Annotated in this window: 57 protein-coding genes (2 of these 57 only partly in view); 23 read left to right on the top strand and 34 right to left on the bottom strand. The window is 69.0% G+C overall.

Annotation, left to right across the window (positions count from 1 at the left end):
• Together ACWAT3_RS07030 and ACWAT3_RS07025 are read left to right on the top strand one after the other, a co-directional pair.
• Nucleotides 1–2,590: the 3' portion of an MMPL family transporter gene (locus ACWAT3_RS07030; protein WP_460797030.1), read on the top strand. 167 nt of this gene lie to the left of the window's left edge; only the last 2,590 of its 2,757 coding nucleotides appear in the window; its start codon lies beyond the left edge, outside the window; the stop codon is at nt 2,588–2,590.
• Nucleotides 2,587–4,743: a YhgE/Pip domain-containing protein gene (locus ACWAT3_RS07025; RefSeq protein ID WP_460797029.1), complete on the top strand. Its 2,157-nt coding sequence runs from the start codon at nt 2,587–2,589 to the stop codon at nt 4,741–4,743. The genes ACWAT3_RS07030 and ACWAT3_RS07025 overlap by 4 nt, the downstream gene beginning before the upstream one ends.
• A gap of 159 nt (nt 4,744–4,902) precedes the next feature.
• On the opposite strand, the gene ccsB is transcribed toward ACWAT3_RS07025, so the two are convergent.
• Genes ccsB through ACWAT3_RS07000 form a run of 5 tightly spaced genes read right to left on the bottom strand, consistent with a single transcriptional unit; the run spans nt 4,903 to nt 9,478 of the window.
• Complete coding sequence (gene ccsB, locus ACWAT3_RS07020; RefSeq protein WP_460797027.1) at nt 4,903–5,877, bottom strand: c-type cytochrome biogenesis protein CcsB; 975 nt, start codon at nt 5,875–5,877, stop codon at nt 4,903–4,905.
• Between the two features lie 9 nt (nt 5,878–5,886).
• Nucleotides 5,887–7,629, bottom strand: coding sequence for a cytochrome c biogenesis protein ResB (gene resB / locus ACWAT3_RS07015; protein ID WP_460797025.1), 1,743 nt, complete (start codon nt 7,627–7,629; stop codon nt 5,887–5,889).
• A complete protein-coding gene (locus tag ACWAT3_RS07010) occupies nt 7,610–8,377 on the bottom strand; it encodes a cytochrome c biogenesis CcdA family protein (protein ID WP_460797023.1) in 768 nt (255 codons plus the stop codon). The genes resB and ACWAT3_RS07010 overlap by 20 nt, the downstream gene beginning before the upstream one ends.
• Nucleotides 8,374–9,021: a TlpA family protein disulfide reductase gene (locus ACWAT3_RS07005; RefSeq protein ID WP_460797021.1), complete on the bottom strand. Its 648-nt coding sequence runs from the start codon at nt 9,019–9,021 to the stop codon at nt 8,374–8,376. The genes ACWAT3_RS07010 and ACWAT3_RS07005 overlap by 4 nt, the downstream gene beginning before the upstream one ends.
• 52 nt (nt 9,022–9,073) lie before the next feature.
• Nucleotides 9,074–9,478 (bottom strand): MerR family transcriptional regulator, encoded by a 405-nt coding sequence (locus tag ACWAT3_RS07000; protein WP_460797019.1) that lies wholly within the window; start codon nt 9,476–9,478, stop codon nt 9,074–9,076.
• Between the two features lie 53 nt (nt 9,479–9,531).
• On the opposite strand from ACWAT3_RS07000, the gene ACWAT3_RS06995 reads away from it, so the two are divergent.
• Nucleotides 9,532–10,437, top strand: coding sequence for an NAD(P)/FAD-dependent oxidoreductase (locus tag ACWAT3_RS06995; protein WP_460797018.1), 906 nt, complete (start codon nt 9,532–9,534; stop codon nt 10,435–10,437).
• A gap of 12 nt (nt 10,438–10,449) precedes the next feature.
• Here the strand turns inward: ACWAT3_RS06995 and ACWAT3_RS06990 are convergent, their stop codons facing one another.
• Genes ACWAT3_RS06990 through ACWAT3_RS06975 form a run of 4 tightly spaced genes read right to left on the bottom strand, consistent with a single transcriptional unit; the run spans nt 10,450 to nt 11,911 of the window.
• A complete protein-coding gene (locus ACWAT3_RS06990) occupies nt 10,450–11,073 on the bottom strand; it encodes a histidine phosphatase family protein (RefSeq protein ID WP_460797016.1) in 624 nt (207 codons plus the stop codon).
• Nucleotides 11,074–11,077: 4 nt separating this feature from the next.
• A complete protein-coding gene (locus ACWAT3_RS06985) occupies nt 11,078–11,443 on the bottom strand; it encodes a DUF5684 domain-containing protein (RefSeq protein ID WP_460797014.1) in 366 nt (121 codons plus the stop codon).
• Between the two features lie 29 nt (nt 11,444–11,472).
• Nucleotides 11,473–11,769 carry a winged helix-turn-helix domain-containing protein gene (locus ACWAT3_RS06980; protein ID WP_460797013.1) on the bottom strand — a complete coding sequence of 99 codons (297 nt, stop codon included), beginning with the start codon at nt 11,767–11,769 and terminating at the stop codon, nt 11,473–11,475.
• Complete coding sequence (locus ACWAT3_RS06975; protein ID WP_460797011.1) at nt 11,750–11,911, bottom strand: hypothetical protein; 162 nt, start codon at nt 11,909–11,911, stop codon at nt 11,750–11,752. Before ACWAT3_RS06975 ends, ACWAT3_RS06980 begins: the two co-directional genes overlap by 20 nt.
• A gap of 269 nt (nt 11,912–12,180) precedes the next feature.
• Here ACWAT3_RS06975 and aspS point away from each other — a divergent pair, with 269 nt between their 5' ends.
• The 4 genes from aspS (at nt 12,181) to ACWAT3_RS06955 (ending at nt 17,685) form a co-directional block, all read left to right on the top strand.
• On the top strand, nt 12,181–13,962 hold the full coding sequence (gene aspS, locus ACWAT3_RS06970; RefSeq protein ID WP_460797009.1) for an aspartate--tRNA ligase: 1,782 nt from the start codon (nt 12,181–12,183) through the stop codon (nt 13,960–13,962).
• Nucleotides 13,963–14,234: 272 nt separating this feature from the next.
• Nucleotides 14,235–14,417 (top strand): YegP family protein, encoded by a 183-nt coding sequence (locus tag ACWAT3_RS06965; RefSeq protein ID WP_460797008.1) that lies wholly within the window; start codon nt 14,235–14,237, stop codon nt 14,415–14,417.
• 239 nt (nt 14,418–14,656) lie between these two features.
• Nucleotides 14,657–16,681, top strand: a complete 2,025-nt coding sequence (locus ACWAT3_RS06960; RefSeq protein WP_460797006.1) for an aldo/keto reductase — start codon at nt 14,657–14,659, stop codon at nt 16,679–16,681.
• The gene (locus tag ACWAT3_RS06955) at nt 16,660–17,685 is read left to right on the top strand and encodes a LacI family DNA-binding transcriptional regulator (protein WP_460797005.1); all 1,026 of its coding nucleotides are present in this window, start codon (nt 16,660–16,662) and stop codon (nt 17,683–17,685) included. Before ACWAT3_RS06960 ends, ACWAT3_RS06955 begins: the two co-directional genes overlap by 22 nt.
• Before the next feature lie 12 nt (nt 17,686–17,697).
• Here ACWAT3_RS06955 and ACWAT3_RS06950 read toward each other — a convergent pair whose 3' ends face one another.
• From ACWAT3_RS06950 to ACWAT3_RS06910, 9 genes are all read right to left on the bottom strand, one after another.
• On the bottom strand, nt 17,698–18,453 hold the full coding sequence (locus tag ACWAT3_RS06950) for an amino acid ABC transporter ATP-binding protein (protein WP_460797003.1): 756 nt from the start codon (nt 18,451–18,453) through the stop codon (nt 17,698–17,700).
• Nucleotides 18,450–19,247: an amino acid ABC transporter permease gene (locus ACWAT3_RS06945; RefSeq protein ID WP_460797001.1), complete on the bottom strand. Its 798-nt coding sequence runs from the start codon at nt 19,245–19,247 to the stop codon at nt 18,450–18,452. The genes ACWAT3_RS06950 and ACWAT3_RS06945 overlap by 4 nt, the downstream gene beginning before the upstream one ends.
• Nucleotides 19,248–19,278: 31 nt before the next feature.
• Nucleotides 19,279–20,094 (bottom strand): transporter substrate-binding domain-containing protein, encoded by an 816-nt coding sequence (locus ACWAT3_RS06940; protein WP_460797000.1) that lies wholly within the window; start codon nt 20,092–20,094, stop codon nt 19,279–19,281.
• Between the two features lie 143 nt (nt 20,095–20,237).
• Entirely contained in the window at nt 20,238–20,540 is a 303-nt protein-coding gene (locus ACWAT3_RS06935; protein ID WP_460796999.1) for a Dabb family protein, read from the bottom strand.
• Entirely contained in the window at nt 20,537–20,794 is a 258-nt protein-coding gene (locus ACWAT3_RS06930) for a glutaredoxin family protein (RefSeq protein WP_460796997.1), read from the bottom strand. Before ACWAT3_RS06930 ends, ACWAT3_RS06935 begins: the two co-directional genes overlap by 4 nt.
• Nucleotides 20,791–21,093 (bottom strand): rhodanese-like domain-containing protein, encoded by a 303-nt coding sequence (locus tag ACWAT3_RS06925; protein WP_460796996.1) that lies wholly within the window; start codon nt 21,091–21,093, stop codon nt 20,791–20,793. Before ACWAT3_RS06925 ends, ACWAT3_RS06930 begins: the two co-directional genes overlap by 4 nt.
• Before the next feature lie 106 nt (nt 21,094–21,199).
• Nucleotides 21,200–21,298: a 30S ribosomal protein bS22 gene (locus ACWAT3_RS06920; RefSeq protein ID WP_003792170.1), complete on the bottom strand. Its 99-nt coding sequence runs from the start codon at nt 21,296–21,298 to the stop codon at nt 21,200–21,202.
• Between the two features lie 124 nt (nt 21,299–21,422).
• On the bottom strand, nt 21,423–21,614 hold the full coding sequence (locus tag ACWAT3_RS06915) for a helix-turn-helix domain-containing protein (RefSeq protein WP_460796995.1): 192 nt from the start codon (nt 21,612–21,614) through the stop codon (nt 21,423–21,425).
• 87 nt (nt 21,615–21,701) lie between these two features.
• The gene (locus ACWAT3_RS06910; protein ID WP_460796993.1) at nt 21,702–22,622 is read right to left on the bottom strand and encodes a TetR/AcrR family transcriptional regulator; all 921 of its coding nucleotides are present in this window, start codon (nt 22,620–22,622) and stop codon (nt 21,702–21,704) included.
• A 104-nt stretch (nt 22,623–22,726) separates the two neighbouring features.
• On the opposite strand from ACWAT3_RS06910, the gene ACWAT3_RS06905 reads away from it, so the two are divergent.
• Both ACWAT3_RS06905 and ACWAT3_RS06900 read left to right on the top strand, forming a co-directional pair.
• A complete protein-coding gene (locus ACWAT3_RS06905; protein WP_460796992.1) occupies nt 22,727–23,635 on the top strand; it encodes an ATP-binding cassette domain-containing protein in 909 nt (302 codons plus the stop codon).
• A complete protein-coding gene (locus tag ACWAT3_RS06900) occupies nt 23,632–24,456 on the top strand; it encodes an ABC transporter permease (RefSeq protein ID WP_460796990.1) in 825 nt (274 codons plus the stop codon). Before ACWAT3_RS06905 ends, ACWAT3_RS06900 begins: the two co-directional genes overlap by 4 nt.
• A 54-nt stretch (nt 24,457–24,510) precedes the next feature.
• On the opposite strand, the gene ACWAT3_RS06895 is transcribed toward ACWAT3_RS06900, so the two are convergent.
• Nucleotides 24,511–24,918, bottom strand: coding sequence for an ArsR/SmtB family transcription factor (locus ACWAT3_RS06895; protein WP_460796989.1), 408 nt, complete (start codon nt 24,916–24,918; stop codon nt 24,511–24,513).
• An 88-nt stretch (nt 24,919–25,006) separates the two neighbouring features.
• Here ACWAT3_RS06895 and ACWAT3_RS06890 point away from each other — a divergent pair, with 88 nt between their 5' ends.
• A complete protein-coding gene (locus tag ACWAT3_RS06890; RefSeq protein WP_460796988.1) occupies nt 25,007–26,437 on the top strand; it encodes a TrkH family potassium uptake protein in 1,431 nt (476 codons plus the stop codon).
• Entirely contained in the window at nt 26,430–27,101 is a 672-nt protein-coding gene (locus tag ACWAT3_RS06885) for a potassium channel family protein (RefSeq protein WP_460796986.1), read from the top strand. The genes ACWAT3_RS06890 and ACWAT3_RS06885 overlap by 8 nt, the downstream gene beginning before the upstream one ends.
• 13 nt (nt 27,102–27,114) lie before the next feature.
• On the opposite strand, the gene ACWAT3_RS06880 is transcribed toward ACWAT3_RS06885, so the two are convergent.
• Entirely contained in the window at nt 27,115–27,402 is a 288-nt protein-coding gene (locus tag ACWAT3_RS06880) for a DUF1905 domain-containing protein (RefSeq protein WP_460796985.1), read from the bottom strand.
• A gap of 1 nt (nt 27,403) precedes the next feature.
• Nucleotides 27,404–28,243 carry a pyrroline-5-carboxylate reductase gene (gene proC, locus ACWAT3_RS06875; protein ID WP_460796983.1) on the bottom strand — a complete coding sequence of 280 codons (840 nt, stop codon included), beginning with the start codon at nt 28,241–28,243 and terminating at the stop codon, nt 27,404–27,406.
• 77 nt (nt 28,244–28,320) lie between these two features.
• Here proC and ACWAT3_RS06870 point away from each other — a divergent pair, with 77 nt between their 5' ends.
• Nucleotides 28,321–29,292 carry a cation diffusion facilitator family transporter gene (locus tag ACWAT3_RS06870; RefSeq protein ID WP_460796981.1) on the top strand — a complete coding sequence of 324 codons (972 nt, stop codon included), beginning with the start codon at nt 28,321–28,323 and terminating at the stop codon, nt 29,290–29,292.
• A 138-nt stretch (nt 29,293–29,430) separates the two neighbouring features.
• Here ACWAT3_RS06870 and ACWAT3_RS06865 read toward each other — a convergent pair whose 3' ends face one another.
• Nucleotides 29,431–29,886 carry a nucleoside deaminase gene (locus ACWAT3_RS06865; protein WP_460796979.1) on the bottom strand — a complete coding sequence of 152 codons (456 nt, stop codon included), beginning with the start codon at nt 29,884–29,886 and terminating at the stop codon, nt 29,431–29,433.
• Nucleotides 29,887–29,930: 44 nt separating this feature from the next.
• Between ACWAT3_RS06865 and upp the strand changes: the two genes are divergently transcribed.
• Nucleotides 29,931–30,563 (top strand): uracil phosphoribosyltransferase, encoded by a 633-nt coding sequence (gene upp / locus ACWAT3_RS06860; protein WP_429461499.1) that lies wholly within the window; start codon nt 29,931–29,933, stop codon nt 30,561–30,563.
• Between the two features lie 54 nt (nt 30,564–30,617).
• Here upp and ACWAT3_RS06855 read toward each other — a convergent pair whose 3' ends face one another.
• Both ACWAT3_RS06855 and nadE read right to left on the bottom strand, forming a co-directional pair.
• Nucleotides 30,618–34,094: a TM0106 family RecB-like putative nuclease gene (locus ACWAT3_RS06855; RefSeq protein ID WP_460796978.1), complete on the bottom strand. Its 3,477-nt coding sequence runs from the start codon at nt 34,092–34,094 to the stop codon at nt 30,618–30,620.
• Nucleotides 34,095–34,147: 53 nt separating this feature from the next.
• Nucleotides 34,148–34,966, bottom strand: coding sequence for an ammonia-dependent NAD(+) synthetase (nadE, locus tag ACWAT3_RS06850; RefSeq protein ID WP_460796976.1), 819 nt, complete (start codon nt 34,964–34,966; stop codon nt 34,148–34,150).
• A gap of 121 nt (nt 34,967–35,087) precedes the next feature.
• Here nadE and ACWAT3_RS06845 point away from each other — a divergent pair, with 121 nt between their 5' ends.
• Nucleotides 35,088–36,038: an aldo/keto reductase gene (locus tag ACWAT3_RS06845; protein ID WP_460796975.1), complete on the top strand. Its 951-nt coding sequence runs from the start codon at nt 35,088–35,090 to the stop codon at nt 36,036–36,038.
• A 15-nt stretch (nt 36,039–36,053) separates the two neighbouring features.
• On the opposite strand, the gene ACWAT3_RS06840 is transcribed toward ACWAT3_RS06845, so the two are convergent.
• The 3 genes from ACWAT3_RS06840 to ACWAT3_RS06830 all read right to left on the bottom strand — a co-directional run bounded on the left by ACWAT3_RS06840 (nt 36,054) and on the right by ACWAT3_RS06830 (nt 40,656).
• On the bottom strand, nt 36,054–39,059 hold the full coding sequence (locus ACWAT3_RS06840) for an AAA family ATPase (RefSeq protein WP_460796973.1): 3,006 nt from the start codon (nt 39,057–39,059) through the stop codon (nt 36,054–36,056).
• Entirely contained in the window at nt 39,059–40,213 is a 1,155-nt protein-coding gene (locus tag ACWAT3_RS06835; protein ID WP_460796971.1) for an exonuclease SbcCD subunit D, read from the bottom strand. Before ACWAT3_RS06835 ends, ACWAT3_RS06840 begins: the two co-directional genes overlap by 1 nt.
• A 134-nt stretch (nt 40,214–40,347) precedes the next feature.
• Nucleotides 40,348–40,656 (bottom strand): GNAT family N-acetyltransferase, encoded by a 309-nt coding sequence (locus ACWAT3_RS06830; protein WP_460796969.1) that lies wholly within the window; start codon nt 40,654–40,656, stop codon nt 40,348–40,350.
• 326 nt (nt 40,657–40,982) lie between these two features.
• Here ACWAT3_RS06830 and ACWAT3_RS06825 point away from each other — a divergent pair, with 326 nt between their 5' ends.
• From ACWAT3_RS06825 to ACWAT3_RS06815, 3 genes are read left to right on the top strand one after another with little or no spacing between them, the layout of a single operon-like run.
• Nucleotides 40,983–41,687, top strand: a complete 705-nt coding sequence (locus ACWAT3_RS06825) for a winged helix-turn-helix domain-containing protein (RefSeq protein WP_460796968.1) — start codon at nt 40,983–40,985, stop codon at nt 41,685–41,687.
• 47 nt (nt 41,688–41,734) lie between these two features.
• Nucleotides 41,735–42,682 (top strand): DNA-3-methyladenine glycosylase family protein, encoded by a 948-nt coding sequence (locus ACWAT3_RS06820; RefSeq protein ID WP_460796966.1) that lies wholly within the window; start codon nt 41,735–41,737, stop codon nt 42,680–42,682.
• Nucleotides 42,683–42,719: 37 nt separating this feature from the next.
• Nucleotides 42,720–42,932 carry a hypothetical protein gene (locus tag ACWAT3_RS06815; protein WP_460796965.1) on the top strand — a complete coding sequence of 71 codons (213 nt, stop codon included), beginning with the start codon at nt 42,720–42,722 and terminating at the stop codon, nt 42,930–42,932.
• A gap of 9 nt (nt 42,933–42,941) precedes the next feature.
• On the opposite strand, the gene ACWAT3_RS06810 is transcribed toward ACWAT3_RS06815, so the two are convergent.
• From ACWAT3_RS06810 to ACWAT3_RS06795, 4 genes are read right to left on the bottom strand one after another with little or no spacing between them, the layout of a single operon-like run.
• Nucleotides 42,942–43,697 (bottom strand): iron ABC transporter ATP-binding protein, encoded by a 756-nt coding sequence (locus tag ACWAT3_RS06810; protein ID WP_460796963.1) that lies wholly within the window; start codon nt 43,695–43,697, stop codon nt 42,942–42,944.
• On the bottom strand, nt 43,694–44,686 hold the full coding sequence (locus tag ACWAT3_RS06805) for an iron chelate uptake ABC transporter family permease subunit (protein ID WP_460796962.1): 993 nt from the start codon (nt 44,684–44,686) through the stop codon (nt 43,694–43,696). The genes ACWAT3_RS06810 and ACWAT3_RS06805 overlap by 4 nt, the downstream gene beginning before the upstream one ends.
• Entirely contained in the window at nt 44,676–45,692 is a 1,017-nt protein-coding gene (locus tag ACWAT3_RS06800; RefSeq protein ID WP_460796961.1) for an ABC transporter permease, read from the bottom strand. The genes ACWAT3_RS06805 and ACWAT3_RS06800 overlap by 11 nt, the downstream gene beginning before the upstream one ends.
• A 19-nt stretch (nt 45,693–45,711) precedes the next feature.
• The gene (locus tag ACWAT3_RS06795) at nt 45,712–46,728 is read right to left on the bottom strand and encodes a siderophore ABC transporter substrate-binding protein (protein ID WP_460796959.1); all 1,017 of its coding nucleotides are present in this window, start codon (nt 46,726–46,728) and stop codon (nt 45,712–45,714) included.
• 83 nt (nt 46,729–46,811) lie between these two features.
• Here ACWAT3_RS06795 and ACWAT3_RS06790 point away from each other — a divergent pair, with 83 nt between their 5' ends.
• The 5 genes from ACWAT3_RS06790 to ACWAT3_RS06770 all read left to right on the top strand — a co-directional run bounded on the left by ACWAT3_RS06790 (nt 46,812) and on the right by ACWAT3_RS06770 (nt 50,786).
• Entirely contained in the window at nt 46,812–47,576 is a 765-nt protein-coding gene (locus ACWAT3_RS06790) for a siderophore-interacting protein (RefSeq protein WP_460796958.1), read from the top strand.
• Between the two features lie 26 nt (nt 47,577–47,602).
• Entirely contained in the window at nt 47,603–48,343 is a 741-nt protein-coding gene (locus ACWAT3_RS06785) for an SDR family oxidoreductase (protein WP_460796956.1), read from the top strand.
• Nucleotides 48,344–48,464: 121 nt separating this feature from the next.
• Nucleotides 48,465–49,289, top strand: a complete 825-nt coding sequence (locus tag ACWAT3_RS06780; RefSeq protein ID WP_460796955.1) for an alpha/beta fold hydrolase — start codon at nt 48,465–48,467, stop codon at nt 49,287–49,289.
• Between the two features lie 192 nt (nt 49,290–49,481).
• Nucleotides 49,482–50,480, top strand: a complete 999-nt coding sequence (locus ACWAT3_RS06775) for an FUSC family protein (RefSeq protein ID WP_460796953.1) — start codon at nt 49,482–49,484, stop codon at nt 50,478–50,480.
• A 39-nt stretch (nt 50,481–50,519) separates the two neighbouring features.
• Nucleotides 50,520–50,786: a glutaredoxin family protein gene (locus ACWAT3_RS06770; RefSeq protein WP_460796951.1), complete on the top strand. Its 267-nt coding sequence runs from the start codon at nt 50,520–50,522 to the stop codon at nt 50,784–50,786.
• 97 nt (nt 50,787–50,883) lie between these two features.
• Here the strand turns inward: ACWAT3_RS06770 and ACWAT3_RS06765 are convergent, their stop codons facing one another.
• Nucleotides 50,884–51,813 (bottom strand): LysR family transcriptional regulator, encoded by a 930-nt coding sequence (locus tag ACWAT3_RS06765; RefSeq protein WP_460796950.1) that lies wholly within the window; start codon nt 51,811–51,813, stop codon nt 50,884–50,886.
• A gap of 70 nt (nt 51,814–51,883) precedes the next feature.
• Between ACWAT3_RS06765 and ACWAT3_RS06760 the strand changes: the two genes are divergently transcribed.
• Nucleotides 51,884–53,614: an L-aspartate oxidase gene (locus ACWAT3_RS06760; RefSeq protein ID WP_460796948.1), complete on the top strand. Its 1,731-nt coding sequence runs from the start codon at nt 51,884–51,886 to the stop codon at nt 53,612–53,614.
• Nucleotides 53,615–53,646: 32 nt separating this feature from the next.
• On the opposite strand, the gene ACWAT3_RS06755 is transcribed toward ACWAT3_RS06760, so the two are convergent.
• On the bottom strand, nt 53,647–54,030 hold the full coding sequence (locus ACWAT3_RS06755; protein WP_460796946.1) for a VOC family protein: 384 nt from the start codon (nt 54,028–54,030) through the stop codon (nt 53,647–53,649).
• Nucleotides 54,031–54,089: 59 nt separating this feature from the next.
• On the bottom strand, nt 54,090–55,292 hold the 3' portion of the coding sequence (thrC, locus tag ACWAT3_RS06750; RefSeq protein WP_460796944.1) for a threonine synthase. Its footprint extends 201 nt past the window's final position; only the last 1,203 of its 1,404 coding nucleotides appear in the window; its start codon lies beyond the right edge, outside the window; it ends in the stop codon at nt 54,090–54,092.

Genomic DNA, 55,292 nt, shown 5'->3' with positions numbered 1-55,292 from the left:
CGAGCAGCTGTCCCGCTCGTTCCCCCAGGTGAGCGGCACGAACGCACAGTTCATCGTCGTGGCCGCCGATGGCGACAGCATCACGGACGATGCCTACCGCGAGGACATCGAGGATGCCGTCGACGAGCTCGAGGACCTCGACGGCGTGCTCGCCGCGACCTCGCCGTACGACGAGATGGTCGCCGGCATGATCAACGACGACGAGACAGCCGCCATCGTCCAGCTGCAGTTCGACGGACAGTCCACCGACGTGTCCCAGGACACGAAGGACGAGCTCGCGGCTGTCGTGGACAACCTCTCCGCGGCTCTGCCCGACGGCTCCCAGACCGCACTCGGCGGCGACCTGTTCGCGACGTCGATCCCCGGCGTCACTCTGACCGAGGCGGTCGGTCTGCTGATCGCACTCATCGTCCTGATCGTCACGTTCCGCTCGTTCGCGCTGGCGGGACTCCCCCTCGCGACCGCGATCCTCGGCGTCGGCATCTCGATCGCCGGGATCTTCGCGGCCACGGCCTTCGCGAGCGTGTCCTCGACCACTCCGCTGCTCGCACTGATGCTCGGTCTCGCGGTCGGCATCGACTACGCCCTGTTCATCATGGCCAGGCACCAGGACCAGGTCCGCGATGGCGTCGATCCGGAGGAGTCCGCGGCGCGTGCGGTCGGCACAGCCGGTTCCGCCGTCGTGTTCGCCGGCATCACCGTCCTGATCGCCCTGATCGGCCTCGGTTTCGCCGGCATCCCGTTCCTGACGACCATGGGCATCGCAGCGGCCGTCGCCGTCGCGATCGCGGTCGTCATCGCCGTGACGCTCACGCCGGCACTGCTCGGCTTCATGAAGGGCCGCGTCATCGGCTGGAAGCGCGCGCCGCGTCCCGCGAAGGCCGACGCCGCACCGCGCCGCACGTTCAGCCAGCGCTGGGTGGGCGGCATCACGAAGCGGCCCATCCTCACCTCTCTCGCCGTCATCGTCGGTCTCGGCGCCATCGCGATCCCGGCGCTGAGCCTCAACCTCGCGCTGCCCAATGCCGGCGTGCTCCCGAAGGACTCCGAGGCGAGGCAGAGCTACGACCTCGTCGCCGAGGAGTTCGGTCCAGGGTTCAACGGCCCCCTCATCCTCACCGGGACGATCGTCACCTCGACGGATCCGCTGACGCTCATGGAGGACCTCGGCGATGCCGTGGCCGACATCGACGGCGTGAAGGAGGTCGCCCTCGCGACCCCGAACGAGACCGCGGACACCGGCATCGTGCAGGTGATCCCCGAGACGGCGCCGGACGACCCCGCGACGAGCGACCTCGTGCGCGAGCTCCGTTCGCACCACGACGAGTGGCTGGACGAGTTCGGCATCGATGTGAAGGTCACCGGCTTCACGGCCGTCGCGATCGACATCTCCGACCAGCTCGGCGCCGCCCTGCTGCCGTTCGGGATCTTCGTGATCGGCCTCTCGCTCATCCTGTTGACGATCGTGTTCCGCTCGATCTGGGTGCCGGTCACGGCCGCGCTCGGCTACCTGCTGTCGATCGTCGCGGCGTTCGGCGTCGTCGGCGCGGTGTTCGAATGGGGCTGGTTCGCCGACGCGCTGCATGTCGCGAAGACCGGCCCGATCATCAGCTTCATGCCGATCGTCCTCATGGGCGTGCTGTTCGGCCTCGCGATGGACTACCAGGTCTTCCTGGTCTCGCGCATGCGCGAGGACTTCGTGCACGACGCGTCGTCGAAGAGCGCGAATCGCGCCGAGCGCCGGAGCGCGGCGATCCGCGCCGTCCGCACCGGGTTCACCGGGTCGGCGAAGGTCGTCACGGCCGCCGGGCTCATCATGTTCGCGGTCTTCGTCGCGTTCGTCCCTGAGGGCGATTCCTCGCTCAAGCCGATCGCGCTCGGCCTCGCCGCCGGTATCGCGATCGACGCGTTCCTCGTCCGAATGACGCTCATCCCGGCGCTCATGGCGATCCTCGGCGAGCGCGCCTGGGAGCTGCCTCGCTGGCTCGAGCGGATCCTGCCCAGCGTGGACATCGAGGGTGAAGCCGTCGAGCGCGAGCGGCACCTCGCATCGTGGCCGGGCGATGATTCCGTCATCGCGGCGGACGACCTGGTGCTCCGTGCCGACGCGCCGATCCTCGAAGGCCTCCGCCTGCGCGTCGCGCCTGGGTCCGGGCAGATCGTCACGGCTCCGGATGCCGGGGTGCGGCGCGCCCTCGCACTGGCCGTCGCCGGTCGGCTCGCCCCCGACGACGGGCGCCTGCGCGTGGCAGGCCACCTGCTCCCCGGACGCGCCGCCTGGGTGCGCGCCCACGTCGGCTGCGTCCTCGTCGACGACACGGATGCCGCACTCGCCGACCTCCGCGAAGCACTGCGCGGGCGCTCCGACCTCGTCGTGATCGACGGCATCGACCTGCTCGGGGGCGCGCAGCGCGACCAGGCGACGGCGATGCTCAGGGATGCCGCGGCATCCCGTGATCTAGCGGTGTTCGCCACGGCATCCGATGCGTACGGCGCCCGCGCGATCCTGGCGGATGCCGGCTGGCCTGACGCGTCGGTCGTCGACACCCGCTTCCCCCACCGCACCGAGACCTCCGAGGTGACCGCATGACCCTCTCCATCGAACGGGCACGATCTCGCAAGAAGATCACCTGGCTGACCGTGGTCGGCGTCCTGCTGCTGCCGGCGATCATCGGCGGACTGCTGGTGGCGGCGCTGCAGAATCCGACCGAGCGCCTCGACTCGATGACCGCGGCCATCGTCAATCTCGACGAGCCGGTCACGATCGACGATCAGTACACGCCGCTCGGGCGCCAGCTCGCGTCCGGTCTCGTCGAAGGCTCTGATGAGCTGGACTCGAACCTCAGCTGGGTGATCTCGAACGAGGACGACGCGGCCGAGGGCCTTGCCGACGGCAGCTACCAGGCCGTCATCACGATCCCTGCGAACTTCTCGGCGGCGGCGACCTCTGCGGGCACCGCGATCGCCGACGGCGGCGGCGAGGCCGAGCAGGCGCTGATCACGGTCACCACGCCGGAGGACGGCCGCGTCGCCGACGACCTCATCACGTCGCAGATCGCGTCGGCCGCGACATCCACGATGGGGACCATGCTCAGCGAGGCGACCATGGAGAACGTGCTCGTCGGCTTCACGACGCTCGGCGAGCAGCTCGGTGAGGCCGCGGACGGCGCGACGTCGCTGGCCGACGGCGCATTGCAGGCCGCAGACGGCGCGACCGCTCTGCCCGATGGTGCGACCCAGCTCGCCGACGGCGTGAACCAGCTCGGCGATGGCGCATCCCAGCTCGGCGACGGGGCATCCGAGATCTCGAACGGAGCGACCCAGCTCGCCGACGGCGCCACGCAGCTCAGCGGCGGAGCGAGCTCGCTCGGCAGCGGGCTGGACACGATCGCCGCGAACACGCGGGAAGCAGGCTCGGGTGCGACGACGCTCGGACAGGGCCTCCTCGCCGGCGCCGGCGCGATGACCGACCCTGCCGGCGATCTCAGCCAGCTCGTGGGGGCGGCGGGAACCGTCGCTTCGGAGTCGGCCGCTGCCGCCGAATCGACCGTGACGACGGCGACGCAGGTCGGCGAACTCGCCGCCACGCTCGGCGCCATGGCCCAGCAGTGCGACCCGGCGGTATCCGGCGAACTCTGCGCGCAGCTCGCCACGGCGGCTGAGGATGCCGGGGTCGCAGCCGCGTCCGCCGGCGACGCCGCGACGGCGGCCGGCACGGCATCCGGCTATGCCGGACCGCTCGCGGAGGGAATCGGCGCGCTGCCCCAGACGCTGTCCGCGCAGCTGTCCCAGGCCGGCGAGGCCGCGGTCGCGCTCGGCGACGGGTTGAACCAGCTCGCCGGTGGCGTGGACCAGTCCGCTGCGGGGGCCCGCGAGCTCGCGAACGGCGCGACCGGGCTGTCGACCGGTGCAACAGGGCTCGGCGAGGGAGCGGGACAGCTCGCGACCGGAGCAGACGAACTGAGTTCCGGCGCCGGACAGCTCGGGGACGGAGCGACGCAGCTCGCCGATGGCGCGACCGAGCTCGTCGACGGGCTCGACCAGCTCGCCAACGGCACCGGAGAGCTCGCGAGCGGCCTCGACACGGCCGTGGAATCGATCCCGTCGTTCTCGGAGGACGAGTCCTCGTCACTGGCGTCGGTCATCGCCGACCCCGTGTCGTCGAACACCTCGACGTCGACGATCTTCGGACCGACGGCGATCCCGCTGCTGACGGCCGTCGTGCTCTGGTTCGGAGCGCTTGCGACGTTCCTGGTGCTGCGTCCGCACACGGCGCGCACGCTCACCTCGCGTCGCCCGTCGATCGCGCTCGCGCTGCGGGCGTTCGCTCCGGCCGCGCTGATCGGCGCGGGCCAGGGTCTGCTCGTCTCGATCATCGTGCAGATCGTGGCTCAGTACGACGCGGGGACCTGGTGGGTGTTCGCGGGAACCGCCGTGCTCGCCGGTGTCGCGTTCGCCGCGGTGAACCAGGCGCTGGTAGCGGCGCTGGGCGGCGTCGGCCGCTGGATCAGCGCGCTCGTCGGCGTCCTGGCGATCGCCACTGGACTCATCTCGACCGTCCCGGCCTGGCTCGCCTCACTCGGAGCCGCGCTGCCGACTCAGCCCGCCTACGCGGGGCTGATCGCAGGCAACGGGGCAGCGGTGGCCGCGCTGATCGTGTGGGGCGTGCTCGCGCTGGGCGTCACGACGCTCGCGGTCGCGCTGCGCCGGACGACGTCCGCGAAGGCGGTCATCGCGACCTGACCCGGCCATCAGATGCGGGAACCGGACCCTGCACCATCGGGCGCGATGGTGCAGGGTCTTCGCGTTCACATCCAGGGGGGAAGACGAACGCCCACCTCACCTAATTGAGAACCAGCGTTTCCCTTCCAGCCCGCTCACGGCAGGCGGGGAGGACGCGATTCAGCTGAGGCCGGAGTAGGCGTGCAGGCCCTTGAAGAAGACGTTGACGACGGTGAAGTTGAAGATCACGGCCGCGAAGCCGACGATCGACAGCCAGGCCGACGGGCTGCCGCGCCATCCCCGCGTCGCACGCGCGTGGATGTAGCCCGCGTAGAGCACCCAGATGATGAACGTCCAGGTCTCCTTGACGTCGAAGCCCCAGTAGCGGCCCCAGGCATCCTGCGCCCAGATGGCGCCGGCGATGAGGGTGAACGTCCAGAAGATGAAGCCGATGATCGCGAAGCGATAGGCGAGCCCTTCCAGGCGCTCAGCCGTGGGAAGCGTTGCGAGGAAGCGCGGGCCCGTCTTCTCGGCCTGCTCAGCGATCTTTCGCTCGCGTCGCGCCTGCAGCAGCTGCAGCACGGACAGCGAGCAGGCGAGCGCCAGGAACGCCGTCGCCAGCGAGGCGACGAACACGTGGATGACGAGCCAGACGCTCTTGAGGGGGTCCATCAGCGGGACGACCTCGACGTAGAAATTCGTGGCGGCAAGGCCCAGCAGCACGACGACGAGGCCGATGATGAAGGTGCCGAGATAGCGCAGGTCGACGCGGGTCAGCACGACGAGGTAGACGAGGACGATCAGGGCGGTGCCGATCATCGCGAACTCGTAGAGGTTCGCCCACGGCACGCGTCCGGCCGCGACGCCGCGCATCACGAGCGCTGCGACGTGGAACAGGAAGGCCAGGACGGTCAGTGCCGTCCCGATCCGCGCCATGACGTTGCGGGGCTTCTTCGGCGCTTCGGAGCCGGATGCCGTGGCGAACGCCTCCCCCGACGACCCCGCCCCGACCGAGACGAGCTCGCGCTCGAGTCGAGCGTCGGCAGACGCCGATGAGCGGCCGGCCAGGTCGAACGCGTACGCGATGAACGCCGCGGCGTAGATCGCGATGGCCGTCCAGATGCACAGCAGCGAGTAGTCGTCCAGCGCTTCCATGGTGTCAGTCTACTTTCGGGGGTCGTTTCGGGGATCGTCGAGCAGTCGTTCGTGCCCGGCGGCGAGATCGGCGACGGCCTTGGCGATCGTCGGGTCCTCACCGCGCGCGAGACCGGCGTACTCCAGGTGCACACCGCCGTCGTTCGGGGTCGCCTTGACCCACATGCGCCGACGCGGCACGAACAGCGCGAGTCCGAGGCCGCCGAGCGCGAGCAGGGCGAACACCAGCACCCACACCGCGGATGCGTCGTGGTGGACCTGGAGCGAGGCGTAGCGCTTCACGGACTCGGTGAAGTCGCCCTCCGGCGTCCCAGCCGGCGACTCGTCCTCGAACGTCACCGTGCCGAGCCCGTTCGGCAGGTCGGCGGTCGCCCCCGGCTGCAGTTCGAGCGATTCGACGCCGGAGTCGCCGCCGGCGATCTCGGTGAGGTCGGTGGTGTCGAGCGTGTACACCGAGCGCGGCGTTCCGTCGTCGATGCCGAGGTCGCCCTGATAGACGCGCAGCGTCAGCAGCGGTGCGTACGTGTCGCCGTAGATCGAGGTGAACGCGCCGGATTCGAGCTGCCCCTGCGTCGGGTAGAAGAACCCGAGCATGCCCAGTTGCTCCGGCATCCCGTCCGTGACCTTGACGACGCCGAGCGAGGTCATGTTGGTGTCCTGCGGGAGGAACTCGACCGAGTCGCGGAAGACGACCGTGCCGTCGGCGTTGCGCACCGTGATGGTCGGCGCGTAGCCGTTGCCGAGCAGGTAGATCTTGTCGCCCGCGACGCTCAGCGGATGGTTCACCTGGACCGAGCCGTCCCATTCGGAGCCGTCCGTGTCGCGCACCGACACGTTCGCCGAGTAGTCGCCCGCCTGTCCGGATGCCGTCGATCCGAACTCCTGATAGGTGACGTCGAACGAGTCGAGCGTCATGGCGTACGGCGCGAGGGCGTCGTCGCCGACGAAGCGGCCGCGGTTCATCGAGTTGTAGTCGACCAGCGAGTTGACGAACGTCTCTCCCTCGACGACGACCTTCTGTCCGGTGTAGGCGAATCCACCGCCGATGCCGACCGTCACGAGGACGCCGACCAGCGCGAGGTGGAACAGCAGGTTGCCGGTCTCGCGCCAATAGCCGCGCTCGGCCGAGACGGAGAACGTCTTGCCCGCGTCGTAGCGCTCCACGCGGTAGCCGAGCGCCTTGAGCTGCTTCTGCGCGACGTCGACGGCCCGGGATGCCTCGGCAGCGGCATCCTCAGCAGAATCCGCCCCTGAGACTGCCGAAGGGCGATCCACCTCGAGGTGATCAGCCAGGCGCTGCAGTCGCGCAGGCGTGCGCGGCGGACGCGTCCGCAGCGCCTTGGCGTGGTGCTTGATGCGCGGGATGACGCAGCCGACAAGCGACGTGAACAGCAGCAGGTAGATCGCCGAGAACCAGGGCGACAGGTACACATCGAACATGCTCAGCGCATCGAGCACCGGGAACATGTCGGGGTTGTTGGCCTCCCACTGCGTCACGCCGTTGGGGTCGGCCATGCGCTGCGGGAACACCGAACCGGGGATCGCGGCGATCGCGAGGATCAGCAGCAGCACGAGCGCCGTGCGCATCGAGGTCAGCTGCCGCCATCCCCACCGCAGCCAGCCGATGGCGCCGAGCTTGGGCTGGTTCACGGTGGATTCGTCGCCGTCGATGTGATCGGACGGGCGCAACGGGTCGGAGGATTCGGAGCTCACGGCATCCTTCTCGGTCGAACTAGAGCGGGAGGTAGACACTGGCCATCACCGCCTGCAGCCGGAGCATCAGGGTCGTCCAGACGCCCGTCACCATGAGGATGCCGAGGATGATGAGCATCGCGCCGCCGATGATGTTCACGGTGCGGATGTGGCGGCGCAGGAAGCCGACGGCGCGCGTCGCCCAGCCGAAGCCGAGCGCCACGAGCACGAACGGTATGCCCAGGCCGATCGAATACGCGATGCCGAGGAACCCGGCGCGCACGGGGTCGCCGACGTTGAACGACAGGGCGACGATCGCGGCGAGCGTCGGGCCCATGCAGGGCGCCCAGCCGATGCCCAGCGCGATCCCCAGCAGCGGAGCGCCGATGAGTCCGGCCTTGGAGTCGACGTGGAAGCGCCATTCCCGCTGCGCGAACCCGAACAGGCCGATGAAGACGAGCCCCATCAGGATGATGACGACGCCGAGGATGCGGGTGATGAGGTCGCCCCACTGCAGGAAGAAGACGCCGGCGGTTCCGCCGAGCACGGTGAAGGCCACGAACACGACCGTGAAGCCGAGGATGAAGAGCAGGACCCCGAGAACGAGGCGGCCGCGCGTCGCGGTCGCGGTCGTCGTCGTCCCCGATGCCGAAGCGCTGCGCTGCGGCACCGCTGCGCCGAGGAACCCGAGGTACCCGGGGACGAGCGGGAGCACGCACGGGGACAGGAAGGCGGCGAGCCCGGCGAGCATCGCCAGCGGCACGGCGATCAACAGACTGCCGTCCCCGATCAGGGCCTGGACGTTCACGCGCTCTCCGCGAGCGCGTCCTTGACCAGGGTCTCCAGGATCGATGCGCTCTCGAGTTCGCCGAGCACGCGCGCGGCGACGCGTCCCTGCTTGTCGAGCACGAGGGTCGTCGGTGTCGCCTGGATGGGGATGACCCGTGCGAAGGCGAGCTTCGCCTCCCCCGTCTTGGCGTCCATGACGCTGGGGTAGGTGACGCCGTAGGTCTCGGCGAACGCCTTGGCGGTATCGGCCTCGTCGAGCGTGTTGACGCCGATGAAGCTCACGCCCTCGTCCTGGTAGTCCTGCCACACGGATTCGAGGTCAGCGGCCTCGACCCGGCACGGCGGGCAGCCCGCGTACCAGAAGTTCACCACGGTGACGTCGCCGGACAGATCGGCGCTGTCGAAGTCCTCGCCGTCCTCCGTGACGCCCGCGAACTCGATCGGCGCCTCGCGGTCGTCCGGTGCGATCTCGAGCACGGTGAAGCCGTTGGCGGCGACGTATCCCTTGTCCTCGCCGTTCAGGTACTGCTCGGCGACCGGGTCGGGCGCACACGCGGTGAGGCCGACGGCGAGCACCGCGGCGAGCGCGGCTCCGAGCAGTCCCCGCGAGCGGGAACGGGACGTCTGGCCGGCGCGGTCGGAAGAAACCGTGGGATCGGGCACGAGCCCAGTCTACGTGGCGGATTCTATGGGTACTCTGAGCCTTCTGCCAGCCTCAGAACCGCGCCAGGACGTCCTCGACACCTGCTCGGAACCGGGGGCAGGTGGTGATGTCATGGGCGCTGCAGCGCAGCGCATGCTCGGTCATCTCCCGTGACCGGCGCATCTCCTCCATCCGCCGATCCAGGTCGTCCAGATGCGCGTGCAGCACCTCATGCCGCCCGGAGCGGCCGTCGTCGAGCAGCACGCCGATCTGCTCGAGCGACATGCCCGCGGCCTTGCTGCGCTGGATCACCGCGATGCGCACGATGTCGTCCTCGCCGTATCGGCGGCGGTCGGCATCATCGCGATCCGGGCGGAGCAGGCCGACGCTCTCCCAGTGCCGGAGGACGTTCGTGGGCAGATCGAAGCGCTCCGCGACCTCCCCGACGGACCAGGGACGAGAAGGACTTGACTTCATGTTGACATGAAGTCACAGACTGATCCCGAACGCAACCTCGGAAGGACTAACTCATGTTCGACGCCATCGTGATCGGCGCAGGTCCCGCAGGCCTGCAGGCGGCCCTGACACTGGGGCGGATGCATCGTTCCGTGCTGGTGCTGGACTCGGGCGAGTATCGCAACGGACCCGTGGCGCACATGCACAACGTCGTCGCGAACGATGGGACGCCGCCCGCCGAGTTCCGCGCCACCGCCAGAGCGCAGCTGGCCGCCTACGACGACGTCGAGATCAGGGATGCCGAGGCGACCCGCGTCGCCGGCGAGGCGGACGATTTCACGGTCGAACTCGCCGGCGGAACGTCCGAGCGGGCGCGCCGAGTTCTCCTGGCGACCGGCGTCGCCGATGTGCTTCCCGCGGTCCCCGGCCTCGACGGCCTGTGGGGCCGCGGCGCCTACAACTGCCCGTTCTGCGACGGGCACGAGTTCTCGGGGGCGCGCATCGGCATTCTCGGTGCCACGGAGCGCAGCGCCCACCTGATCGGGATGCTGGGGCGGATCGCCGGCGAGATCATCGTGTTCCCGCTCGACGACGCCGCTCACCCGGACGTCGTCGAGCTGCTCGCGCAGACCGGAGCCACCGTGCACCCCGCCCCGGTTGAGAGCGTCGAGGGAACGGACGGCGACGTCACCGTGCGCACCACCGAGGGCGACGTGCCGGTCGCCGGGCTGTTCGTGGCGGTGGGAGACATCCGTCAGCGCGCACCGTTCGCCGAGCAGCTCGGACTGCGGATGCTGCCCTCCGGCGCGATCGAGGTCGATGACTTCGGGAGCACCTCGCTGCCCGGTGTGAGCGCAGCGGGAGACCTCGCCCATCGTGCGGCACTCCCCGGCATCATGGCGTCAGTCGTCGCCGCGGCCGCCGCCGGGCAGATGGCGGCCGTCGGCGCCGTGCGGGACCTGATGGCGTCAGCGCACTGACGGCGGCCAGGCTCAGACCGCGCCGAGATCCACGCCGCCCGCAGCCGGCTCCGCGTAGCCGACCTCGCGCCAGACGTCGCCGACGCGCTCGAACGACGTGACGCTGGAGAGCGAGCAGCGCCGGGTCCGCGGATCGTGTCGGAGCGGGAGGCCCGCGACAGACAGATGCGTGATCCAGATCGGCGCCTGGTGCGAGACGAAAACGATGTCACCGGCATCCGTCTCGTGCCAGGCGTCGTCCATCGCCTGACGCATGCGCTCGGCGATCGAGGCGTACGCCTCGCCCCAGCTCGGCGTGGACGGCCGGCGCAGGTGCCACCAGTTGCGCGGATCCCGCAGCGCCTTGCGCATGCGCGTGCCCTCGAAGACGTTCGTCGGCTCGATGATCCGCTCTTCGATCTGCGCGGGGAGTCCGAGCAGCTCGGTGAACGGCTCGGCGGATTCCCGCGCGCGTTGCAGCGGAGAGCAGCGCAGCTGTGCGACCTCGTGGTCGAGACCGACGATGTACTCCGCAGCGGCCAGGGCCATGCCGCGGCCGGCGTCGCTCAGCCGGAAGTTCGGCAGCCGACCGTAGAGCACACGATCGGGATTGTGCACCTCGCCGTGGCGGACGAGGTGCAGGCGCTCGGCCGGCACCCGATCAGACCTTCCGGTACTCGGCCGACCCGAACCCGATGATGAGGTGCCCGACGAACGGGAAGAGCCAGAGCAGGAAGAACGAGAAGGCCCCGCCCTTGCCGAAGTTCGCGCCCTCTTTGATCGCCACCACGATCGCGAACACGAAGTTCACGACAGGGATCAGGTAGAGCAGCGCGAGCCACCCTGACATGCCGGCGATCTTCACGAGGATGACCCAGTTGACGATGGGGATCAGAGCCAGGATGCCGGGGTAGCCGGCCTTGGCGAACACCTTCCACATCGTCACCGCGTACAGCACGTACAGCACGATGCCGGTCACCACCGAACCGGTCGAGAAGAGCTGCTCGGTGATCAGATTCGAGTCCATGGCCGCGAGTCTAGCGAGAGCCCCGTTCCTCACATCTGCCCTGTGATCGCCCGCAGCGCTGCGACATGACGCTCGAGCGCACGCCGTCCGCTGAGTGTCGAACGCACCCAGGTGCGCGGACGCGCGCCGACGTAGCCCTTCGTGACCTTCACGTACCCGAGCTTCTCGAGGTGGGAGATGCCCTTGCTCAGGGCGGAGTCGTCCGCCTCGATCAGATCCCGCAGGCTCGAGAAGTCGAGTTCGACATCGCCGCCGAGTGCCGCCATGAGCGAGAGGCGCACCGGCGTGAGCAGCGCCTCGTCGAGCTCATGCCGCGGATGCGCCACGGCGTGCTCTCGGGACGAAGGCCGACAGGACGAGGAAAGCCGCGACGATCGTGCCGACGCCGACGGCGATGCCGGGAGTGACGGCATCGGACGCGATGATGATCGGGGGCAGGATCAGCGTCATCGTCGTCCCGCCGAACACCTGCGCTCCTCCCGCCGAAGACCCCGTTCACATGAAGACGCCGACGTAGGCGGCCAGCATCGCCGCGTAGCTCAATCGCACGATGGCGTGACCCCGCGGCATCCGCTGTGCCCGACCGCGGAGGTCTTCGATCCGGCGAAGTCAGCTCGCCCCCGATTCGCTTTCCATATGGCAAGCATGTGCCGACCGCCAAGAGCCTGCAACCCTCGCCGCCGCACGTGCTCGCCTAGAATGGGCGGGTTCCCTTTTCCGAACTGGAGGAATCTTCCGTGCTTCGCACTCACACGACCGGCTCTTTGCGAGCCGAGCACATCGGTCACACCGTCACCCTCACGGGTTGGGTCGATCGTCGTCGTGATCACGGAGGAGTCGCGTTCATCGATCTCCGGGATGCCTCCGGCATCGCCCAGGTGGTCATCCGCGACGAGGAGATCGCGCACCCGCTGCGCAGCGAGTTCGTCCTGAAGGTCACCGGCACCGTGTCGGCTCGACCGGCCGGCAACGAGAACCCGAACCTGCCCACCGGCGAGATCGAGGTCATCGCCGCAGAGGTCATCGTGCTCAACGAGTCCGCTCCCCTGCCGTTCCAGGTGTCGACCGGCCTTGAGGGCGGCGACCCGATCGGCGAGGACGTGCGGTTCAAGTACCGCTACCTGGACCTGCGCCGCCCGCAACCGGCCTCCGTCATGCGCCTGCGTTCGCAGGTGTACAAGGCGATCCGCGACGTCCTGCACGAGCGCGACTTCACCGAGGTCGAGACGCCGACGCTCACGCGCTCGACGCCGGAGGGCGCCCGCGACTTCGTCGTACCCGCTCGCCTTCACCCCGGCAGCTGGTACGCGCTGCCGCAGTCCCCGCAGCTGTTCAAGCAGCTGCTCATGGTCGGCGGAGTGGAGAAGTACTACCAGATCGCGCGCTGCTACCGTGACGAGGACTTCCGCGCCGACCGCCAGCCCGAGTTCACGCAGCTCGACATCGAGATGGCCTTCGTCGATCAGGAGGACGTCATCGAGATGATGGAGGCCGTCGTCACCGCGATGTGGGCCACCATCGGCGTCGAGGTGGAGACCCCGCTGCCGCGCATCACCTATGCCGACGCCATGGCGAAGTACGGCTCCGACAAGCCGGACCTGCGCTTCGGCCTCGAGCTGGTCGAGGCGACGCCGTACTTCTCCGAGACGCCGTTCCGCGTATTCCAGTCCGACTACGTCGGCGCCGTGGTCATGCCCGGTGGCGCATCGCAGCCCCGCAAGGTGCTCGACGCGTGGCAGGAGTGGGCGAAGCAGCGCGGCGCGCGCGGACTCGCCTACGTCCTCTTCAACGAGGACGGCACGCTGGGCGGCCCGGTCGCCAAGAACCTGTCCGAGGCCGAGCAGGCAGGCCTCGCCGAACTCGTCGGAGCTGCGCCGGGCGACTGCGCGTTCTTCGCCGCCGGATCCGCGAAGGACAGCCGCGCACTTCTCGGCGCCGCGCGCGTCGAGATCGGTCGCCGTCTGGGTCTGCTCGACCCCGACACGTTCGCCTTCACCTGGGTGGTCGACGCTCCGATGTTCGAACCGGCAGCGGATGCCGTTGCCTCCGGTGACGTCGCCGTCGGCGCCGGGGCATGGACGGCCGTGCACCACGCATTCACCGGCCCGAAGCCCGAGTTCGAGGACACCTTCGACACCGACCCCGGTTCCGCTCTCGCCTATGCGTACGACATCGTGTGCAACGGCTCCGAGCTAGGCGGCGGGTCGATCCGCATCCACCGCGAGGACGTGCAGAAGCGTGTGCTCGAGGTCATGGGCATCAGCCAGGAGCAGGCAGACGAGCAGTTCGGCTTCCTGCTGGACGCGTTCAAGTTCGGCGCTCCTCCGCACGGCGGAATCGCGCTGGGCCTTGACCGCGTGCTGCAGCACCTGTCCAAGACCGAGTCGATCCGCGAGGTCATCGCGTTCCCGAAGACCGGAAACGGCTTCGACCCGCTGACGTCGGCTCCGGCCCCGATCACGGACCAGCAGCGCAAGGAAGCAGGCGTCGACTTCGTCCCGGAGGATGCCGAGGCCTGACCCCGTCCTGCCTGCGGAACCCCGTCGCATCCACACGGATGCGACGGGGTTCCGTCGTTTCGGAGCCGCGCCGACGGCCGCGACCTCACGGTACGTGAGGTCTGGGAGACTGGATGCATCGCACCGCGGCTTCAAGTACGCGATCTCCCCGGCCTGAGCCTCCCTGGCCGATCGGCCGTCGGAATCCGGACTCTTCCCCTCGGCATCCTGCCCCCGCTAGCGTGTGACGCGGGCGGCCTCCCAGTGCCCGTCACTCAGGGGAAGGATGCCTCATGGCAGGCAAGTTCGAGCTGTACCAGGACAAGGGCGGCGACTACCGGTTCCGGCTCAAGTCGGGCAACGGCGAGGTCATCGCCACCGGCCAGGGGTATTCGTCGAAGTCGGGAGCGCTGAACGGGATCGACTCGGTGCGCCGCAACGCCGCGGATGCCGAGGTCGTCGAAGTCGACGGCTGATCAGACCTCCGAGACCCCCGCTGACGGCATCCGCAGCGGGGGTCTCCTCGTCGCGCCCGAGCCTGTCGCCGTCCCCGCGCGCGGCTGAGCTCCGACGCGTTCTGGGTCTGCGCGGTCGCCGCTGGCGGCCGTGCCGCGTCGGACGCCGTGAGCGTTCACGAAGAGCTTGACCGTGGCCCCCTTCGGGACTAACGTGACTAACACGTGAACGTTCACGAGATTTGCTCGAAAGGACAATGGTGACCCCTCAGCTCGCAGTCGACGACACCCGTACCCGCACCGGTGGATGGGCCGTGCTCGGCCCGGGGAGCATCGCACGGCGATTCCTCGCCGGTCTCGCCTCCAGCGACGGCGAACTCGTCGCGGTCGGCAGTTCGAACAGCTCCCGCGCCCGCGCGTTCGCGGACGAGGCCCAGGAGCAGGGCGCGGTGGATGTGAGGGCGGACGGCTACGCGCAGGCGGTCGCGGACCCGCGCGTCGACGCCGTGTACGTGTCCAGCGTGCACACAGCGCACCCCGCTCTCGTTCTCGAAGCGCTCGCAGCAGGCAAGGCCGTGCTGTGCGAGAAGCCGCTCTCCGTGAACCACGGCACGACGATGGCACTCGTCGATGCCGCACGCCAGGCCGGCGTCCCGCTCGTCGAGGCGTACATGTACCGCTTCCACCCGCAGACGCGCGCCGTGCTCGAACTCATCCGCGAGGGCGCCATCGGCCGCGTAGTCCACATTGATGCCTCGTTCGCGTTCCGGGTCGGCGAGCGCGCCGGTCGACTGTTCGACCCGGCTGTCGCCGGCGGCGGCATCCTCGACGTGGGCGGCTACCCGACCACGATGGCCGCCGCGATCGTCGACGCCGCCGACGGCGTGCACGCCTCGGAGCCCGTCGAGCTGACGGCCTCCGGAACGCTGGGTCCCACCGGCGTCGACGAGTGGACCGTCGCGAGGGCGACGTATCGCAGCGGGATCACCGCGACACTGACCACCGGCGTCAATGCCCCAGCTGAGAACACGGTCACGATCCTGGGCGAACGCGGCAGCATCCACATCGCCGAGCCGTGGGTGCCCGCCGGCGACACCACGATCGAGATCGCGGCGACCGATGGCGTCCGCACGATCACGATCGACGCGACGGATGCGTACGGCCTCGAGGCGGATGCGACGATCGCCGCCCTCCGCGACGGGCGGGCGGATGCGCCGGAGATGACCTCGGCGGAGACCCTGGCGACCGCGCGCACCCTCGACCGGTGGCGTGCAGCGATCGGACTGGAGTACGCCTTCGAGGCCGACGACGCCGACATCCCGCCGGTCCGCGCCGCGTCCCGCGCGAATGCAGGGAGCACCCCGACCGCGATGCGGTACGGCGAGATCGCCGGCATCGACAAGCGCGTCTCCCGGCTCGTGATGGGCGTCGACAACCAGCCGAACCTCGCGCATGCCTCCGCCGTCTTCGACGTCTACGCAGAGCTGGGCGGCAACGTGTTCGACACGGCCTACATCTACGGCGACGGCGACCTCGAGCGGCGTCTCGGCCGATGGATCGCGAACCGCGGCATCCGTGAGGACGTCGTGGTGATCACGAAGGGCGGGCACACGCCGCACTGCGACCCCGAATCCGTCACGCGCCAGCTGTTCGAGAGCCTGGAGCGCCAGGGCACCGACTACGCCGACATCTACATGCTCCACCGAGACAACCCCGACGTACCCGTCGGGGAGTTCGTCGACGTACTCGACGAGCACGCCCGCGCCGGTCGGATCCGCGTGTTCGGCGGCTCGAACTGGAGCCCGGAGCGCATCGACGAGGCCAACGCGTACGCCAGGGCCAACGGCCGTCAGGGATTCGGCGTCGTCAGCGACCACTTCGGACTCGCCGAGGCCTACGACGTGCCGTGGGACGGCTGCGTGCACGTGACGGATGCCGCGTCGAGGCGCTGGCTCGAGGAGCGGCAGATCCCCCTCCTGCCGTGGTCGTCGCAGGCGCGCGGCTTCTTCACCGGCCGCGCCCGTCCCGACGACTTCAGCGACCCCGAGCTCGTGCGCTGCTACTACAGCGACGAGAACTTCGAGCGCCTGCGTCGCGCAGAGCACCTCGGTGCCGAACGAGGCGTCCCGACGACCGCCATCGCGCTCGCCTACGTCCTCGCGCAGCCGTTCCCCACGTTCCCCCTCTTCGGACCCCGTACGATCGAGGAGACCCGCTCATCGATGCGGGGACTCACCGTCGATCTCACGGCTGAAGAGGTGGCATGGCTGAACCTGGGCAGCTGACCGATCGGGGCGATCCTGCTGAGGGATCGCCCCGTCGGCGGGCGACCATCCTCGACGTCGCCGCGGCTGCCGGCGTCTCGCGGCAGACGGTGACCCGAGCGATCAACGACATGCCGGGAATCAGCGCCGAGACCAAGAGCCGCGTCCTCGACGCCGCGAATGCGCTCTCGTACCGTCCGTCCCGCTTCGGGCGGGGGCTCGTCACGGGCGGCGATCGCCAGCTCGGACTGGTCGTCAGCGATCTGCGCAACCCCTACTCGCCCGAGCTGGCCGCCGCGATCGTGCGCCGTGCGGCCATCGACGGATGGAGCGTCTCGCTCGTCGACATCGGCCTGGCCGGCGCGGCCGACCGGATGCTGCGCTCACTGCACGCGCAGGTGGACGTCGTCGTCGGCTACCTCGGTGCGTGGGCTCCGGAGTGGGGGCGCCGATTCGGCACCACGCCGCTGATCCTCCTCGACGCCGGAGACGACTCTCCGCACCCCGGCGTTCTCCTCGATCCGACCGCTGCGATCGACGATCTGGCAGCTCATCTCGTCTCCGTGGGCACGCGCCGCCCGGTCGTGCTGGACGCGTCGGAACCTCATGCCACCAGTGGCCGCGGGCGGGAGATGATGGCGGCGCTCGAACGGCACGGTCTCGCGCCGGAACTCGTCCACGCCGCGGCATCCACGCCCGAGCACGCCTCGGCGGTCGCGGCGCAGGTCGTCCGCCGCGCTTCGCCTCCGGACGCCGTCCTCGCGTTCAACGACCTCATGGCCTTCGGCGTGCTGTCGGCGTGCCGGCACGCCGGACTCGACGTGCCGCACGACATCCGCGTGGCCGGCGTCGACGGCCTGTCGATCGGCGTGCTCGTCGCACCGACCCTCACGACGCTCGCGGTCGACTTCGACGAGGTCGCCCGTCATACCCTCGAGCTGGCTGTCGCCCTCACCGATGGGGATGCCGGTGTCGACGCGCACCGGATCGTGAGCCACCGGCTCGTGCTGCGCGAGTCCGCATAGTCGCGGTCACGACTACAGGACCCGCGAGAGGAAGTCCTTCGTGCGCTGATGCTGCGGGTCGGCGAGGACGGTACGCGGGTCGCCCTCTTCGACGATCTGGCCGCCGTCCATGAAGATCAGACGCGAACCGACCTCGCGCGCGAACCCCATCTCGTGGGTCACGACGAGCATCGTCATGCCCTCTTCAGCGAGCGAGCGCATGACCTGCAGCACCTCGCCGACGAGCTCGGGGTCGAGTGCGGACGTCGGCTCGTCGAAGAGCATCATGTCGGGGTTCATGCACAGCGCTCGCGCGATCGCCACACGCTGCTGCTGACCGCCGGAGAGGTGACCCGGATACGCGTCCACCTTCTCCGTCAGTCCCACGCGGCCCAGCATCTCGCGCGCGACGGCTTCGGCGTCCGCCTTGGAACGCTTCAGTACGCGCCGTTGGGCGAGAGTGAGGTTTCCGAGCACGCTGAGATGCGGGAACAGGTTGAAGCTCTGGAACACCATGCCGATGCGGGTGCGCACCCGATCGATGTCGACGTCGGGATCGGTGATGTCGATGCCCTCGATCTGGACGCTCCCGGCGGTGGGCTCCTCGAGGAGGTTCACGGAGCGCAGCAGCGTCGATTTGCCGGACCCGGACGGTCCGATCACGCAGACCACCTCGCCGGCTGCGACAGTGAGGTCGATGCCCTTCAGCACTTCGTTGTCCCCGAAGGACTTCCGCAGGTCTCGGGTCCGGATCGCCGGCGCGGTGATATCGATCAGATCGGTGCTCATCGCTGGTTCGCCAATCGTCGTTCGAGCCACGCGCTGAACCGCGTGAGAGGTATCGTCACGACGAGATAGAGCAGCGCCGCCATGATGAGCGGCGTCGCGTTCGCGTTCTGCGTCGTCGCATCACGGGCGAAGGTCGTGAGCTCCTTGGACCACAGGAACGTCCCCACGATGAACAGCAGCGAGGTGTCCTTGAGCAGCAGGACGAACTCGTTCGTGAGAGGCGGGATGATGATGCGGAAGCCCTGGGGGATGACGACCCAAAAGGTCGTCTTCATCGGCGACATCCCGAGCGAGCGAGCGGCCTCCGTCTGGCCCTTCGGTACCGCCTGGAGTCCCGCGCGAATCGTCTCAGCCATGTAGGCGGACGCCACGAGGATCAGGCCGATGAGACCGAGGACGACGGGTCCACCGAGTCGCTGCGCCGGGACGCCTGCCGCGATCGGCACGATGAACCCGACGGCGAAGATCGTCAGGATCGCAGGAAGTCCGCGGAACAGCTCGATCCACACCGTGGCGATCCAGCGGAACGGACCGACCGCGGACATCTTCATCAACGCCAGGACGACGCCGAACACGAGTCCCCCCGCGAAGGCGACCACCGTGAACCACAGGGTGTTCACCAGCGCCGTCGTGATGATGCCCGGAAGCATCTTGACGGCGACCTCTGGGTTGAAGAAGAGCGGCCCGAGCCTGGCCCAGTCCGTCGAGATCACGACCCACACAAGGATCGCGATCAGCACCGCGTACACCGAGTACCGGTAGAGCTTCTGTTTCTGAGTGCGCTTCAACGCCATCGTGTGCGCCCTTACGGCCTGTCTCGCCGGATCAGTTCGCTGTGAAGTACTCGTCGTAGATGGTCTGGTAGTCGCCGCTGTCCCGCAGCTCCTGCAATGCGCCGTTCACCGCCTCGAGGAGTTCGGTCTTCTCACCCTTGGCGAACGCGAAACCGTACTGCTCGTCGGTGTTGTACGTCTCGACGATCTCGTACGCCTCGTCCGCCTTCTCGTGCTCGAGGTTCACCGGCTGGTCCTGCAGGATGGCGTCGATCGTGCCCGCCTGGATCGCCGGCCACAGCTCACCGTCAGACGGGAACTGCAGGATCTGAGCATCCGCCGCGTTCTCGTTCGCGTAGCTTTCACCGGTGGTGCCCTGCTGCACGCCGACGAGCTTGCCGCCGAGGTCCTCGATGGAGGCGATGCCGGAGTCCGTGCGCACCAGCAGCGACTGGAGCGAGTCGTAGTACGGGTCGGAGAAGTCGAGGTTCGCCTGACGCTCTTCGGTGATCGTCATGGCCGATGCGGCGATGTCGCACGTGCCCGAGGCCAGGGTCGTACCCGACTGGAGGGCGTCGAATCCGGTGTCCTGCACAGCCAGCTCCAGATCGAGCTTCTCCGCGACGGCGGCGAGCAGATCGATGTCGAAACCGGTGTAACCGGTGCCGTTGTCTCCGCCCTCGAACTCGAAGGGAGCGTAGGGGATGTCGGAGCACACGGTCAGTGTGCCGTCCGAGACGAGCCCGTAGTCCGCACCGCTCTCGGGAGCTTCAGCCCCAGGGTCGGATCCACCGGCGCAGCCGGCGAGGAAGAACACCGATGCGGTCGCGAGGGCGACGCCGGTGACGATGGTGCGACGACGGGTCATGATCGCTCCTGTGTGACGGGGCGAAGGCGCCCGCTGACGGTTGGGTGAACACATCTAAACACGTCGCGACGCCGATGACCGTGGATAATCGCCGCAGCGAGGTTACGTTTCGGTTTCAGCAGGTGTGGTACCCGGTGCTGCGCTCAGACCTCGAAGTCGACGGCGACGCGCCCTGACACGACCGATCGGATGTACGCGGCCGCCTCCTCGTGCGCAGGGTGCAACTGATACGCCTCGAGCGCCGCGGCATCCGCGAAGTCCGAGACGAGCGTGACGTCCCAGTTCGCGTCGGGGTAGAGGCTGTTCGCCCCCGCCGAGATGGCGAGCAGCTCGGGGACGACACCGGAGAGCGCATTCAGACGCCGCGCGACCTCTGCAGCCTGGGCTGCGCGCTCCGCGGCATCCGCGCTGGCGAGCTTCCACATGACGACGTGTCGGATGGTCATGCCTTCTCCAGTCGTTCGCGCAGTCGATCGGGCGACACGCGCCAGTGCGCGTGCAGTTCGCCGTCGATCAGGAGCACCGGGATCTTCTCCCACCACAGGTCGTACAGTGCTGGGTCTTCTTGGATCGATGCCTCGACGATCTCGATGCGCTCCGCCGTCTCTTCCGGGAGGTCGGCGATCACGGCATCCACGACCTCGTGGGCGACGTCGCAGAGGTGGCAGTCCGGCTTGCCGATGAGGGTGAGCGTGGTCACGCGGACGGAATCGCGATCTCGCGTCCCTGCGCGGCCCACTCTCCCGTGCCGCCGTCGACGTTGGTCACGTCGTAGCCGCGCGATTCGAGGGCCTCGACGACGCGTGCGGAGCGTCCGCCGATCTGGCAGATGACGTGGAACGCCTCGGACGGCAGCTCTTCCAGGCGGTTGCCGATCTCGGACATCGGGATGTTCACCGCTCCGGGGACGTGACCGCGCGCGAACTCGTCACGCTCGCGGACGTCGATGAGCGGGGTGTCGGACTTCTCGGCGAGTTCGGCGACGGTGATCGACTTCATTGCTTCCTCAAGGACGGGACGGTCGGGCCTGACTCATGGGAGAGACACAAAGCGCCCCCTGTCGACTCGCTCGAGGAGCAGTCGGGGGCGCTCGTGTCTGGGCCGCTTACTTCTTGTTGCGGCGCTGGTGGCGAGTCTTGCGAAGCAGCTTGCGGTGCTTCTTCTTCGCCATGCGCTTGCGGCGCTTCTTGATGACAGAACCCACGGAAACCTCACTACGTCAGGGGCTGGATGTCGCACTATTCGGGACACCCGGGTACGGGCACGGAAAAATGCCTCGGATCAGTCTAGCAAACGGAACGCCGTGCGCCGGTCACATGCCCGATCGGTCAGCCGGCGTCGGCGATCGGGCGCCGCATCGCGTCGGCGACGGCCGACTCCGGCACGCGATAGCTGCGACCGAATCGGATGGCCGGCAGGTCTCCCGAGTGCACGAGCCGGTACACGGTCATCTTCGACACGCGCATGATCTCGGCGACCTCGGCGACCGTCAGGAAGCGAACGTCTGGAACTTCGGGCATCCCCTGTACCCCTTTCTGCTGAAGCACACTCTAGGGCGAACGTGTCACGCGTGTAAACCCGCGTGACTGCTGTGACGGATGTGACTGTCAGCCGCGCGCAAGGCGTTCGCGTGCGTCGCGCAGCACCTGCCGCTCGTGCTTGCGCGCGTCGCGCAGCGCTTTCTCGGCATCCCGCACGGCCTTCTGCGCTTCGCGAAGCTTCTTGTCCCCCGCGAGCCCTGCCGTGTCGACCTCGAGCCACTCCTGGATCGCAGCATGCTCCTCACCGCGATCGAGCCCGTCGATGTACATGCCGACGCCGTCGAGCAGGCGCTCTGCGGCGAATCGGAACGGATCCATCTGATCGACGAACACTCCGGCGTCGATCGCGCTGCGCAGATGCGGGTACTCCTCCGCCGCGATCACGCGGTCGAACAGCGCCGACTCCCGCGCCGAGACCTCCTCAGCCGTGAGGCCGGTGATGCGCGCCTGCTCCGAGTAGCCGGCGAGGACCATTCCGTACCAGCGCGCTTGACCGGTCATCGCGAGTGCGACGGCCAGCCGCTCGGACTCGGCCAGCGGGGTGTCCGCGAGCGCCTCGAGGCCCGCATCGATCCACGCCGAGCTGTTGGGAGTGATCGGCGAGCCGGTGATGGGCAGCGACAGGATCCACGGGTGGCGCAGGTAGATGAGCACCTGCGCCTCGAACAGCGCACGGAGCCGGTTCCGCCAGCCCTCCTGCTCGCGGTGTCCCTCCGGAGGCAGCCCCGTCGCCTCCTCCTGCATGAGCAGCAGCAGATCGTCCTTCGCGCTGACGTACCGATAGAGCGACATCGGCGTGAATCCGAGTCTCGCCGCGACGGCGGCCATCGACACGGCTCCGATCCCGTCGGCATCGGCGAGTTCCACCGCGGCCTCGACGATCCGCTCGACGCTCATCTCGCGCTTGGGTCCGCGCTGCGGGTTCGCCGCGACTCCCCATGCCAGCGCGATGCCGCGAGGCAGCTCCGGAAGTTCCTCGTTCGTCATGCCGCCATCCTACTTCTGTTTATCTACTAAACCGTGTGTTATGGTCATACACAGTTGTATCTGTAATACACAGTTTACGTGCTGCACAGAAAGGAAACCTGCTCATGCCCACACCCGCGATCCAGATCGAGGGGCTGCACAAGCGCTTCGGCGATCACGTCGTCCTCGCCGGCATCGACCTGACGGTCGCACCCGGCGAGGTGTTCGCGCTGCTCGGCCCGAACGGCGCAGGCAAGACCACCGCGATCAACATCCTCACGACGCTCACCCGGCCGGATTCCGGCGCCGTCTCCGTCGGCGGATTCGACGTCCGCACCGACCCGACGGCCGTCCAGCAGCGGATCAGCCTGACCGGCCAGTCCGCTGCCGTCGACGACGCCCTCACCGCAACCGAGAACGTCGTGATGTTCGGCCGGCTCTCGGGGCTCAGCCGCGCGGCAGCCGGCCGCCGCTCCGCCGAACTGCTCGCCCGATTCGGCCTCGCCGACGCCGCTTCCCGCGCGGTGCGCACTTATTCCGGAGGCATGCGGCGGCGCCTCGACCTCGCGCTGAGCTTCGTCGTCACGCCCGAGATACTGTTCCTCGACGAGCCGACGACAGGGCTGGACACCCGCAGTCGACGCGACCTGTGGGAGATCATCCGCGCCATGGCGGATGCCGGGACGACGGTGTTCCTCACTACGCAATACCTCGAGGAGGCCGACCAGCTCGCCGATCGGATCGCCGTCCTGCACGAAGGGCGGATCGCGGCGCTCGGGACGGCCGCCGAGCTGAAGGCCCGCGTGGGTGGGGACAGCGTCGAGGTGCACGACGATCAGGGCGAACTGATCCGGACGGTGGCGACCGACGGCAGCATCCCGGGCCTGCGCCGCGCGCTCGACCAGCTCGATGAGCAGGGCACCACGGGGACGGTGACGCTGCGCCGACCGAGCCTCGACGACGTGTTCCTCTCCCTGACCACCCCCGACCGCACCGGCGACCTCGTCGCCGCCACCTCCGAGGAGCCCGCATGACCAGCCTCACCGCCTCCGCTGCAGGCACAGGGCGCTCTTCCGCGCCGACGATCCGTCCGCGTCTTCGCGGCGCCACCGCCGAACTCGTGTTCGTCGGGCGGAGCCTTCGGCATTCGCTGCGCGACGGTGAATCGCTGTTGATGGCGATCATGCTGCCGGTGATGCTCATGCTGATGTTCACGTGGGTGTTCGGCGGCGCGATCGATCCGTCCGGCGCCTACGTCGACTACGTCGTTCCCGGCATCATCCTGACGTGCGCCGGATTCGGTGCGTCATCGACCGCGGTGTACGTCGCGAACGACATGCGCACCGGCATCATCGACCGGTTCCGCACCATGCCGCTGCGCGCGGGGGCCGTGCTCACGGGCCACGTCGTGGCGAGCCTGATCCGCAACCTCGTGGCGACGTCTCTCGTCATCGGCGTCGGCGTGCTGGTGGGCTTCCGGCCGACGGCCGACATCGGCGAGTGGGTCGCGACGGGCGCGCTCATCGCGCTGTACATCCTCGCGATCACCTACCTGTTCGCCGCGATCGGGTTGGCGGCCGGGTCTCCGGAGGGCGCGAACGGCTACGGTTTCGTCCTGCTGTTCCTGCCGTATCTGTCGAGTGCGTTCGTGCCGGTGGCGAGCATGCCTGAATGGCTGCAGCCGATCGCCGAGTACCAGCCCATCACCCCGATCGTCGAGACGATCAGAGCACTGCTGATGGGCACGCCGGTCGACAGCGAGCCGTTGCAGGGGATCCTCTGGTGCGTCGCGATCCTCGCGGTCGCCGTCGTGTGGGGTGCCTGGCTCTTCCGGCGCAAGGCCGGGCGGCGCTGACCGCGGCATCCGATCGAATCCGTCAGGCGCCGTGCGCCTGGCGGGTTCGTCGTGTCAGCCGCCGAGTCGCTTGAGCGCGCTCTGCACGACGTGCTTCGCGGATGCCGCGGCGCGACCGACCGCCTCAGCCGCGTGCGCCGCGCCGTCGGGAAGAGGGGCGAGTTCGAGGTCGGTGCGGTCATCGAACGCGTCGACCAGGAAGGGCATCAGCCAGTCGTCGACGATCTCGAGTGGCTCGATGGCCAGGCTGTAGTAGCGGCGCTGTCCGTCCTCGCGCACCGTCACGAGATCGGCTTCGCGCAGCACCTTGAGGTGCTTGGACACGGTCGGCTGGCTGATGCCGAGCTCACTGACGATCTGGGTCACGCTGGTGCCGGCATCCCCATCGGACGACCGCCGGAGCAGGAGCTGGAGGATGTCTCGCCTCGTGCCGTCCGCGATCACGTCGAAGATGTCGGTCATGAGATCAGGGTAGTCGTCCCGCGGGCGGAGTACCATGACGAAGGCTCCTCAGCGGGGCGACTCCACCGGTCGACAAGAAAGGGGAACGATGTCAGGCACCTCGTCTGCCGTCTCTCCCCGGCGTGGCCTGCAGCGCGCATTCCAGCTCGTGAAGCACCTGGTGACGTCATCGCCCTCGCGGTTCGCGATCGTCATCTTCGCTGCCCTGGTGCTCGTGTTCACCGCACTGCTCTCGCTGCCCTTCGCGTCAACGTCCGGCACCATCACTCCGCTCTCGGACGCACTGTTCGTCGCCGTCTCCACGATCTGCGTGACGGGCCTCGCGACGGTCGACATGGCGACGCACTGGTCGGGTTTCGGTCATGTCGTCATCTTCATCGGAGTGAACATCGGCGGCATGGGCGTGCTGACGCTGGCCTCGCTGATGGGAATGGTGATCTCCAAGCGCCTCGGCCTCCGCGCGAAGCTCATCGCGGCGGGTGACACGAACCCGCTGCGCGCTCACGGCGGGCCGGTCAACGAGGGGCAGACCGTGCGCCTCGGCGAAGTCGGCCAGCTGCTGACCACGGTCGCGCTGTCGACGCTCGTGATCGAGGGCGTGGTCGCCGTGCTGCTCTACCCCGGACTCGTGATGGCGGGGATCGACCCGCTCGTGGCCCTGTGGGAGGCGCCGTACTACGCAGCGATGTCGTTCACCAACACCGGGTTCGCTCCGAACGCCGGCGGGGTCGGCGTGTTCGCCGACGACTACTTCGTGCTGACCGTCCTCATGATCAGCGTGTTCCTCGGCAGCATCGGGTTCCCGGTGATCTACACGCTCGCCAAGCATCACTGGCACGTCAACCGCTGGTCGCTGCACACCAAGCTGACGCTCATCACCACGATCATCCTGTTCTTCGCCGGCGCCGCCGTGTTCCTGATCCTGGAGTACGACAACCCGCAGACCTTCGGATCGATGGATGCCGCGGACACCACGTTCCAGGCCTTCTTCCTGTCCGCCATGACGCGCTCCGGCGGCTTCAACGTCATCGACATGGCCGATCTCAACGGATCATCGCTCGTGGCAGGATCCATGCTCATGTTCGTCGGCGGCGGCTCGGCATCCACCGCCGGCGGCATCAAGGTGACCACCCTCGCCGTCCTCGCGATCGCCGTCTGGTCGGAGGCCAAGGGCCGCCAGTCCGTCGAGGTCTTCGGCCGCCGCATCCCCAGCGACGTGCAGCGCGTCGCGCTCTCGGTCGTCGCCTGGGGGGCGACGATCGTCGCCCTGTCGACGATCGTGATCGCGCAGATCACCAAGGCCGACATCAGCCACGTGCTGTTCGACGTGATCTCGGCCTTCGGCACGGTCGGACTGTCGACGGGGCTCACCGCGGAGCTTCCGGATTCCGCGTCCTACGTGATGGCGGCGACGATCTTCATGGGACGCGTTGGTACAGTGACTCTCGCCGCGGCAGTCGCCGCGACGTCGCGAACGCAGCTCTACTCGCTGCCCGTGGAAAGGCCGATCGTTGGTTGACGTCATCCGGGGCGATGCCCCCGTTCTCGTGATCGGACTCGGCCGCTTCGGCGCCGCGTGCGCCGGCGAACTGGATCGGCTCGACCGCGAAGTGCTCGCGATCGACGACAGCCTCGAGCTCGTGCAGAAGTGGTCCGACCGGGTCACTCACACGGTCCAGGCCGACGCCCGCAACATCGACGCGCTGCGCCAGATCGGTGCACAGGACTTCCAGGTCGCGGTGGTCGCGGTCGGCTCGCTGATCGAGGCATCCGTCCTCATCACGGCCAATCTCGTCGACCTCAAGGTCCCCCAGATCTGGGCGAAGGCCGTGTCGCAGTCGCACGGCAAGATCCTCGCGCGCGTCGGCGCGAACCACGTCATCTACCCCGAACGCGAGGCCGGCGAGCGCGTCGCGCACCTCGTCAGCGGGCGGATGCTGGACTTCATCCGCTTCGACGACGACTTCGTGCTGGCGAAGATGTACCCGCCGAAGTTCATCCGCGGCGTCGGCCTCAACCAGTCCGGCGTGCGCACGAAGTACAACGTCACGGTCGTCGGCGTGAAGAGCCCGGGCAAACCGTTCCGCTATGCCGAGGCCGACACCGTCGTCACGAACCACGACCTCATCATCGTGTCGGGGACGAACATCGACATCGAGCGGTTCGCCAGCCTCGACCGCTGAGCGCGGCACCGCCTCAGGCGTCGATGTCGAGCGTGATCTCGATCTCCTCGCCGATGGTGATGGATTCGGCGACCTGCAGCGCCTTCCTGATCGGCACGATGTAGCCGCCGTCCTTCGGCCAGAGCGACGTCGACAGCGTTGTCCCGCCCACGGTGACCTGCACCGGGATCATCCCCCAGCCGTACGTGACGATGCCGGCGACGTCGTGGATCATCTCGCTCTCGAGATCGGGCACCGTGACGAAATGGAACGGCGCGGGGCCCCGCCAGTACCAGACCGGCCCGGCGAAGCGCAGCTGCATGTCAGGCCCCTGCGGCCAGTTCGCGCGCGCGTGCCAGCGCGGCATCCGTCGCCTCGGCGAAGACCGTGTCGAGGCGGGCATCCTGCAGAACGGCGATGGCGCGCTCTGTCGTGCCGGCCGGGCTCGTCACTCGGCGGCGCAGCTCGGCCGGATTCTCACCGGAGGCGTCGAGCAGAGCCGTGGCTCCGATGAACGTCTGCTCGGCCATGAGCCGGGCATCCGCTTCGCCGAACCCCTTGCCGATGGCGGCCTTCGTGAGCTCTTCGATCAGCAGGAAGACGTAGGCGGGCCCGGAGCCGGAGATCGTGGAGAGCGCATCGATCTTGTCCTCGGGGACCTCGATCACAGCGCCGACCAGCTCGAACAGGCGGCGGACGACTGCGACATCATCCGCGCTGGCGGCGGCGCCTGCCGCGAGGCCGGTGACCGCCTTGCCGACCGTGGCGGGGGTGTTCGGCATCGAGCGGATCACGCGAGCGCCGTCGCCGAGATGCTCGGCGAACGTCGCGAGGGTGACCCCCGCGGCGAGGCTGACCACGATCGCGTCAGGGCGCAGCGCTGGGGCGATCTCGCGGAGAAGGTCGGGCACCATCGCCGGCTTCACGCCGACGAGGATCACCTGTGCGAATGCCGCGGCATCCGTGTTCCCGTCCGGTCGCTCCTCCAGTGCGATCGCCGTGACGCCGGCGAGATCTGCGAGACCCGCGGCCTTCTCGGCCGTGCGGTTCGTCGCGACGATGCCGCCCGCGACCGGGATGCCGGAGGCGACGACCCCCTGCAGGATCGCACCGCCCATCGAACCCGCACCGAGGAACGCCAGGGAAGGAAGGGAGTCAGCCATACCGTCATCCTAAGACGGGTCCTGGACCTCCCCGCGGGCCTGTGACGTCGGCCGGACCGCGGCTCTAGAATCGTGCCATGAGTGCATCCGGCGGCGGCAAGGCCATTCTCGCGGCGTTCTTGGCGAACATGGGCATCGCGCTGGCGAAGTTCATCGCCTGGGCGCTTTCGGGATCGGCATCCATGCTCGCCGAGGCGATCCACTCGGTCGCCGACTCCGGAAATCAGCTGCTGCTCATGCTCGGCGGGCGCAAGTCGAAGAAGGTCGCGGATCGCGAGCATCCCTTCGGGTACGGCCGCGAGCGCTACGTCTACGCGTTCGTCGTGTCGATCATCCTCTTCTCCGTCGGTGGCGTGTTCGCGATCTACGAGGGAATCGACAAGCTCACGCATCCGCACGAGCTCGACGCCAACTGGTGGTGGCTGCCGATCGTGGTTCTTCTCGTCTCGATCGGTTTGGAGTCGTTCTCGCTGCGCACCGCCGTTCGCGAGAGCAACCACGTGCGCGAGAAGGGGCAGTCCTGGGTCTCGTTCGTCCGACGAGCCAAGGCGCCGGAGCTCCCTGTCGTCCTGCTCGAGGACGTCGGCGCACTGACCGGTCTCACCTTCGCCCTCCTGGGCGTCGGCCTCACCGTGATCACGGGCAACCCGCTGTTCGACGCACTGGGCACGCTCATGATCGGTACGCTCCTCGTCGTGATCGCGATCGTCCTCGGGGTGGAGACCAAGAGTCTGCTCGTCGGCGAGGGCGCGAACGCCGGCGACCACGACCGGATCGTCGACGCGATCACCTCGGGTGCCGAGGTCGAGAAGCTCATCCACCTGAAGACGCTCTACCTCGGCCCCGATGAGCTGCTCGTGGTGGCGAAGGTCGCCCTCTCCGGCGACAAGACGGTGCGCGAGGCCGCCGACGACATCGACGACATCGAGAAGCGGATCCGCGATGCCGTTCCCATCGCCCGCGCGATCTACGTCGAGCCGGATATCTACCGTCCGTCGCTCGATCCTGAGCCGTCGACCGACGTGTTCGTGCTCAAGTCCGCGGACTGATCCGGCGTTCCGTCCGTCGGAGAAATCCCCTCCGTCGGACGCATTCCCGGAATTCGGTCCGACCCGGAACACTTCTCCGACGTTGCGACGCGCGGATGCGGTGCTGCGCGGGCGCGGATGCCGAATCCGGATGCCGCGTCAGCGCCGGGCTTCGAAGAAGTCGCGCAGCAGGACGGTCGCGGCCTGCTCGTGGAGACCGCCGATCACCTCGGCACGATAGGGCAGGCGCCGGTCGCGCAGCACGTCGTACATGGACCCCGCTGCCCCGGCTTTCTCGTCCCAGGCGCCGAACACGACTCGCCCGACGCGGGCCTGCAGAATCGCGCCGGCGCACATGACGCACGGTTCGAGCGTGACGACCAGGGTGTGGCCTTCCAGGTTCCACGACCCGAGGGATGCCGCAGCGGCACGGAGGGCGACGATCTCCGCGTGCCCGGTGGGATCGTGCGTCTCCTCACGGGTGTTCCGCCCAACGGCTGCGACGCGGCCTGACGCATCGAGCACGACCGCCCCGACGGGCACGTCACCGGTCGCCGCGGCCTGGCGAGCGAGCTCGAGTGCGCGCAGCATCCCCTGTTCGTCGGATCCGGTCATACGTCGACCCTATTGCCGGCGCCCGCGGGCATTACCCTTGATCCATGCGTGTTCACGTCGCCGACCACCCTCTCATCACCCACAAGCTCTCGGTGCTGCGCGACGCGCGCACCCCGTCGCCGGTCTTCCGCCAGCTGACCGAAGAGCTCGTGACGCTGCTCGCCTATGAGGCGACGCGCAACGTCCGGGTCTCGCCTATCGAGATCACGACCCCGGTCGCGACGACGATGGGCGTCAAGATCTCGGAGCCGCGGCCGATCGTCGTGCCGATCCTGCGCGCCGGACTCGGGATGCTGGAGGGCATGGTCAAGCTGCTCCCCACGGCCGAGGTCGGATTCCTCGGCATGGTCCGCGACGAGGAGACGTTCGAGCCGACGACGTACGCGGAACGGCTGCCGGACGACCTCAGCGACCGTCAGTGCTTCGCGATCGACCCGATGCTCGCGACCGGAGGCTCGTTGGCCGTCGCGATCCAGTTCCTGTTCGACCGCGGCGCGAAGGATGTCACCGCGATCTGCCTGCTCGGCACACCCGAGGGCGTCGCCGCGATCGAGAAGCTCGTCGGGGACCGTGATGTCACGCTCGTACTGGGCGCGCTCGATGAGCGCCTCAACGAGAAGGGCTACATCGTCCCCGGTCTCGGCGACGCCGGAGATCGGCTGTACGGCACGGTCTGATCGCCCGGCGCGCAGGCGTCGAGCTCGGCCGGCGCTGGTCCCGGACTCGCCCGCTCATGGAGCGCCGACGAGCCGGGCGAACGCACTGAGACGCGCGACGCCCTCGACCGTCCACGGGAGATCGTCGAGCAGCGCCGGCGAATGCACGAGGTAGGCGACGCTCTTCGCCCGTGAGATCGCGACGTTCAGCCGGTTCTGCAGCAGCAGGAACTCCGGGCCGCGCGGGGCGTCCCTCCCGCTGGATGCCGCCAGCGATGTGATCGAGACGACGGCCTCCTTGCCCTGGAAGTTGTCCACTGTGCCCACTGGGACGCGGTCGTACCCGGCATCCGTCAGGACCTCGTGGATCAGCTGCTTCTGCGCGTTGTACGGGGCCACGACGATGATGTCGGTCTGTTCGAGCGGGCGCGGCGCCGCATCGGCCATGCCGTCGGTATAGCCGCGCCCGAGCAGATCCTGCACGATGCGCAGCACCGCGGACGTCTCCTCGGGCGACTGGGTGGCGTTGCCGCGGTGACGGACCGGAACCACGTGCACGCCCGGCGCGACGCCGTCGACGAGACGGGCCTCCGTACCGGGCGCTGATGCGAGCCGGCCGGCATACGCCAGACGCGACACCGGCTCGGCGACGGCCGGATGCATCCGCCACGAGTTCGCCAGGAAGTACCCATGCGCCGGGTCCAGCACCTGCTGCTCGGCCATGACCCATCCCAGCGCCGAGGTGTCGACCGGTTCGGGATGCGTGCCCTGGCTCACCTGCGGAAGCTGCTGCGGATCGCCCAGCAGAAGCAGATTCTTCGCCCCCGCAGCCACCGCGATCGTGGAGGCGAGCGAGAACTGCCCTGCCTCATCGATCACGAGAAGGTCGAGCCCGCCGCGCTCGACCCGACGCGTATTGCTGAAGTCCCACGCGGTGCCGCCGACGACGAATCCCTCAGGATGCTCGCCGATGAAGGCGGCCATGCCGTCCTTGTTGATCACGGTGAACGGATGCTCGGCCTCGGCATCCTTCGGCTTCTTCGCGACCTGAGCGGCCGGGACGCCGTCTTCGATCACGCGACCGAGCAGCGTCTCGACGATGGCGTGCGACTGCGCGACGACACCGACCCTGAATCCGTGGTCCCGCACGAGACGAGCGATCACCTCTGAGCCGGTGAACGTCTTACCGGTGCCAGGAGGGCCCTGCACGGCGATGTAGCTGCGGTCCAGATCGAGGATGCCCCGCACGATCGCCTCGATCGTGTCATCGGGAGCGACGGGCAGCGCAGACCCCGAGACCGTGCGCGGCACCGCCTTGCGCAGGATGTCGGTCGCCGCGTCGAGCGGGAAGTCGGGCGCCGCGAGATGAACCGACTGCGCCCACTCCTCGATCGCCTTCTGCTGCGACGCCGCATTCGGCGGCGACGCGGGAGTCAGCGCGATCGGCAGATCGGGCCAGGTCTCGCCCCGCAGCGCGCGCTCGCGGACGACGTAGCCGTCGTCGAGGACCTCGACGATCTCGACCTCGTGGGGCATGTGGATCACACGCGACAGAGTGTCGAGCGCGAACGGCGCAGGCGTCTCGTAGAGGGCGTATGGGTTCGCCCCGACGCCGAGCGTGCTGCCCGGTGCTACTTCGCCCCGCAGCTCGACGAGCCTGGTCAGCGTGCGATTGCCTTCGCCGACGGCCCAGTCCTCGACCTCGCGACTCCGTTGGATGTCGACGCGGAGCACGTCGCGGGTCTGCTCCCACACCGACACGGGCTCGCGCAGCCGCTGGAAGTGCCCCTGCCAGAAGCTCTTCGCCTCACGCGGGTAATAGTCGATGGCCGCGGCGGCGACACGATGCACCTCGCCGTCTCGCCCGGCGCGCGCGGCCGAATCGCCGTCGGCGAGCAGCGCGAGCGACAGCGGCGACGGCTCGTATGCACGCGCCTCGACATCATCTGGTGGTGCTGGCCGTACCCCTGCCTTCTTCGCAAGACCGACCAGCCAATCACGCAGTCGGCGCGTCGACACGCAGTCGTAGCGGTTGTAATCGGCGAGATCGGCCAGGATGTCATCTGCCTCGGCATCGAGCCCGGACTCCCGCAGCGCGCGCGCCTGCACGTACTGGACGATCGAGTCATCGCCCTTCTGCACATCGCTGGTGCGCACCTCGGCGCCCATGTAGAGCGGCTCGAGCTTCTTGATCGAATAGGAGCGCGAACCGACGCGCACCGATCGAAGCACGAGCGGATAGAGGTCGACGAACACGCCGTCGCGCAGCAGGCGGTCGACGTCGGCCTCGCCCACGCCGTATCTGGCCGCCATCGCCGAGAGATGCGACGTCTCATACGGCGCGTAGTGATAGATGTGCATGTCGGGGTGGGCCTGGCGACGAGCCTTCACGAAGTCGAGGAAATCGATCAGCGCCTGCTTCTCGTCGGCGAAGGTGTGCGCCCACAGCGCCGAGTACTGCTCGGCGTTGTCGATCCAGCCGAACAGGTAGTCGATGCCCCATTCGGCGCTGCCGACCCGGTCGGCGTCGGTCGGCTCGGTGTAGAGGGGATCGCCCTCGAAGTCGAAGAAGATGTCGCCGTGGCTCGGCCGGGGCATCAGCCCGATCGCATGAGCAGAGACGAGTTCGAACGGCGGAGCGGCGTCCGACTCGGCCTGGACGCCCGCCTGCAGACGAGCCTGAGCCCGCAGCGCGGCGAAGGTGTCGGCGTTCATGCCTGCCGGAGCATCGGCAGCGGCCGCGAGCTCGTCGATCGTGCGGATGCCGACCGCGCGCAGCTTCTGCCGCTGCACCGGCCGCATGCGGGCCACCATCAGCAGGTCGCGATGAGCGATCACCTGCTCGTCGCACGTGGCGCACCGTCCGCACGCACTGATCTGGAGATCTCCTCGGTCATCACCCCACGCGAGCGGTTCTCCCCCGGCGCCGTCGACGATGCGCCGGTCGGCGATGAGGGCGCGCAGCCGCGCTCGTCTGACCCGGAACAGCGGAAGCAGGTCGTCCACGGCATGCGTGCTGAGCGTGCCGTCGCCGAGGATGAGGTCGACCTCGTCCGACCGCGGAATGCCGAGGCCGTCGAGCTGGTCGACGTATGCCGCAAGCTGCATGAGCGCCGTGACGCGGGCCGAACGGGCGAGCTTCGAGTCCTGCACACGCCAGCGCCCGTCGTCATCGCGCAGCAGGAAATCCGCGAAGCCCACGAACTCATCCGTCGAGAAGGCGGCCTGGAACACGACGCGGGCGTCGGAGCGCAGAGCGTCGTTCGTCTCGGCGACGACGGCGGCGAGGGACGCGGCCTCGCGCGAGGACACCTTCGACACCTCGTGCACGCCGGCGCCGAAGCGGTCGCGATACGCCTGCAGCACGTTCAGCTCGTGCACGTCGCCGAGTTCGGCGGCGCGCCTGAGCGTGGCATCCTCCGGCTCGACGACAGCGGGGACCCGACCGAGCTTGGCGTCGATCGCCCGACACCACGCGAACTCGCATTCAGCGGCGAGTTTCAGGTCGCTGGCGCTCCAGATGACGCGCTGCGCCTCGGTGTCGATCCTCATGCTTCGAGACTAGTTCCGGGGTCGGACACGGCCCCGGTCGATCAGCGTGCGTCTCAGCGCCACCAGGTGTCGGTCGGCGTCACGGGAAGGTGGCGCTTGTGCTGGGTGGCGAGGTACTTGCCCTCGATGCGCGCTGCCGCCTCGGCATCCACCTCGCGCCCCTCCAGGTAGTCGTCGATCTGCTCGTAGGTGATCCCGAGCTCGTCCTCGTCCGCCCGACCGGGCTGCCCGTCCAGCAGATCAGCCGTGGGCACCTTCAGCCACAGCCGGTCAGGGGCGTCGAGCGCGCGCAGCAGCGCCTTCCCCTGGCGCTTGGTGAGGCCGGAGAGCGGGAGGATGTCGGCGGCGCCGTCGCCGAACTTCGTGAAGAACCCGGTCACGGCCTCGGCCGCGTGATCGGTTCCGATGACCAGCATCCTGTCGTGGCCGGCCAGTGCGTACTGCGAGACCATACGGATGCGGGCCTTGATGTTGCCGCGGTTGAAGTCCGAGATGTCGGCACCGGCGGCCTGCTCGATGTCCTTCTCGACGCCGTCGACGCCGTGCTGGATGTTGACCTCGACCACTCGGTCAGCCGCGATGAACTCCAGTGCGGCCGCCGCGTCGTCCGCGTCGTGCTGAACGCGGTACGGGAGCCGGACCGCGATGAACGACGCTGTGGCCCCCTGCACTCGCGCCTTCTCGACGGCGAGCTGAGCCAGCCGGCCGGCGAGCGTCGAATCCTGCCCGCCCGAGATGCCCAGCACGAAACCGTGCGCGCCGGTGGTCACGAGGTAGTCCACGAGGAACTGCACGCGACGATCGATCTCCATGTGCGGATCGACGTCGGGCTGCACACCGAGATCCTCGGCGATCTGCTGCTGAAGCGACACGGAATCCTCCACTCTGTCCGCCTCCAGTATTGCGTGCGCTCATTACGGGCGGGTGACATCGAGGCGGAATACCTCACCGTGCCGCCGACTTGTCCTCAGCAGACGACGAAAGTGAGACCCCATGACCCTGATCGGCCGCAGCGACCTCGATGTGTTCCCCCTCGCCCTCGGCGGCAACGTGTTCGGCTGGACCGCCGACACGGATGCCTCGTTCGCGATCCTCGACGCCTTCACGGAAGGCGGCGGCGACTTCATCGACACGGCCGACGGATACAGCGCGTGGGCGCCGGGCAACTCGGGTGGCGAGAGCGAGACGATCATCGGCCAGTGGCTGGCCTCGCGCAAGCCGCAGGACGTCGTCATCGCGACGAAGGTCAGCACGCACCCGGAGTTCCGCGGGCTGTCCGCCCAGAACGTGCGCGCCGCTGCCGAGGCATCGCTGAAGCGGCTCGGCGTCGACACGATCGACCTCTACTACGCGCACTTCGATGACGAGTCGGTTCCGCTCGAGGAGACCGTCGCGGCGTTCGGCCGGCTCGTCGCGGACGGTCTCGTGCGTCACACGGCCGTCTCCAACTACTCCGCCGACCGCATCCGCTCCTGGATCTCGATCGCGCAGGATACCGGGACGGCACTGCCGGTCGCCGTCCAGCCGCACTACAACCTCGTGCATCGCAACGACGTCGAGGAGAGCATCCTCCCTGTCGCCGAGGAGTTCGATCTCGGCCTGGTGCCGTACTACGCGCTGGCGAGCGGATTTCTCACGGGCAAGTACCGGTCGGAGGATGCGTCGGCTGTCGCGTCCGCACGAGCCGGCGGCGCGGCGAAGTACGCCACCGCGCACGGACTGCGCATCATCGACGAGCTCGACCGCATCGGCACCGCGCACGGCGCATCGATCGCATCGGTCGCGCTCGCCTGGCTGCGATCGCAGCCCACGGTCGTGGCCCCGATCGCGAGCGCCTCCCGCGTCGAGCAGGTCGCGGATCTGCTCGCGAGCGCGCGCATCCAGCTGAGCGCCGAGGAGATCGCATCGCTGAGCGCGGTGTCCGCCTGGTCGTACGCGAGCTGACGCGGAGCCGGTCGGTCACGCCGGAGCGACGATGCGGCTGGGCCCGGCGTCGGTCTGCTCGACGCGCAGTTGCGCCGGGATCTGCTCCTGCATGGCTTCGACGTGACTGATCACCCCGACCGTGCGCCCGCCCGCGCGCAGTTCGTCGAGCGTGCGCATCGCGACGTCGAGCGTGTCGGCATCGAGTGAGCCGAACCCCTCGTCGATGAACAGCGTGTCCAGCGTGATCCCGCCCGCCCGTGCCGTCACGACCTCGGCGAGGCCGAGTGCGAGTGCGAGCGACGAGAGGAACGTCTCACCGCCGGAGAGCGACTGCGCAGGTCTGGACTGGCCGGTGAAGGCGTCGAACACCACGATCCCGAGACCGGATGCTGCTCCGCGCGCGGCGAGCGCGTCCGAATGGCGCAGCTGATAGCGGCCCGTCGACATGTCGCCGAGGCGCCGGTTCGCGGCATCCACGATCTCCTCGAGCTCGGCGGCGAGCACGAATGTCTCGAGTGTCATCCGGTGCGTGTTGTTGGCGCGCCCGGCGATCGCGTCGGCCAGGCCCTGCAGCACCTCGTGCTCCTCCGCCTGATCCGCGCTGCGGGCGTGCTCGCTCGTGGCGCTGTCGATCAGGGCGGTGAGACGCTCGACGATGCCGCCGGCGCGCGCGGCTTCGTCGACCTGTGCCGTCCAGAATGCGCGGGAGGCGGCAGCTGCCTCTTCGACGGGACCCAGATCGATCGGTTCCTCGGGGAGCGTGCGCATCTCGAGCGGCAGCAGGATCGCCTTCTCGGTCTCGCGCTGGACCGCGTGCGCGGTGATCTCGGCATCCCGTTCATCGCGATCGGCGGCGGACCGCAGCGCCGTCTCCACGGCGGCGGAATCGTCGAAATCGGAGCGCTCGATCGCGGCGTCGCGGTCGTCGCGCGTCTCCGCGACGACGTCGGTGCGCCGCGCCACTTCGGCGAGCGCCTCCGCCATGCTCCTGGCCGCCGCGATGCCCGCTGCGGCGGAGGCGATCCGCTCGGCGACCGAGGCGAACTCGCCGCGTGCGTCGACGATGAGTGCGTCGGCATCGCGTTCGCGCTCCTCGAGAGCCGCGAGCGCCTCCCTGGCCGACGCCAGCGCCTGTGCGGACTCCGCTCGGTCGTGCTCGAGTTGCTCGGCCCGCTCTTCGAGCTCACCGAGTCTCGCCTCAGTCTCTGCCAGCAGCGCTCCCACCGTCTCGGCGGCCGCATGCGCGGCGGTCGCCTCGGCCAGCTCCGTCTCGGCCCGAGCGAGCGTGCGTCCTTCCGCCTGGGCCGTCGCCGCAGCCAGCTCAGCACGCAGGGCCGCGAGCCGGTCGGCGGCCTCGCGCTCGGCACGAGCGGCCGCCTCCCGTTCCTGCTGCGCCGCGGCGACATCATCAGCGGAGACCGGATCAATGTGCGCAGCGGGCGCGGGGTGCGCGCTCGACCCGCACACCGCGCAGGCCTGCCCTGGCACGAGAGCCTCGGCGAGCTCGCCCGCCATGCCGTCCAGTCGTCGCTGCAGGAGCTGCGACAAGCGTGTCTGCGCCTGCGCGAGCACGGCATTGGCGGCGGAGAAGCCGGCATCGCCGGTCGCGGTCGCTGCCGTCAGCCGCTCGCTCTCCGCGGCAGCGGCTCGACGCGCGGCTGCACGATCGCGCTCGCGCAGGAGGTCATCGCTCCGATCGGCGGCTCGACGGGCGGTGTCCCTCGCGGCCGTCAGCTCAGTGCGCAGCGCTGGCAGCGAAGCGCGCTCGCCCTCGTCGGCTCTGATGCGAGCGGATGCCGCGTCGACGCGCTCTCGCGCGCCCACGAGCTCCGCCGCTCGCTCTGTCGCCCTGGCTTCGTGCGCCGCAGCGTGCTGCCAGCCGCCGCGCTCCTCGGTGCGCGCGGCCGCCCACTCCTCGAGTGCGGATGCCGTCGTTTCGGGCAGTGACACCCCGAGCGATTCCCAGGCCTCGCGCGCGCCGGCCTCCGCCTCGATGGCGGTCTGCAGAGCGCGCTCCGCCTTCGCGACGGCGACGATCGCCGGCCGGAGCGTCTCCGCGCTGCGCGCACGGGTGAGCTCGACGCGCGCTGCCGCGATCCGCGGCTCGTCCGCGTCGAGCCGACTCAGCGCGGCGCGCGCCCGATCGCGCTCGCGCTGCGCCGCCTGCTCATCGCGAAGCGTCGAGAGCGCGGCATCCGCTGACGCGGAGCGTCGTTCGGCCTCATCGCGATCCGCCTGCGCACGATCGGCCCGGTACTCGGCCCGCGCCAGACCGCGCCGCAGTGCCTCCAGCCGCTCGTCCGTCGTGCCGGCGGCGACGTCGATCGGGGCATCCTCCGCATCGTCGGGCGCGTTCCCCTGCAATCCGGCATCCGTGACGACGGATTCGGCCTCCTCGAGGCGCGTCGTGACCGCAATGAGTCGCGCGCCGAGCCGGTCATCGGATGCCCGACGCCTCTGCTCGAATCTGGACTGGATGTCTTCGAAGCGCTCGGTGCCGAACAACCGGCGCAGCAGCGTCTGCCGCTCCTTGCTGTCCGCCAGCAGGAAACGGGCGAACCGGTTCTGCGCGAGGAGGATCACCTGCAGGAACTGCGACTGGCTGAGCTGCAGGATCGCGTCCAGTTCGTGCGCCACATCGACGGCGCGCGCCGCGCGTCCGATCCACGCCTCTCCGCTCCATTCCTCCAGCGCGACCGCCGACGGCTGCTTGGTCATGCCGCCGCCGCGCTTGGCCGGGCGCAGGTACTCCGGCGATCGCGTGACACGGAACCGCCCGGCGGTCGTGCTGAACTCGACGACGACCTCGCTCAGGTCGTCCGGTTCGCAGTGATCGCTGCGCAGACGCTTCTCGCCGCCGTCGTACCGCGGTACCGACCCGTACAGGCCGAAGCACACCGCATCGAGGATGCTGGATTTGCCCGCGCCGGTCCGGCCGGCGATGAGGAAGATGCCGTCTGCGGCGAAGGCATCGAAGTCAACCGTCTGACGCTCCCGGAACGGCCCGAACCCCTCGACCTCAAGGCGATGCAGCCGCACTAGACCAGTGCCTCTGCTGCCAGCCGCTCGTCGAGCACGTCACGAATCAACTCGCGCTCGTGCTCGGTCGCTCCTCGTCCCTCGCGGACGTGCGCGAGGAACGCCTCGATGCGATCGGTGTCGGTGACCGCCGTCCGCAGACGCGCCGCGTACGACTGCTCGAGTCGCTCGACGGTGGCGGCCGGCTCGTGCTGGACCATCGCGCAGAACGGGAACCGCTCCTTCAGTCGGCGCATCGGCTCTGCCTGCGGAAGCGTGTCGGTGTAGACCGCGCACACCCAGTCCTCGGAGTGGGCGGCGACGTTGTCGGCGGAGAGGATCTCGTCCAGCGTGCCGGTGAGCGTCACCAGTCGACGCGGCACCGGGAGATCGAGCCATTCGACGCCGGCGAGACCGTTCGCGTCGAGATCGACGAGCCATGACCCGCGCGGCTTGCTCTGCTCGCCGAAGCTGTAGTGCAGCGGTGCGCCGGCGTAGCGGACGCGATCGGTCAGCTGCTGGCGCCCGTGGATGTGACCGAGCGCGATGTAGTCCGGTCCGTCGAACACCGAGAGGGGGACGACGTCGAGTCCGCCCTGCCGGACCTCGCGCTCAAGGCCAGCCGTCGCATCGACGCCGGCGGCGAAGCAGTGAGCGACCGCGATGGAGCGCCCCGGATGCGCCGCCATTCCCGCACGCACCAGCCCCATGGCGTGGGCCATCGTCTGCGACTGGGTGCGGAGCACGGCGTCCGGCCAGTGCGGCCGGACGATCGCCGGCTCGAGGTACGGGATGCCGTAGAAGTGCACCGGACCATCGGCATCCGCGATCGTGAGGGGCTGCCCGACCGCTGCCGGATCCGTGATCACGTGGATGCCGTCGCGCAGCAGGCGCGCCTGGAAACCGAGCCGTGCGGCGGAGTCGTGGTTGCCGCTCGTGACGACGACGGCTGCCCCGGCGCTGTGCAGGGCGACGAGGGTGTCGCCGAGCAGAGTGTAGGCGGGGCCGGCTGGTGTGGCCGAGTCGAAGACGTCGCCGGCGACTACGACGACGTCGACCTCGTGCTCGCGCACCTGAGCGACCAGCGCCGCGAGCACCTCGGCCAGTGCGTCCAGGGTGGAGTTCCCGTGGAACGTGCGGCCGATGTGCCAATCGGAGGTGTGCAGGATGCGCATACTCACACGGTACGGAGGGCCTCGGACATCGCCGGAGAGGCGTGCCGCTGGACGCCGCACGACGCCCCCTGATCCGGAGCGCGCCGACGCGATCCGCGTAACATTGCGTCACACGCGACGAAATCTGCTATAGGTCAGCGACGCCGCAGGAGCCCCTGGTGCTCGGGGTGCGCTTCGAACCATTCCGCGACGTACCAGCAGACGGCGTCGATCCGCCGATCGCCGCGAGCCGCGAGATCGTCCACGGCGCCGGCGACGACGCGTGCAGCATGGCCCTGACCGCGGAAAGTCGGCACTGTGAAGGCTCTCGTCAGCGCGACGGTCGCGCCGTCGTCCCGGTAGTCGAGCACGCTCACCAGCTGTCCGCGGTGCAGCAGGGTGTAGCGCGATGCATCCTTCTCGTCGGTGAGGACGAAGCCGTCTGCAGGGGTCGAATCGGTCACGTCCCCACGTTACGCCCGGTGTCGAGCAGAGGTTCCGTTTTGACACGGGACGACACGATCCGACATAATCCCCCCATGACCACCAACGCACGCCCTTTGTCCGCCCAGGAGGCGAACGGGACTGCCGGGATGATGATGCCCGGCCGCGTTGGCATGTGTTGCCGAATGTGCAGCTGATACCTCAGCCCACCCCGCCCGGCTCGGCCTTCGCGATCTGCGACGCCTGAGCCCCAGAGCACCCACCTGCGTGCTCGTCACCGGCCCTGAAGGTCATTCTCGCAACGCATCCGAGCCCGTCGGCTCACCCTCCCAAGGACTTCATCATCATGTCGAACATCGCCACCCTCGAGCGTCCCATCGCCCCCGTCACGCGTCTGCGTCCCGTCGCTGCCGTCCCCGCCGCCGACGCCCCCGTCGCCGATCTGCCCTCGACCCGATCTCCTCGCGGCTTCGCCCTGTACGTCGGTCTCGACGAGATCAAGGCCGCTGAGGCCGGCGTCAGCCTGCCCCTGCTCGTCGACGCACTGCGTCGCACTCTGGCCGAGCTCGCGCCCGGCGCCGAGACCCACGCCACCGTCGCACTCGCCCCGCACGGTGCCGGTGGCCGCGACCTCGACGTCGTCCGCCTCGCTCTGCAGGAGCCGGGTGCGATCGCTCGCACCAAGGCCGCAGAGGAAGAGCTGACGGAAGAAGAAGAAGGCGTCGTCGTCGACATCTCCCGCAAGCGCGTCCTGATCGACGGCGAATCCGCCGCGTTCACGTACAAGGAGTTCGAGCTCCTGCAGTACCTCGTGCTCCGCGAAGGCCGCACGATCGAGCGCACCGAACTCGTCGGCGCCCTCTGGCAGTCGCCGGACGACGAGACCCCCGGCGAGCGCACGATCGATGTCCACGTGCGTCGTCTGCGCGCCAAGCTCGGTCGCTACGAGGACATCGTGCGCACGGTGCGCGGCGTCGGCTACCGCTTCGACCGTCACGCCGACGTGGTCATCCGGTACGGTCACGGCACTCCGTCGCCCGACCGCTTCTGACCCACGGCTGCCGGGTCGTTGTCAGACCCGCGGCGTAGGGTGTTCGCATGACGTCGACAGCGGATGCCGAGGTGCACCGCACCGCACCGCTGACGACCGTCTACCGGCCAGGTCATCCGCTGGATCTCCGACGAACGGTCGGGATGCTGATGCGCGGGCCGAAGGACCCGACGATGCTCGTCGACGGCGCCACCCTGTGGCGCGCGAGCCGCACTCCGCGAGGAGCGGCCACGCTCGCGCTGCGCTCGGTCGCCGGTGACGTGCACGCGGCCGCGTGGGGTGCCGGCGCGTCGTGGGCGCTCGAGCAGCTGCCCGCGCTGTGCGGAGCCGACGATGACGCGAGCGGGTTCGATCTTTCGCGGCATCCTGAGCTCGCCGAGATCGCCCGCCGCACGGTCGGAACCCGCCTCACCCGCACCGATCTCGTGTTCGATGCCCTGGCGAGCGCCGTCATCGAGCAGAAGGTCACGTCCTTCCAGGCGTTCGGGGCATGGCGCGTCCTGGTCGCCCGCTTCGGCGAGCGTGCGCCCGGACCCACCCCTCGACCGATGTTCGCACCGCCGACGATCGACGGCTGGCGTGCGATCCCGTCCTGGTCGTGGCATCGCGCAGGGCTCGAGCCGCCGCAGTCCCGCACCATCGTCGCAGCGGCCGCACGAGGGCAGCGCGTCGCTGACGCCGTGCTGGCCGCACCGACCGGCGGTGATCGCGACCGCATTCTCACCGGCCTCCCCGGAATCGGAGCCTGGACGGCATCCGAGACACGCATCAGAGCGCTCGGCGACCCCGACGCCGTGAGCGTCGGCGACTATCACCTCGCCCATCAGGTCGGCTATGCGCTGACCGGGTCGCGCGTCGACGACGACGGGATGCTCGAGCTGCTCGCCCCGTGGGCCGGCCACCGACAGCGCGTCATCCGTCTGATCCTCGCCGGCGGTCCGCGCGAAGCGCGCCGCGGTCCGCGACTCGCACCCCAGGACCATCGCAGCCACTGACCCTGCGGCGCACGGCCCGCCCCTCTAGGCTGTCCTCATGGCAGCGACGAAGAAGCAGCGATGGACCTGGCTCGGCGGCACGACCGTGCTGCTCGTGCTCGGAGTGGTGATCGGGCTGGTCCTGCAGAACGTGTGGCTCGGCATCCTGCTGGCGGCCATCCTCTCGATCGGCTGGCTCATGCTCGTCGAATCGCGCAAGGGCGACAACAACACCGGCGTCAACGACGAGTCGCACGGCATCGAGGTCTGAGCCGACCCGTCAGAACGTCAGGGCGACCGGACGTCCATCGATCATCCGCACATCGACCGGGTGATCGTAGATCTCGCGCAGCACATCGGCGCGCACGATGTCGTCCGGCGCGGCATCCGCGATGATCCGGCCGCCGCGCATGGCGACGATCCGATCGGAGTGGTGACCGGCGACGTTGATGTCGTGCAGCACGACGATCACCCTCTTGTCCAGCTCATCGGCCATCCGGCGGATGAGCTGCATGATCTCGGCGGCGTGGCGCAGGTCGAGGTTGTTGAGCGGCTCGTCCAGCAGCACGTAGCGCGTGTCCTGCGCGAGCACCATCGCGATGAACGCCCGCTGCCGCTGGCCGCCGGACAGCTCGTCGAGGAACCTGTCGCGATACGGACCGAGATCGAGATACGCGATCGCCCGATCGATGTGCGCCCTGTCATCGATCGTGAAGCGGCCCTTCGAATGCGGGAAGCGCCCGAACTCCACGAGGTCGTGGACGGTCAGCCGTGCGGCGATGTGGTTGTCCTGCCGGAGCACGGCGAGGACCTTCGCCAGTTCGCTCGATGACGCCGTGGTGACGTCGGCGCCGTCGACGCTCACCCGCCCCTCGTCGGCGGAGATGAGCCGGCCGATCAATCCGAAGAGGGTCGATTTGCCCGCCCCGTTCGGCCCGATCAGCGCCGTCACGCCTTCGCCGCCGAACTCGACGGAGACGTCGTCGAGCACGACGGTCTTCCCGTAGCGTTTCGTGACGTGTTCGAGCGCGATCATCGCGCCCCCTTTCTGAGGACGAGGAAGAGGAAGAAGAGCCCGCCGGCGAACTCGATGATCATCGAGATGCTGCCGCCGAAGGCGAAGATCTGCTCGAGGACGACCTGTCCGCCCAGCAGGCACAGCATCCCGATGAGCGCCGCCGTCGGGAGGGTCCAGGCGTGCCGGAAGGTCCCCGCCCACGAATAGGCGAGGTTCGCGACGATGAGTCCGAAGAACAGGATCGGCCCGACCAGGGCGGTGGATGCTGCGATCATCACCGAGATCAGCGTGAACAGCAGCATGACGAGACGCCGATGATCGATCCCGAGTCCGATCGCCGCTGGCTCCCCCAGGGTCAGGACGTCGAGTTTGCGCACCAGCGGAACGATCGCGATGCAGGATCCGGTGATGAGCACTCCGGTGAACAGCAGCAGCATCGGGTCAGGGCGTGTGAGCGAGGCGAACATCGCGTCGCTGAGCACCTGGAAGTCGAGGGGATCCAGCATCCGCTGCATCCACTCCGAGAAGCTGCGGAAGAAGGTGCCGAGCACGATGCCGACGAGCAGCATGAGGTGGATGGATCGACGCTTGCCGCCGAACATCCAGGTGAACAGGAACACGCTGAACGCGACCATGACGACGACCTGCACCACCCAGAGCAGCAGCTCGTTCGCGCGCAGGAAGGATGCCGAGCCGAAGAAGAACACGATCGTGGTCGCGATCAGCACGTAGAACGCGTCGAAGCCCATGATCGACGGCGTCAGGATGCGGTTCTGCGTGATGGTGTGGAAGACGACCGTCGAGACGCCGACCGCCACCGCGACGACGAGCATCGCGAGCACGGTGAGCGAGCGGATGCGCAACGCGAATGCCAGGGAGCCAGGCACATCGGTGAAGAGATAGACGGCGACGAGGGCGAGCACGGCGAGGCCGAGCGCGCTCAGCCGCCCCCAGGGGCGATTGTGCAGCGCCTGCGCCGTGGCCTGTACTGGAGTCTCAGTGAGCACGGCTCCCCTTCCGCAGCAGCAGCCAGAGGAACAGCACGGCGCCGACCATCCCGACGATCACCGACAGAGGGATCTCGTACGGGAACCTGATGACGCGGGCGATGAGGTCGCACGCGAGGACGAAGACGGCGCCGAGGCCGGCGACCCACGGGATCGAGCGGCGCACGTTGTCGCCGATGATGAGGCTGACGATGTTCGGCACCACGAGACCGAGGAACGGGATCATGCCGGCGGTCACGAGCACCGCGGCCGTGATCAGTGCGATGATCACCATCCCGATCGCGACGACGCGGCGATAGTTCAGCCCCAGGTTGGTGGCGAACTCCTCGCCGAGGCCGATCACGCTGAACCGGTCGGCGGCGATCCAGGCGACCACGACCATGGCTGCGGCGATCCAGAGCATCTCATAGCGCCCCTGCATCACGGTGGCGAAGCTCCCCTGCGCCCATTGCCCGAGCGACTGCAGCAGATCGAGACGATACGCGAAGAACGTCGTGACGGCGCCGACGACCCCGCCGAGCATGATGCCGACCAGCGGAACGAGCACGAGCTGGCGCACCGGAACCGCGCGCACGATCCGCAGGAACACCCAGGTGCCGGCGAGCCCGAAGGCGGCCGCGATGCCCATCTTGCCGACCACGGCGAGTCCGGGCCAGAACACGGTCGTCACCAGCATCCCGAACGTGGCGAACTCGCTGACGCCGGTCGTCGACGGCTCCACGAACCGGTTGCGGACCATCATCTGCATGATGAGACCGGCGATGCCGAGCGAGGCTCCGACGAGGATCACGGCGATCGTGCGCGGAATCCGGCTGACCAGCAGCAGGAAGGCGGCCGTGCTGTCCGTCCCGCCGGTGAACAGCGCGGCGGGCGACACATCGGAGGCCCCGATGAACAGGCTCGCGCACGTGAGCAGGACGAAGAGGATGCCGATGAGCACCCCCACCCAGCGACGCCGTGGGCGTGCCGGAGCGGGGGTGCTCGTCGGGGAAGCGGTGAGTGTCACGCCCGTGCTGAGAGAGTGGTCACTCCGCGATCTGCATCACGTCGTCGATGAGCAGCTGCGTCGTCTCGATGCCGCCGTAGACGATGTACCACGGCACCGGGTCGAGGTAGACGATCGTGCCGTCCTTCGACGCGGTGGTCTGCTTGACGATGTCGTTATCGAGCACCTGAGCGGCGGCACCCGTCTCCGCCTCACCGGTTGCGACGTCGCGGTCGACGACCCAGAGCGTGTCGGGGTCGACCTCGAGCAGGAACTCGAACGAGACCGGTTCGCCGTGGGTGGCCGAGGCGATGTCCTCGACGACCGGCTCGACGCCGAAGACATCGTAGATGAGGCCGCCGCGCACATTCGCGCTGCCGGCGTCGGCCCCGGAGGGCGACATGGCGTTGAGCTCGCCTCCGGAGACCATGACGGCGAGACCGTTGCCTGCCGCGGCGGTCGCCTCCTTGGCTTCGTCGATGCCGGACTCGAGCTCCGTCAGGGCGTCGGACGCCTCGTCCTCGGCCCCCAGGACCTCACCGAGCAGCGTGACGTTGCGCTCGAGAGTCTCGAGGTAGCTGCCGCTGATGCCGAGATCGATGGTCGGCGCGATCTGGCTGAGGTCGTCGTAGAGCCCGGACGAGCGACCGCCGATGATGATGAGGTCGGGCTGCTGCGCCTCGATCTCGATCAGGTCGGCCTCGAACAGGGTGCCCGCGTTGAACGCATCGTCGGCGAGGCTGTCGGTCAGGTACTCGGGCACGGAGTCCAGAGGAGCTCCGGCGATCTCGCCGCCCAGCGCGCCGATCGTGTCCACGGTCGCCATCTCGAACGCGACGATCTTCTTCGGGTCCTTCGGGACCTCGACGGTCTCGGTGACGTACACCGGCTCCTCGTCCTCGCCCGCGGTGTTGCGCTCCCACGAGTAGGTGACCGTGGTCGCTTCGGCCGAGTCCTCTTCGGCGGCGGGGGCGGATTCCGCACTCGCGCATCCGGCGAGCGCGAGAGTGGAGATGAGGACGAAGGATGCTGCGGCGAGCGGCCGGCGCGAAGACATGGTTCTCCCTGAGATGATGGATGACGGGTCAAGTAAAGGTAAGGCAAGCCTCACCTGCTCAGAGGTAGGCTAACCTAACTTTCATGACCTCGCCGACATCGCCCTTCTCCATCGAACGCCGGATGAACGATCTGCGCTTCCGGACCGTGACGCTCGCGGCACGCGAGGAACTGGCCCAGGACTACGTGCGCGTGCGGCTGGAAGGCAGCGATCTCGAGGGCTTCGACTCCCCCGGCGCCGATGACCACATGCGCCTGTTCTTCCCCGCCGAGATCCCCGACACGATCGAAGAACTGCGCGCGGCGCCGAGCCGCGAGTACACGCCCCTGTTCTGGGGCGACGGCTGGCTGGAGGTCGAGTTCGCGGTGCACGGCGACCAGGGCGTCGCGGCCCCGTGGGCGGCGCGCGCACCGCTCGGCGCCAGGATCGGCGTCGGCGGCCCCCGGGGCTCCGCCGTGCTGACCGGTACGCCGGGCAGCTGGCTGCTCGTGGGCGACGAGACGGCGATCCCTGCGATCCGGCGCTTCGCCGCACAGATCGGCGACGCGCCGGCGCGCATCGTGATCGAGGTCCGCGGCGCCGAGGACGAGATCGCCATCGATGCTCCGGTGGACGTCGAGTGGCTGCACCGCGCGGACGCTCTCTCCGGCTCCGCCCTCATCGCGTTCGTCGATTCGCTGCAGGCATCGGATGCCGTCGGCGAGCATCCGTTCGTATTCATCGCGGCCGAGCAGGCCATCGTCAAGCCGGGTCGTGCGCTGCTCGAACGCTGGGGCGTCGACACGGCGCACGCGGTGGTCAAGGGCTACTGGAAGCGCGGCGAAGCGGAGTACCACGCCCCGCACTGAGGCCGACAGGCTGGCATGATGGGCGCATGAGGATCGCCGTAGCCGGGGGCACCGGAGTCGTCGGACAACACACGGTGGGCGCCGCCAGGGCCGCCGGCCACGAAGCGGTCGTTCTGAGCCGTTCCACCGGCGTCGACCTCGTGACCGGACGCGGACTGGATGCCGCGCTCGAGGGCGCGGACGCCGTGATCGACACCGCGAACATCACGACCCTGAAAGCCGTGGAGGCCGTCGAGTTCTTCACCGCGGCGACGGGCAATCTCATCACCGCAGCAGCCGACGCGGGTGTCGGGCACGTCGTGCTGCTGTCGATCGTCGGCATCGACCGCATGCCGGTCGACTACTACGCCGGAAAGCTCGCCCAGGAGAAGATCTTCCAGACCTCGGCCGTGCCGTGGACGATCCTGCGTGCGACGCAGTTCCACGAGTTCGCCGGCCAGATGTATGAGCGCGCGAAGATCGGCCCGCTGCATCTCGCTCTGCGCGCACGCACCCAGCCGGTCGCCGCCAGGGATGTCGCCGAGCGACTGGTCGCACTGGCCGCAGGCCCCGCTCGGGGGCGCGCTCGCGATCTCGCAGGCCCTCGCGAGGAGGCGCTGGATGAGATGATCGTCGCGTTCGCCCGCGCCAACGGGCACCGCGGATGGATGCCGCGGGTGGGCCTGCCGACCGCGCAGATGAAGGGCATGCGCGCTGGGCTCGCTCTTCCGGGGCCGGATGCCGACCTCACCTCGCAGACGTTCGCCGACTGGCTCGCGCAGCGCTGACCTGCTCTGCACAGCGGGCAGCACTGCGTCGTTTCTCCACGGATGCAAGATCCGCACGCTCGAGTGTCCTCTGATGCTGGCCTGCTTCTCGAAACGGTGCGACGATGAGGACGTGGGGTTCATGAACGATGCGCAGATCTGGACGGCTGACGTGTCACCGAACGATCGGCACATCGCCCGCCCTGCACGACCGACGGACACCGGAGTCCTCGTCCTCGCCGGGTCGAGCGGCCGGATCGAAGCCGACCGCGCCGATCTGTTCGCGCAGCACGGCGTCCGTGCGCACGCGATCCGCTGGTTCGGCGGCGAGGGCCAGCGCCCGGTGCCGCATGAGGTTCCCCTGGAGCTGTTCCTCGACGAGATCGCTCAGCTGCGCGAATCCTGCGATCGGGTGGCGGTCATCGGCACCTCGTTCGGGGCGGAGGCCGCGCTGCTGACCGCGACGCGCACACCGCTGGATGCCGTGATCGCGATCGCGCCGACGAGCGTGGTGTGGCCCGGCATCCTCGAGGGCTCTTGGTCGTCGCACTGGACCGAGGGCGGCGCCCCGTTGCCCTCGGTGCCCTTCGTCGACGTTTGGACGGCGACCACCGACCCGCCGGAGTTCCGCGAGCTGTACGAGACGAGCCTCGACACGTATCCCGACGAGGCGCGGGCCGCGGCGATCCCGGTCGAGCGCATCACCGGGGATGTGCTGCTCGTCGCCGGTGACGACGACCGGGTATGGCCGAGCACGCGCTTCGCTGACGCGATCGTCGCCCGCCGAGACGCGGCGGGGCTGACGACCCATGTGCTGCGGCATCCGCTCGCCGGCCATCGGGTTCTGTTCCCCGGTGAGGATGCTCCTACCGGGGGGACCCGCATGGCGCGCGGAGGCTCACCCGAGACGGATGCCGAGCTCGGCGCGGCGGCGTGGACGGCGATTCTGGATCGCCTCGGTCGGTGATTCCGGCGCGGCCCGCTCACTCTGCCCGTTCGCATCCCGCAGTGGATCCCGCATTCTGCAGGGCTCATTCCGAGTCACCGCCCGTGCATACACGCGAATCCCCTGCGGGATGCAGGCGCGAGCACGAACGGCGCGATGCAGGCGCGGGCGCATGCGTCGGCGCGCAGGCGCGTGGCGCGGGAGAATAGACGGGTGAGTCTGTTCGCTTTCGGTCCGTCGCGCGGGCCGCGGTGGCCGATCGGGCTGCAGGCGGCGATCGGTCTCGCGGGACCGATCGCCGTCATGACCCTGATCGGCCAGCCCGCCCTCGGCTACATCGCCGCTTCCGGTGCCTTCACCGTGCTCTACCTCGGCTCATCGCCGGTCGTCGAGCGCGCCAGGGTCCTGCCGTTCGTCGCCGCCGGACTGATCGTGAGCGCGGCGCTCGGGCTGCTGCTGGCTCCGAGCACCTGGCTGGTGCTCGCCGGCGTCGCATGTGTGGCGATCGGCAGCGCGGCACTGGCGTTCGGGTTCCGTCTGGGCCCACCTGGTCCGCTGTTCTTCGTCCTCGTGTTCGGCCTGTCGGCGCACGTCGTCACGAGCGCCCCGATCGCGGCACCGGTCTATCTCGCCGCGTTCGCCGCCGGGTGCGCGTTCTCCTACCTCGTCGCGGTCACCCCGCTGCTGCTCCCTCGACCCCGGTCGTTCGCGGCTCGGCCACTGCGGGTGCTCCTGCCCGGACCCGCCTGGGATGCCGATGGCAGGATGCTCCTGCTGCGGGTCGTCCTCGTGTCCGTGATCGGCGTGCTCCTCGCCCTCGCGGTGGACCCCGAACGCAGTTACTGGATCGTCGGCGGAGCGGTCGCGGTCATCGGCGTTGCGGCCGACCGCACCGCGGCGCTGCAGCGCGGGCTCCATCGGATGCTGGGGACCATCATCGGCGCAGGCCTGTACGCCCTCCTCGCACTGCTGCACCCCGCCGGTCTCTGGCTCGCGCTGCTGCTGGGCACCCTGCAGTTCGTCATCGAACTCGTGGTCGTGCGCCACTACGCGCTCGCGCTGGTGTTCATCACACCGCTCGTCCTGCTGCTGACGGGGGCGGCGACCGGGGAGATCGGCGACATGTCGGTCGCTGTCGAGCGGATCGTCGACACCGTCGTCGGAGCTGCGCTGGGCGCGGCATCCGGATTCCTGCATCCGCGCCGGAGCTGAGCCGGGAACACTCCGCCGCGTTTCGCGGTTGCCCCGAGCATGGAGATCACGCTCGTCACGTCGGCGTTCTGCGGAGCGTGCGCGCGCACGCGCGCCGTGATCGCCGATGCCGTGCGGTTCCTGCCGGACGCGACGGTCACCGAGATCGACGTCGCCACGGACCCGAATGCCGCCGAGGCGCTCGACATCCGCTTCACCCCGACCGTGATCGTCCATGACGCCGCCGGAGCGCAGACGTTCCGCGCCGAGGGCGTGCCGACCGTTCCGCAGATGCTTGCCGCGGCAGCCACGGCCCTCCCGACCTGATCAGTCCACGGGGCGCAGCGTGTCCAGCAGCCCGCCCGCCATCGCGACGACGGCCTCACGCATCGCCGCCGCAGCGGCCACCGCGCTCCCCACCTGATCAGCGCACAAGACGCAACGTGTCCGGAGCCGCTCCGGCGAGCCCGCCGGCCGTCGCGACGATGGCCTCGCGCATGGCCGCGGCGGCTCGTGTGGGATTCACATCCGACCGGTGCGCGATGCTGATGGTGCGCGTCAGCTGCGGGTCGACCAGCCGCACCGAACGCAGGTTCGGCCGGTCGAGCACCACGGTGGCCGGGACGACCGCAACGCCGAGTCCGCGCTCGACGAAGCGCAGAACGGCATCCATCTCCGCGCCCTCGACGACGGTCGTCGGTGCGAGGCCGGCGCCGTCGAATGCGGCATCCGTCGTCGCGCGCAGGTCGTAGCTCTCCGCGAACGCGATCAGCGGCAGGGTCGCGAGGCGCGCGAGGCCGATCGCGGATGCGGCGATCGGCGGCGCCGTCGCGGAGGAGACGACCACGAGCTCCTCCCTGAGCAGCGGCGTGCGCACGAGAGCCGGCTCCCCCGACGGCATCCGTTCGGACGATGTGACGAGCGCCATGTCGAGCTCGCCGGCGATGAGCCGATCGATCAGCAGACGCGAGCCGGCCTCGGTGAGCTGGAGGCCGATGCCGGGATGCGCCAGTTGGAACGCGCTCATGGTCTCCGCGACGAGGCTGACGCACAGCGTCGGCGTCGCCCCCAGACGCACCCGGCCCCGTTGCAGACCGGCGAGTTCGCCCATCTCCACCCGGATCGCGTCGGCATCCGCCAGCATCCGACGCGCGCGCGGCAGCAGCGCCTCGCCGGCGGAGGTGAGGGCGATGTTGCCCCTCGCCCGATGGAAGAGCTCGTTGCCCACCTCGTGCTCGAGCGTCGCGATCTGGCGGCTCAGCGACGGCTGCGCGACATGGAGCGTCTCGGCCGCGCGGGTGAAGTGGCCGATCTCAGCGACGGCGACGAAGCCGCGCAACTGCTCCAGATTCATGTCTTCAGGCTATCGTTTCGATGAGAACTATTCATTGGAGTAATCACCCGAGCGTGCCTAGCGTGGAGACATGAGCACGCGCGAACGCCAGATCTCCACCACCGTCCTCGTCATCGGCACCGGCGGCTCCGGCCTGCGTGCCGCGATCGAGGTCGCCGAGCAGGGCGTCGACGTCCTCGCCGTCGGCAAGCGCCATCGCAGCGACGCCCATACGTCGCTCGCCGCCGGCGGCATCAACGCGGCGCTCGGGACGATGGATGCCGAGGACAGCTGGCAGCAGCACGCGGCGGACACGATCACCGAGAGCTACCTCCTCGCCAACCCGCACACCGTCGAGGTCGTCGCCCGAGGCGCCGAACGCGGCATCCGGGATCTCGAGCGCTGGGGCATGGACTTCGCGCGCGAGGACGACGGCCGCATCTCGCAGCGGTTCTTCGGCGCGCACACGTTCCGGCGCACGGCCTTCGCCGGCGACTACACCGGGCTCGAGATCCAGCGCACACTCGTCCGCCGTGCCGAGCAGCTGGACGTCCCGATCCTCGATGGTGTGTACATCACCCGCATCCTCGTCAGGGACAACGTCGTCTTCGGCGCGTACGGCTTCGACCAGTCCGACGGCACCCGGTACCTGATCCACGCGGATGCCGTGATCCTCGCCGCCGGAGGACACAATCGGATCTGGCGGCGCACCTCCTCGCGACGCGACGAGAACACCGGCGACTCCTTCCGACTGGCCGTCGAGGCCGGCGCGCGACTGCGTGACCCCGAGCTCGTGCAGTTCCATCCCTCCGGCATCATCGAACCGGAGAACGCGGCCGGCACGCTCATCTCCGAGGCGGCGCGCGGCGAAGGCGGCATCCTCCGCAACGCGCTCGGCGAGCGCTTCATGCCGCGCTACGACCCGCAGCGGAAGGAACTGTCCACCCGGGATCGCGTCGCGCTGGCGGCGTACACGGAGATCCAGGAGGGCCGCGGCACACCCAATGGCGGCGTGTGGTTGGACGTGTCGCATCTGCCGCGCGAGACGATCATGACCAGGCTCCCCCGGGTCTACCAGACGATGCTCGAGCTGCAGATGCTCGACATCACCACGGATCCGATCGAGATCGCGCCGACAGCGCACTACTCGATGGGCGGGGTCTGGGTGCGTCCCGAGGACCACAGCACCGATGTCGACGGTCTCTACGCGATCGGCGAGGCCTCGAGCGGACTGCACGGCGCGAACCGCCTCGGCGGCAACTCGCTCATCGAGCTGCTCGTCTACGGTCGCCTGGTCGGCCAGGCTGCGGTCGCGCACGCGTCCGGCCTCGACGCGCAGCGCCGGTCGGCGGATGCCGTGGCGCAGGCCAGAGCGGAGATCGACGATCTGCTCGCCGCCGACGGACGCGAGAACGTGCGGGCGCTGCAGCGCGCGATCCGCAACACGATGACCGCGCATGCCGGAGTCGTGCGATCCGAAGAGGGACTGCGGGCCGGTCTCGCCGAACTCGACCTGATCGAGGGGCGCATGCAGGACATCGGCATCCACCCGGACATCGCCGGGTTCCAGGATCTCGCGCATGCCTTCGATCTGAAGGCCTCGGCGCTGGCCGCGCGGGCGACGCTGGAGGCGGCCCGCGAGCGCCGCGAGACCCGCGGATGCCACAATCGCAGCGACTTCCCCGACACCGACCCGACGCTGCAGGTCAATCTCGTCTGGTCGCCGTCGACCGGCATCACGCGTGAGGACATCCCCGAGGTGCCTGCCGAGATCGCTGCTCTCATGCGCGACGTCGACACGGTCGGCAAGCTCGTGGAGTGAGCTAGGGCCGGTGCGCGTGCCGACCGATCCAGTCAGGCGGACAGCACCGAGAGGATGTTGCCCGCCGGGTCCGTGAACCAGGCGATGTCAGGGCCCTCGCCGGAGGCCTTGCCGCGCACGATGCCCTTCTCGTCCTGCGGCATGCCGTCGTAGCGCTGCATCGTGATGCCCTGCGCGATCAACTCGTCGACGACCGCGTCGATGTCATCCACCGGAAAGTTGAGGATCGTGAAGGATGCCGGTCGATGATCGTCCTTCGGGTAGATCAGGACCGCTCCGCCCTTCGGAAGCTGCACCGAGAGCAGGCCGCCACCGGCCTCCTCGACGACGAGTCCGAGCACGCCTTCGTAGAAGGCGCGTGAGGCCTCGATGTCATCGGATGACATGCCGCTGAACGCGTCGGAGTTCTCGAACATCGCTGCTCCTTCGGTGGGGTGAGTCCCACCTTTCCACCGGACGTCGTCCGGAGCAAGGGTCAGCGCAGCGCGTGCTCCTCGATGAACGCCCGCAGGGCGGGCTCGTCGTCGGCGAGCTCCGTCACGTACTGCGGGGCCTCGAGCATCGCCTGCAGCTCGGGCGAGTACTCGAGCTGCACCCCGATGGCCTCGAAGATCGTCTCGGCGAACTTCTGCGGCTTGGCGGTCTCGAGCACCAGCATCGGGACCCCCGGTTCGACGTTCTCGCGCGCCACCTTCACGCCGTCGGCGGTGTGCGGATCGATGATCTCGCCCGAGGCCTCGTAGACGGCCTTGATGGTCGCGAGGCGATCCGCGTGCGTGGAAGTTCCGCTGACGATGCCGAACTCCTCCTCGAAGCGGGCGAGTTCGGACGTGAAGTCGAAGAAGCCCTGCTGCTCCAGCTCATCCCACGCGGCGACCACGCGGGAGGCGTCGCGATCGACGAGATCGAAGATGAAGCGCTCGAGGTTCGACGCCTTCGAGATGTCCATCGACGGGCTCGATGTCGCGAGGGTCTGCGCTGCGCTGCGAGGGCGGTAGACGCCCGTGCGGAAGAACTCGTCGAGCACGTTGTTCTCGTTCGCGGCGAGCACGAGGCGACGGATCGGCAGCCCCATCTGCTTGGCGAAGAAGCCCGACAGGATGTTGCCGAAGTTGCCCGAGGGAACCGTGAAGCTGAGCTCGGTCCAGCCACCGGCGTCCGTCGCGCGCAGCCAGGCCCAGAAGTAGTACACGACCTGAGCCGTGATGCGGGCGAGGTTGATGGAGTTGACGGCGCCGAGGTGCTGAGCGCGTTTGAAGTCGAGGTCCCCGGCGAGCTTCTTGACGAGGTTCTGGCAGTCGTCGAAGACGCCGTCGACGGCGATGTTGTGCACATTCGCATCGTCGAGGGAGAACATCTGCGCGCGCTGGAACGCGCTCATGCGTCCCTGCGGCGAGAGCATGAAGACGGAGATGCGCTCCTTGCCGCGCAGCGCGTGCTCGGCCGCCGAGCCGGTGTCGCCCGAGGTGGCGCCCAGGATGTTGAGAACCGACCCCTTGCGCTCGAGGGCGTATTCGACGACCTGGCCGAGGAACTGCATCGCCATGTCCTTGAACGCCAGCGTCGGGCCTTCCGACAGCCCAACCAGCGTGATGTCGTCATCGATCGATCGCAGCGGCACGACTTCGCCGGGGAAGTCGGCGTACGCGGCATCCGTCATGCGAGCGAGGTCCGCGCG

It is taken from the genome of Microbacterium sp. GXF0217 (assembly GCF_054798195.1).
Note: the sequence above shows the minus strand (reverse complement) of the source record. Positions and strands in the feature narration are given on the sequence as shown.

Bases quoted from the DNA above. Each gene is read 5' to 3' on its own strand.
- ACWAT3_RS06810 (WP_460796963.1), bottom strand. From the start codon at position 43,697: ATGATCGCGCTCGAACACGTCACGAAACGCTACGGGAAGACCGTCGTG.
- ACWAT3_RS06915 (WP_460796995.1), bottom strand. From the start codon at position 21,614: ATGCCCGAAGTTCCAGACGTTCGCTTCCTGACGGTCGCCGAGGTCGCC.
- ACWAT3_RS07000 (WP_460797019.1), bottom strand. From the start codon at position 9,478: ATGAAGTCAAGTCCTTCTCGTCCCTGGTCCGTCGGGGAGGTCGCGGAG.
- ACWAT3_RS06815 (WP_460796965.1), top strand. From the start codon at position 42,720: ATGGCAGCGACGAAGAAGCAGCGATGGACCTGGCTCGGCGGCACGACC.
- ACWAT3_RS06985 (WP_460797014.1), bottom strand. From the start codon at position 11,443: ATGGACTCGAATCTGATCACCGAGCAGCTCTTCTCGACCGGTTCGGTG.
- proC (WP_460796983.1), bottom strand. From the start codon at position 28,243: ATGGCTGACTCCCTTCCTTCCCTGGCGTTCCTCGGTGCGGGTTCGATG.
- ACWAT3_RS06900 (WP_460796990.1), top strand. From the start codon at position 23,632: ATGACCAGCCTCACCGCCTCCGCTGCAGGCACAGGGCGCTCTTCCGCG.
- ACWAT3_RS06940 (WP_460797000.1), bottom strand. From the start codon at position 20,094: ATGACCCGTCGTCGCACCATCGTCACCGGCGTCGCCCTCGCGACCGCA.
- ACWAT3_RS06825 (WP_460796968.1), top strand. From the start codon at position 40,983: ATGTCGAACATCGCCACCCTCGAGCGTCCCATCGCCCCCGTCACGCGT.
- ACWAT3_RS06820 (WP_460796966.1), top strand. From the start codon at position 41,735: ATGACGTCGACAGCGGATGCCGAGGTGCACCGCACCGCACCGCTGACG.
- ACWAT3_RS06935 (WP_460796999.1), bottom strand. From the start codon at position 20,540: ATGACCATCCGACACGTCGTCATGTGGAAGCTCGCCAGCGCGGATGCC.
- ACWAT3_RS06785 (WP_460796956.1), top strand. From the start codon at position 47,603: ATGAGGATCGCCGTAGCCGGGGGCACCGGAGTCGTCGGACAACACACG.
- ACWAT3_RS06870 (WP_460796981.1), top strand. From the start codon at position 28,321: ATGAGTGCATCCGGCGGCGGCAAGGCCATTCTCGCGGCGTTCTTGGCG.
- ACWAT3_RS06865 (WP_460796979.1), bottom strand. From the start codon at position 29,886: ATGACCGGATCCGACGAACAGGGGATGCTGCGCGCACTCGAGCTCGCT.
- ACWAT3_RS06945 (WP_460797001.1), bottom strand. From the start codon at position 19,247: ATGGCGTTGAAGCGCACTCAGAAACAGAAGCTCTACCGGTACTCGGTG.
- ACWAT3_RS06995 (WP_460797018.1), top strand. From the start codon at position 9,532: ATGTTCGACGCCATCGTGATCGGCGCAGGTCCCGCAGGCCTGCAGGCG.
- ACWAT3_RS06770 (WP_460796951.1), top strand. From the start codon at position 50,520: ATGGAGATCACGCTCGTCACGTCGGCGTTCTGCGGAGCGTGCGCGCGC.
- ACWAT3_RS06910 (WP_460796993.1), bottom strand. From the start codon at position 22,622: ATGACGAACGAGGAACTTCCGGAGCTGCCTCGCGGCATCGCGCTGGCA.
- upp (WP_429461499.1), top strand. From the start codon at position 29,931: ATGCGTGTTCACGTCGCCGACCACCCTCTCATCACCCACAAGCTCTCG.
- ccsB (WP_460797027.1), bottom strand. From the start codon at position 5,877: ATGGAAGCGCTGGACGACTACTCGCTGCTGTGCATCTGGACGGCCATC.
- ACWAT3_RS06835 (WP_460796971.1), bottom strand. From the start codon at position 40,213: ATGCGCATCCTGCACACCTCCGATTGGCACATCGGCCGCACGTTCCAC.
- ACWAT3_RS06755 (WP_460796946.1), bottom strand. From the start codon at position 54,030: ATGTTCGAGAACTCCGACGCGTTCAGCGGCATGTCATCCGATGACATC.
- ACWAT3_RS06950 (WP_460797003.1), bottom strand. From the start codon at position 18,453: ATGAGCACCGATCTGATCGATATCACCGCGCCGGCGATCCGGACCCGA.
- ACWAT3_RS06790 (WP_460796958.1), top strand. From the start codon at position 46,812: ATGACCTCGCCGACATCGCCCTTCTCCATCGAACGCCGGATGAACGAT.
- ACWAT3_RS07025 (WP_460797029.1), top strand. From the start codon at position 2,587: ATGACCCTCTCCATCGAACGGGCACGATCTCGCAAGAAGATCACCTGG.
- ACWAT3_RS06895 (WP_460796989.1), bottom strand. From the start codon at position 24,918: ATGACCGACATCTTCGACGTGATCGCGGACGGCACGAGGCGAGACATC.
- ACWAT3_RS06905 (WP_460796992.1), top strand. From the start codon at position 22,727: ATGCCCACACCCGCGATCCAGATCGAGGGGCTGCACAAGCGCTTCGGC.
- ACWAT3_RS06925 (WP_460796996.1), bottom strand. From the start codon at position 21,093: ATGAAGTCGATCACCGTCGCCGAACTCGCCGAGAAGTCCGACACCCCG.
- ACWAT3_RS06760 (WP_460796948.1), top strand. From the start codon at position 51,884: ATGAGCACGCGCGAACGCCAGATCTCCACCACCGTCCTCGTCATCGGC.
- ACWAT3_RS06955 (WP_460797005.1), top strand. From the start codon at position 16,660: ATGGCTGAACCTGGGCAGCTGACCGATCGGGGCGATCCTGCTGAGGGA.
- ACWAT3_RS06965 (WP_460797008.1), top strand. From the start codon at position 14,235: ATGGCAGGCAAGTTCGAGCTGTACCAGGACAAGGGCGGCGACTACCGG.
- ACWAT3_RS06890 (WP_460796988.1), top strand. From the start codon at position 25,007: ATGTCAGGCACCTCGTCTGCCGTCTCTCCCCGGCGTGGCCTGCAGCGC.
- ACWAT3_RS06795 (WP_460796959.1), bottom strand. From the start codon at position 46,728: ATGTCTTCGCGCCGGCCGCTCGCCGCAGCATCCTTCGTCCTCATCTCC.
- ACWAT3_RS06880 (WP_460796985.1), bottom strand. From the start codon at position 27,402: ATGCAGCTGCGCTTCGCCGGGCCGGTCTGGTACTGGCGGGGCCCCGCG.
- ACWAT3_RS06765 (WP_460796950.1), bottom strand. From the start codon at position 51,813: ATGAATCTGGAGCAGTTGCGCGGCTTCGTCGCCGTCGCTGAGATCGGC.
- ACWAT3_RS06780 (WP_460796955.1), top strand. From the start codon at position 48,465: ATGAACGATGCGCAGATCTGGACGGCTGACGTGTCACCGAACGATCGG.
- ACWAT3_RS06845 (WP_460796975.1), top strand. From the start codon at position 35,088: ATGACCCTGATCGGCCGCAGCGACCTCGATGTGTTCCCCCTCGCCCTC.
- ACWAT3_RS06855 (WP_460796978.1), bottom strand. From the start codon at position 34,094: ATGAGGATCGACACCGAGGCGCAGCGCGTCATCTGGAGCGCCAGCGAC.